Here is a 55322-nt window from a genome sequence, read left to right as displayed (position 1 = left end):
CAGGATCGAGTGCTTGAAGTGGGCGGCGGCGACCGTGGCGACATGGCGGCCGACCTTCTCCGAGCCGGTGAAGGAGATGGTCTTGGGCACCGGGTGGTCGATGAGCGCGTCGCCGATCTCGGCGATGTCGGTGACGACGACGTTGAGCACGCCGGCCGGCAGCCCGGCCTCCTCGAAGAGCTTGGCGACCAGCCCGCCGCCACAGATCGGGGTGTTCTGGTGCGGTTTGAGGACCACCGCATTGCCCAGCGCGATGGCCGGCGCGACGGACTTGATCGAGAGGAGGAAGGGGAAGTTGAAGGGGCTGATCACGCCGACGACGCCGACCGGCAGCCGGTAGAGGCGGTTTTCCTTGCCGTCGATGGGCGACGGCAGGATGCGGCCCTCGGCGCGCAGCGCCAGCTGGATCGCCTCGCGCAGGAATTCCCGAGCCAGGTGCAGCTCGAAGCCCACCTTGGTGCGCGTGCCGCCGACCTCGGCGGCGATCGCCTCGGACAATTCCTCCTCGCGGTCGTCGATGATCCGCAGGGCGCGTTCGAAGACCAGCCGCCGGGTGTACGGGTTGACCGCGCCCCATTCCCGTTGCGCGCGCTCCGCGGCACGGTAGGCCTGGTCGATTTCCTCGACCGTGGCGCAGGGTATGGAGGCCAGCTTCTCGCCGTTGTAGGGATTGAAATCGACGATGTCCCACGAGCCGCTTCCGGAGCGCCACTCACCGTCGATGAACTGATGGGCCAACTCGTCGAAGTAGGACATGCCATCCCGATCTGGAGAACAGGGCGCGTACGACGCCTAGTTGGGGGGTGCTGACTCCTGATGGGGCGCATCCTACCGACGCGTCACATGACTTGGGATAGACGTCACATAAGTTGGAGCAGACCACGCAAAAGGTCTCTGGTCTCAGCCGGACCGGGCCCCTCTTCCTGGAGCCGGTCCATCACCCGTGCGTATTGGGCCACTTCTTCGGGCTTGTCCACATACAGTGCACTGGTGAGCTGTTCCAGGAAGACGACGTCCGGGAGTCCCGATTCCTGGAATCCGAGCATGGTGAAGGCGCCGAATTCGCCCGCGTGCCCGCCCAGGCTGAACGGCATGACCTGGAGGCGCACATTGGGACGCTCGGAAACCTCGATCAGATGCCGCACCTGCTCGCGCATGACCTCGCGTTCGCCGTACGGACGGCGCAGCGCGGCCTCGTCGAGTACGCAGTGGAATTGCGCGGGCCGCTCGGCGACGAGCAGTTTCTGGCGTTCCATGCGCAGCGCGACCCGGCGCTCTATGTCGGCGGGCGAGGCGCCCGGCATACCGCGCCGGATGACGGCCTGGGCGTAGCTCTCGGTCTGCAACAGCCCGTGGACGAACTGGACTTCGTAGACGCGGATGAGCGAAGTGGCTCCTTCCAGGCCGACGTACGTCTGGAACCAGCTGGGTAGCACATCGGTGTAACTGTGCCACCAGCCCGCGACGTTGGCCTCGCGGGCGAGGGAGAGCAGCGCCTCGCGCTCCTGCGGATCGCTGACTCCGTACAGCACGAGCAGGTCCTCGACGTCGCGTGCCTTGAAGCTGACCCGGCCCAACTCCATCCGGCTGATCTTGGATTCGGACGCACGGATCGAGTAGCCGGCTGCCTCGCGGGTTATTCCACGGGATTCACGCAGGCGGCGAAGCTGCGACCCGAGCAGGATCCGCCGCACCACCGACCCGCTCGACTCACTTGCGGACACCTCTCTGACCCTCCTGTGACCCACCCCGTCCAATGGTGGGCCGCAGTCTGCCACGTTCAGGCTTCGTTGAGTGCTCATCCGGTTACTGATATGAGCCGCTTCCGCAACCCCTCCACAAGAACCGGTGGCGATAATTGCCACCAAACCGTGTCGGTCCCGCCCAATCGCGGCACGTGCACGTGCATCTGCCCTTGCATCTGTCTCGCACATTGGGAACGATAGGCGGCGCACGCATGCACGCTCGTGAAAGATCCGCCAGATCCGGCCGAACCGGCCAGGGTCATGACGTCCGCGAACGCCAGGAGTGCCTCGCATGGGGACCAAGGTTTTGACCATGCTCGAGCCGTTATGGCAGGGCTTTCCTCCCGTCGACCCGCTGGCCGTCTCCGGATCCGCGTCGTGCACCCTCCCCCCGCGGTACGAATCGGTGCGCTCCGCACGGAAGTTCACCCGTGACACGCTGCAGGGCTGGGAGCTCGACGAGCTTTTCGACTCGGTCGCGCTGGTGGTGTCCGAACTCGTCACCAACGCCCTGAGGCATGCGATCCTCGCCGCCCCCGAGCACGCCGACGCCACTCCGCCCGCCCGGCTCCATCTGATGCGCTGGTCACAGCGGCTGGTCTGTGCGGTACGGGACCCCAGCGACGACTCACCGGTGGCCGGCGAGGCGGATTCCGCCGCGGACTCGGCGTCCGAATCGGGGCGCGGGCTCTATCTGGTGGACTCGTTCAGCGACAGTTGGGGCTGGCACCCGCTCTCCGGCGTCACCCACGGCAAGATCGTGTGGGCGCTGTTCCGGCTGCCGTAGCCGGCCGTGCCCGCCACCCTTCGTACAACGAGGAGCGCCCGTCCTTCCGGCGGGCGCTCCGTGCACTTCCGACGGGCCCTCTGTGCATATGCAGTTGCCGACCAGGCATATGCACGTGCCGATGCCGCCCAAGCGCCGCCCAGCCCCGCACCCCCTTGGCCCGCAGTCCCTCGGCCCGCGATCCCGCAGCCGCTCGGCCCCCAGTGCGGCGGCCGCTCAGTCCCGGACGAGGTGGTCGAACTCCCCGTCCTTGACGCCGAGCAGCATGGCCCGTACCTCGGCCGGGGTGTAGACGAGCGCCGGGCCGTCCGGGAAGCGGGAGTTACGGACCGCGATCTCACCGCCGGGAAGTTTGGCGAACTCCACGCAGGAGCCCTGGGAGTTGCTGTGCCGGCTCTTCTGCCAGGTCACGCCATGGAGATCCGTTGCGGCCATGCCGTTGTATGCGTGGAGCACAGGGCTCTCCCGGTGAGAAATGGTGTCAACTGCCCGGGATCATAGCTGCGTTCACATGCCGATGCATGCGCAGATGCACGTGCACGACAACGGGTGCCGTTCCCGTCACAGCTTGTCGAGCACCTGTCCCAACCGCTCCCCCACCATCGATCGCCGGCCGCCGCCCGTGATGCGGTGCGCCGGTACCTGGTACGGATCGTCCGGGCCGAAGCCCTCATGGACGAGGAAGAGACGTGCGCCACGCCCTTCGGGTTCCAGGGCCGTCGACCCCGCGGCAGGCTCGTAGCGATGCCTACGGCCGGTAGCCATGCCCTGGTAGCGATGCCCTACGGCCAGCCGAAAATCGCCGGGGCCTCAGCCACTGGACGCTCACCTCGGGTAAGGGAGCGGCGCCAGCCCGGACGGCGTGACGTACAGCGGGCCACCGCTGCGCCCCCACTGGCTACGCATCGGCACCACGTAGCGCTACGACACCGGGTCGAGGAGCTCGTCGAAGGCGGTCGGCAGGCTCTTCCAAGCCGGTGGGCCGCCCGCGTACTCGGCGTCGGTGAGCAGGCAGGAGTCCAGGAGGGACGTGAGCCGCTCGCGGTCGAGTCCCGGGGAGGTGAAGACCAGGTGCTGGGCGCGGTCCCCGTGCTCGGGGTGCCAGTCGAGTGCGGCGGCCGCGCGGCGCATCGGCGGCACCATCTCCCAGGCGGCGTCCGGGAGTGCGGCCAGCCAGGGCCCGGCGTTCTCGACGCAGAGCGCTCCGCCGGCCGCGTCCCAGGAGAGCAGGGTGTCGGGCCGGTCGGCCAACCAGAAGCGGCCCCGGCTGCGCGCGGCCGCACAGGTCAGGTCCTCCAGCGCGGTGTGGAGCCGCTCGGGGTGGAAGGGCCGGGTGTGCCGCCATACGAGGGTGCTGACGCCGTCCGCGTCGGCCTCCTGGGGGAGCAGCGCGCAGGCCGGGTGCTGGCGGGCGGCGGCCGCCTCGATGTCGAAGCCGGCCGTGGCGGCGGCCGCCAACTGGTCGGATGCCACGGGTACTTGGTGGGCGGTGGGGTGCAGTTGGGCGAGGAGTGCCAGGTCGGCGGGCTCGGCGGGCTCGTCGCCGGTGGCGAGTGCCAGCACGGGTGCGTATTCCAGCTGTCGGGCCCAGGTGTCGGCGACCGTGCGCCGGTCGGTCGCCGCGGCGGCGAGTCCGGCCTCGGTGAGGTCGTCGCCGCAGCCGAGGTAGGGCAGCAGCAGTGCGGGGTCGACGGCGGTGATCACCTGCGTCAGCGTGAGGTTCTCGCTGCCGCAGGAGGTGATGACCTCGGCCATCGCCTTGGGTTCGACGGAGTCCCAGAGTTCGACGACCGCCAGCCGGCAGGTGCGGCCGGCGGCCAGTCGTTCCAGTGCGGGCACCAGGTCCTCGCGCAGGGCGCAGCAGGCGCAGTCGTTGACCAGCGGTGCTTCGCCGGTGACGAGGGTGCCGCCGGCGTCGCGGACGGTGCGGCGGACGGTGCCGTCGGTGGCCGACGCGAGGTCGTGGTGGAGGGCGATGCTGCCGGGGACGGAGTGCAACAGCCGCTCGACGGTGGCCCGCCGGGCGTCCGCGTGCAGTCCGCCCACCAGCGCGACGTTCAGCCGGTCCATCAGCGGGCCCGCTTGCCGTAACGCCGCTCGAACCGCTCGACGCGGCCGGCGGTGTCCAGCACCCGGGCGGTGCCCGTGTAGAAGGGGTGGCTCGCCGAGGAGGTCTCGACGTCGATGACGGGGTAGGTGTGGCCGTCCTCCCACTCGATGGTCTTGCCGCTGGTGGCGGTGGACCGGGTGAGGAAGGCGTGGTCGGCGGCCCGGTCGCGGAAGACGACCGGCCCGTAGGCGGGGTGGATTCCGTGCTTCATGGGGCTCAGCGCTCCTCTCGGAAGGTGACGTGCCGGCCGGCCACCGGGTCGTACTTGCGCAGTTCCAGGCGGTCGGGGTCGTTACGGCGGTTCTTGCGGGTCACGTAGGTGTATCCGGTGCCGGCGGTGGACCGGAGCTTGACGACCGGGCGTAGTTCGTTGCGGGCCATGACGGCTAGTATACGGAAATGGTTTCCATTTTCAATAGCCGCTGACCTGGGCCTCTACCGCAAGGAGCACTTCCGATGCCTGCGTTCCATCCGACGCCTTCGACGGCCTCGACGACCTCGACGACTTCGTTCCGTTCGATGCCGCAGCAGGGCATGCCACGGCAGGGCAGGGCCGCGGGGAAGGCACGGCGCCGGGCGGCCGTCGCTTGCTACGCGGTGCGCCGGGCCGTCCTCCAGGCCGTCATCCGTAGTTGCCGCACACCGGCGGAGAGGCGTACCGCCGCCCGGGTCCGTACGGCCCGCCGGTGCCCCGCCCAGCCGTCCGGGACCGGCTGCGCCCCCCGGACCGCCCCGCCCGGCGCGGCCGGGTAATACTGGACAGAACGCCCGCCGCCCCCTGGCGACACCCCGACGGAAGCGAGTGCGCCCATGCTCCGTAACGCCTTCGAACCCTGGCACCTGATCCTGATCATCGCGGTCCTGGTGCTGCTCTTCGGCTCGAAGAAGCTGCCCGACATGGCGCGCGGGCTGGGCCGGTCGATGCGGATCCTGAAGTCCGAGGCCAAGGCCCTCAAGGACGACCGGGCCGCCGAGGCGCCCCGTGCAGAGGCCCGTGCGGAGTCCGCTGCCGGCCGCTGATCCCGGCCGGCCGTCCGGCCGTGGTCAGTGGTCGCCGCCCTCGTCGATCAGCCGCCGCACCTCGCGGTCGATCAGGCCCAGCCTGGCCTCGGCGACCAGTGGCACCGCCCGGCGCTGGCGGCGCGCCTCGGCGAGGTCGATCTCGACGGTGACCAGCGCCGGCTCCCACTTCGGGGCCTGCGCCACCACCATGCCGCGCGGGTCCACCACCCGCGAGCCGCCCCAGAACGTCGCACCGTGCTCGTTCCCGACCCGGTTGACGAAGACCACCCAGCACTGCAGCATCTTCGCCGTATAGGACAGCAGGGTGTCCCAGTACAGGCCGGTGTCCATCGCCTCGGGGTCCAGGGTTGCCGCGCTGTTCGTCGGCACGAACAGCACCTCGGCCCCGTCCTGCACCGCCAGCCACGGCAGCACCGGCTGCCACGCGTCGTTGCACACCAGCGTCGCGCCCCGGCCGCCGCTCCGGGACCGCTTCAGCTCGTAGGCGCGCAGTGACTGCCCGGGGCTGACGTGCTTGCGCTCCTCCCAGGCGAGGTAGTTGGGCAGGTAGAGCTTGCGGTGGGCGTGCAGCAGCGCGCCGGACGCGTAGTGGGCCGCGGTGTTGTACGCGCGCAGGCTGGTGTGCTCGTGGAAGCCGACGAGGACGTCGGGGCCCAGGGTGCTCAGCTCCAGCAGCCGCGGGTCGTTCGCCTCGATGGACTCGTCGCGCTTGAGCGCGCCCAAGTGGTAGCCGTGCAGGCTCAGTTCGGGGAAGACGACGAGATCGGCGCCCTGGGCCGCGGCCTGCTCGATCTGCTCATGGGCGGTCTTCAGGTTGTCCGCCACCTCGCCCAGCACGCAATCGGTCTGCGCCAGCGCAATGAGCATGTCCCCACCTCATCGACTCATCACTTTTGCGGCTTTCTCGTCATTTTGCCAGAGGCCGAACCGGCCGGCACCACCCCGTGGAACTCCCGCTTCCGTGCACTTCAAACGCCCGGCGAGGCAGGTCCCACCAATGAGCGAAAGAACGATCCTTCCCGTGCCGGAGCGGATTCTCACGCGTTGATCCGCACGATCCGTCGTGCCACCGGAAGGGCGGCTTCCAGCCGCAGCCCCGCCCGCCGGGAGCGATACGACGGCCCGCGGTCGAACCGTCCGGTGATGCCGACGGCCGGCTCGACCGGGCGGCCCAGGCCGAGCGGCCCGCCGGACCCGCTCGGCCGGCCGCCTCGCACCCCGACACCCCGGTAGCACCTCGCACCGTCGGCGCGACCCGCCCCCTCCCCCACCCCGCGATCCGCGTCCGCCGCGCCGCTCAACGACGTCGCGTACGGGCCCTGCGCAGCAGCAGCGCCCCGCCCAGCAGCAGTCCCCCGCCCGTACCGGCCGCCGTGCCCAGCTCGCCGGTGCCCGTGGAGGCCAGCAGCGCCGAGCCCGCGGACGCCCCGGCCCGCGCCACCGCGCCCATCCGCTGATCCGGTACGGACCGCGGCGCGGACCGGTGCACGGGCTCATGCGCGGGCCGGTGGCCGGCCGGACGTTCCTTCTCGGGCGTCGGCTGCGCCGGCACCGGGGCCGCGTGCCGCGCCGGCGCCTTCTCCGGGCGCCGCACCGGCTCCGCCGCCTTCTCCGGAGCCCCGGGGCGCTGTGCCACCGGGGGAGGCGGTACGGCCGGTGCGGGCGCGGCACCGTTCCCGCAGGAATTGCCCATGGCGGGGTTGAGCGCCGCCGCCCCGTCGACCGAATTGCCACATGCGTTGACCGGGGTGTCCACGCTCACCTGGACGCTGTTGCCGGACAGCACCCCCGGAGAGTCCGCGGCGCTCCCCCCGGCGCCGGCGTCCGCGTACGCCGTCCCGCCGCTCGCGCCGAGCACGCCCGACGCCGCGGCCATGAGCACGCAGGTCCTCAGGCTCTGTCGCATCTCTCATCCCTCGTCTGTGCAGTCGTTGCGTGACGGGCCCGGGGCCCGCGCCCCCCGTGGTGCGCATACGGCCGGGCGGCCGGCAGCGCATACGCGGCGCCGGCCGCCCGGAGACGTAAGCGGTGCAACGGCCGGAGCCGTCGGCCGTCCTCAGTGGTTGCCGACACCGTTCCCGGACAGGATCGGGATGTCGTCGATGATGTGCGACAGCGGCTCGTCGCCCTTCGCCTGGGTCGAGTTCAGGGTGCACTGCTGGTTCTGCGGGTTGGACAGCACGTTGATGTCCTGCACCGCGATCGGCGCCGCGCCGAGGATGCCTTGGATGTCCAGCTTGCCCAGAGCGAGGCAAGGCTTGTTCAGCGAGCCCTGGACGAGCCCGAGCTGGGTGCTCAGCTTTCCGTGCGTGGCGGAGTTGCCGAACGCGGTCTTGGCTCCGTTGCCGTTGACCGTGCTGGTGCCCTTCTGGTCACCGATCGCCATGGCCTGCGGAGCGGCCGCAGCGGAGATACCGACCAGCGACGCCGCCACGGCCGCGCCCGCAATAATCTTCTTCATTCACGCAAACCCTTCAGGAGACGGAACTCCCGGCTCGGGAGCCCTATTGGAACAACCCGCCACGCGGCCGCGAGTTGCGCAGCGTCACCCGAATAGCTGGCCCGGACCTCCGAAAAAGAGGCCACTCACACATCCCCGAAAAGACGATGCGATAAATTCGCCCGAAATTCCACCGCATCGCTCCCACTTTTCACGGCACAGGGCCCGCACCACCGCCGAACGGCTGCACGGGCCCTGTTCTCGTTTCCAGCCGGCATGCCAATGCCCCGGCAACCCCATCAATTTCGCAGGGGCATTGGCATGCTTCCCTCCACACACTCTTCCTAACGACTAGGTGCACCGGATTTCAGTCACGAGCGAATAACAATTCCCCGGCCCGGGGTGGGCAGCAAAAACCCGGGCCGCCCGGAAGAAGGAGGGCCGGGCGGCCCGGGTGCTACCGAGGCGGTCAGTGGTTGTGCACGCCGTTGCCCGAGAGGATCGGGATGTTGTCCAGGATGTGCGACAGCGCCTCGTCACCCTTGGCCTGGGTGGAGTTCTCGGTGCACTGCTGGTTCTGCGGCGACGACAGGACATTGATGTCCTGCACCGCGATCGGGGCTGCCCCCGCGAGGAGCTGGGCCGGCACCTTACCGACAGCGATGCAGGGCTTGTTCAGCGAGCCCTGGATCAAACCGATCTGCGGACTCATGTAGCCGTACGTGGTCGAATTGCCGTAGTACTGCGCCGCGCCGTTACCGTTGACGCTGGACGTGCCGTGCTGGTTACCGATCGCCATCGCCTCGGGGGCGGCGGCTGCGGCAACGCCGACAATCGACGCGGCCGCGGCTGCGGTCGCCAGAGCCTTCTTGATCATTCTTGATCCTTCGTGTTTCGGGATGCCCTTGGGCCGGGCAGTCTGACCAACTCACAAGGGCGAGGTGGGTTGTGCTCATTCACTCAAATGAGCTGGCGCCCTGATCCGTCTTGCCGATCGGATTCACGGCGGGAAAATATCCCGGGCGATGGCGGCGATTTTTCGCACCTTCTCGTACGCGGCACACAGAGCCGGACAGCGGCTTTCTCCCACTCGCCGATATCCCCTCGATTACGGCTGACCCGCGCCGATTCCCGTCGCGGTCGGCGGCGGTCGACGATCAGCAGTTGGCGGTCGGTGCCGTGCGCTCCGGTTACGACTTGAGCGGCAGACCGCCGAGCATCGGAATGCTCTTGGCCGCCCCGGTGACACCACGGATCAGCTGATTCGCGTTGGCCGCCCTGACCTTTTCCCCTGCGGTCTTGACCTTCTTGATCACCGGCCGGACCTGGTGCCCGTCCAGCTTGTTGTGCAGCGAGTTCACCGCATCCGTCATCCCGCCGTTGAGGCTCATCTTCGGAGCTCCGGGCTGGGCGGCGAAGGCGGGCACGACGGCACCGAGCGCCATGACGGAACCGGCCACGACCGCCGCAGACTTTGCGTACTTCACTTTCAACTGTCCCTTCTCCGGCGGTGCTTGACGGGCCCGCGACGCCGACGTCGCGTGAGCATTCACTTCGCTGCTCCGTTCACCGCTTTCCACTTCACTAACGAGTGCTGCCGCCCGGAGAAACTCTGAATTTTCGGCTTCCCGCCAACTGCCACCCGAAAAGTGCGGCGCGCGCATCCCGCGCGGCTGGGCCGAGTGAATGCCGACCGACCCCGATGCGCCGGAACCGCGCACCGGGGTCGGTTCACATGAACATCGCTCGAATTCCTTCGAGTCAGTGGTTCAGGCAGTTGTTGCCGAACGCCGGGTTCAGCAGTGCGACGATGTTAATGGTGTTGCCACACAGATTGATCGGAATGTGGATCGGAACCTGGATGGCGTTGCCGGAGAGGACACCGGGGGAGTTCTTGGTGCCGCCCGCGGCACCCGCGTCGGCGAACGCCGGCGCAGCCGTGCCCACTGCCATGAGCGTGCCGGCAGTGACTGCTGCGACCTTTGCGTACTTCACTTTCAGCCCTTCCTGCAGCGGGTCCGTAGCGAACACGACCCTCGTGTCGCACGGGCGCTGATCTGCTCGCCCGTAACGCCGCTGTCGATACTGGTAACGATTTCTCCTCGTGCGCGAAACTCTTGCCCGGAGGTTTTCGGAGGAATCGCCCGAAGGTTGCAAGACCGTTTCGGAAGATTGCCACCGCACATACAACGCGGAAAAAACACCGGATTTCGAACGAACGAGGTACCCTCCGCATACGAATTCCTACCGAAAGGGGGATCGAGAATTACTGTCCCTACGGTTCGCAAGGGATGCCACAGGGCCGGACCCCCCTGAAAGGGAGAGCCGGCGGTCCGGACCTGCGGCCGTTGGCCGGCTCAGTGGTTGCCGACGCCGTTCCCGGACAGGATCGGGATGTCGTCGATGATGTGCGACAGCGGCTCGTCGCCCTTGGCCTGCGTCGAGTTCTCAGCGCACTGCTGGTTCTGCGGGTTGGACAGCACGTTGATGTCCTGCGCCGCGATCGGCAGCGTACCGAGGACGCCTTGGATGTCCACCTTGCCCACAGCGAGGCAGATGTCGTTCAGCGAGCCCTGGACGAGCTCCAGCTGCGGGCTCATCTTGCCGTGCGTGACGGAGTTGCCGAACGCGGTCTTGGCTCCGTTGCCATTGACCGTCGACGTGCCGTGGTGATTGCCGATCGCCATCGCCTGGGGTGCGACCGTCGCCGAGATGCCGACGACGGACGCGGCTACAGCCGTCGTGGCCAGGACCTTCTTGATCACGATTTACCCTTCTCGAAGCGGAGTGCCCGTATCCGGAGCGTCCTGGTCAACTCGCTTCGGTGGGTGCGGTTTCGCCGATTCACCCGAATGCCGCGGAACCATAAACACATATCACTGCATCTGGGCGGCCTTTTCGGCCGCGGGTGCGTCGTCGACGGCACAAAGGCCGGTACGGCAATGCGTACCGGCCTTTGTGACGGACCGCCCGCGTCAGCGGCCCAAAACCTCAAACTCCGTACAGCGCTCAGCGGTTGAGACAGACGTTGCCGAACGCCGGGTTCAGGAGTCCGAAGACGTTGATGGTGTTGCCGCACACATTGATCGGAATGGAGATCGGAACCTGCACGACGTTACCGGAGAGGACACCGGGGGAGTTGATTGCGCCACCCGCTGCGGCGGCACCATCGGTGGCACTGGCCATACCGGCCGACCCCAGCACAGCGATGCCCGCGGCAGCGGACAGGACGACGGCCTTCGAGACAGACTTCACGGGGGAACCTCTTCACTGAGCAGCATTCAGATTGGTGCGCGCCGCCTGGAGCGACAAGCAGCTCAACGCATCAACTGGGGCAAAAGTAGCGGCCTGAACGGGTGAAAAGGACGTCTCGTACATTTTGGGCGGGAGTGTCCGAGGGGCTGGCCGCGGTGGGGTTGGCGGCCCGGCCTGCCGGAGGTCTCGTCGTCATCCTGGCACGCGTTGCGGCCGTCGGTGCCGGCAACCGGCCGCTGGTCGAGGCGGGTTGTCAGTGGTGTCGTGTCCAATGGCGGTATGAAGGTGACCTCTGCGCAGGTGTTGGCGTGGCGGCTGCGGCAGCAGAGCCTGGTACCGCGGACGACCGCCTCGGTGGAGCAGCTCGTCGGTCAACTGGCCGGCGTGCAGGCGCAGGTTGCCTCCGCGGCCGAACTCGCCCTGGCCATACGGCAGAAGAGCCCTCGCCGTGGTGCTGTCCAGGAGGCGCTCGCGGCCCGTTCCCTGGTCAGGACCTGGGCGATGCGGGGCACGCTGCATCTGCTGCCGGCCGACGGCATGGCAGCGTATCTCGCACTGCTGGGGGCCGCGCGTACGTGGGAGAAGCCGTCCTGGCAGCGGGCGTTCGGGGTGGGCGCGCAGCAGATGGCGGCGCTGGGCGAGGCCGTCGACGAGATCCTTGACGGGCAGGTACTGACCCGGCAGGAGCTCATCGACGCGGTGCTGGCGCGGCCCGGCCTCGAAGGTCTGGGTGAGCAGCTGGCGTCCGGCTGGGGCACCGTGCTCAAACCGCTGGCCTGGACGGGCCGGTTGTGCCAGGGCCCGCCTAAGGGGCAGAACGTCACCTTCACCTCGCCGCGCTCCTGGGTGCCCGGGTGGCGAGGGGTGCCGGAGCCGGACGAGGCCGCACCGGAGGTGATCTCGGTGTACCTGGCGGCTCATGGTCCGGCCACACCGGCCACGTTCGACGCCTGGTTGCTGCGCGGCGCGACCCGTAAGGCCGTGCTGCGCGGATGGTTCGAGTCGCTCGGCGACCGGCTGACGCGGGTCGAGATCGAGGGCGAGGGCGCCAGCGGGAGCGGCAGGACGGGCAGGGCCGGGGGTGGGGGTGGGGGCGCGGCGTATGTGCGGAGTGCGGACGTGGCGGCGCTGGCCCGCGTCAAACCCTCGCAGGAGGTGCGACTGCTGGCCGGTTTCGACCAGTACGTCCTCGGGCCCGGCACGGCCGACACCCGGCTGATAGCGGCCGCGCGGCGTGCGGCGGTCAGTCGCAGCGGGGGCTGGATCTCGCCCGTGGTGGTGCACCAGGGCCGGGTGGCGGGCGTATGGGAGTTCACCGAGGAGACGGTGGAGGTGACGCTGTTCGCGGAGCACGGGGCGGTACCGGTCGCGGGCCTGGAGGCGGAGGCCGCCCACCTCGCCCGCTGCACGGGCCGGGACCGGCGGCTCGTGGTGCGGGTGGGGTAGGCCGGGGTCGGGGGCGTGGGCGTGGGCGTGGCTGTGGTCGTGAGCGGGTCGTGGGCGGGGTCGTGGGCGTGAGCAGGATCGTGGCCGTGGCCGTGAGCATGGGCGGGGGCATGGTCGTGAGCGTGGGCGTGGACGCCGTGGGGCATTGGGTTGCTGTCGGCGGCGAAGGTGCAGGTCAGGGCGATTGTCAGACCCTGGTGCAAGACTCGGGTCATGAGATGGGCGGTGGTGGAGACGGGCGACGGGGGTGCTCGTCTCTGCCCGCTCACTCCGGACGGCCGGGCGGCGGGACCGGTGGTGAGCGAGCCGTCGCTCGCCGAGGCCGTGCGGTCTCGGCCCGAGGTCGAGCGGTGGGTGTGGCGGTCCACCGCCGAGATCTACCGGCGGCTGCTGGCCGCCGGGGTGCGCGTCGAGCGGTGCTACGACGTGGAGGCCGCGGAGGCGCTGCTGATCGGCCACGAGGAGGGCCAGTCGGGGCAGCCGCGTTCGCTGGCCGCGGCATGGGCGCGGCTGCGTTCCCTGCCCGTACCGCCGGACGCTCCCCCGCGTACGGCGGAGACCCAGCCGTCGCTCTTCGACCCGGGCCCGGTGCCGTTGCCGCCCGGTACGGACGAGTTGACGGCGCTGACGGAGGTCTATGCCGCGCAGGTGGCGCGTACGGCGCGGGCCGAGCATCCGGAGCGGATGCGGCTGCTGGTCGCCGCCGAGTCCGCGGGCATGCTGGTCGCCGCGGAGATGGGGCGTACGGGCGTGCCGTGGCGTGCGGACGTGCATCGTGCGCTGCTCGACGCACTGCTGGGCGAGCGATTTCCGGGCGGGCTGGAGCCCCGGCGGATGGCGGAGCTCGCGGACGAGGTCTCCCGGGCGTTCGGGCCCGGCGCGCGGGTGCGTCCCGATCTGCCGAACGACATCATCAAGGCGTTCGGTCGGGCCGGGATCTCCTTGACCTCGACCCGTAAGTGGGAGCTGCAGCAGGTCGATCATCCCGCGGTGCCGCCGCTGCTGGAGTACAAGAAGCTCTACCGTCTGCACACCGCCCATGGGTGGTCGTGGCTGCAGCAGTGGGTGCACGACGGACGGTTCCGTCCCGAGTATCTGCCCGGTGGCACGGTCTCCGGCCGCTGGACGACCAACGGCGGGGGCGCGCTGCAGATCCCGAAAGTGATCCGTCGGGCGGTGCTCGCCGATCCGGGGTGGTGTTTGGTGGTCGCCGACGCGGACCAGATGGAGCCGCGGGTGCTGGCCGCCGTCTCCCGCGACCGGGGCCTGATGGAGGTGGCCGGCAGCGGCGAGGACCTCTATGCGGACCTGGCCGCCCGGGCGTTCGGCGGCGACCGGGACCGGGCCAAGCTCGGGCTCCTGGGGGCGATTTACGGCCAGACGTCGGGCGACGCCCTCAAGCACATGGCCGATCTGCGCCGCCGTTATCCGGCGGCGGTGGCGTACGTGGACGAGGCGGCCCGCGCGGGCGAGGAGGGGCGCCTGGTGCGCACATGGCTGGGCCGCACCTGCCCGCCCGCCTCCATGGCGCCGCCCGACGAGGCGGGTCTGCCCCAGGAGGAGGAGCCGTCCACCGGGTACGGCGGCAGTTCGGCGGCCGCCCGCGCCCGCGGCCGGTTCACCCGTAACTTCGTCGTGCAGGGCAGCGCCGCCGACTGGGCGTTGCTGCTGCTGGCCGCGTTGCGCCGGGCGCTGTGGGCGGGCGGTTTCCGCGCCGAGCTGGTGTTCTTCCAGCACGACGAGGTGATCGTGCACTGCCCGGCACAGGAGGCGGCCGCAGTGTCCGAGGCCATCACGGCGGCGGCCACGACGGCGGGCCGGACGGCGTTCGGCGAGACCCCCGTCCGTTTTCCCTTCACGACGGCGGTGGTGGAGTGTTACGCGGACGCGAAGTGAGGTGCGGTGAGGGCGTGGTTCCTCTTCTCTGAGGTGAGGGCGTGGTTCCTCTTCTCTGTTCTCGTTGTCGGCTCTCGTTTCCTGCTCTCGTTTCCTGCTCTCGCTCTCTGTTCTCGTTCTCTGTTCTCGCCTCTTCGGCTTCGTCATGTCGCCGCATCCGCATATCGCCGCATCCGCACACCGAGGCTGATAGGAGAACGCATATGACTGAGAAGAAGCTGCATTTGACTGTCCTGCCGGGGTTGGCCGTCCACCCCGAACTGGTCCCGTATCTGGGGATGTTGCGACCGTTCTCCGATCCGTACGAGGACATCGAGGCCACCCGGGAGAGCTTCCGCGAGCTGCTGGCGCTGCGTCCGGCCGATCGGACCGGGGTGAGCAGCAAGCGGTACGGCCTCACGCGGCCGGACGGCAGCACCCTCACGGTCGAGGTCTATCGGCCGGAGCGTGCGGAGGCCGGGGCGGGCAGGGAGACCGGGGCGGGCCGAGAGGCTGGGGCGGGCCGGGAGCCTGAGGAGGGGCTGGAGCCTGGGGAGGGGCTCCTGCCTGCCGTTATGCATTTCCATGGTGGTGGGTACGCCATCGGCCGCTCATTGCCCGGTCAGGACCGGTCGGCGATCGCGCTCTGCCGTGAACTGCCCGCCGTTGTCGTCACCGTTGAATACCGCCTCGCTCCGGAACACCGCTACCCCGCCGGCGTGGAGGACTGCTATCTCGCCCTGGAGTGGACGGCCAAGCAGGCGAGCGATCTGGGGGTCGACCCGGCCCGGATCGCCGTCACCGGGAATTCGGCGGGTGGTGGGCTGAGCGCGGCCGTTGCCCTGATGGCCCGCGACCGCGGCGGCCCGCCACTGGTCTATCAGTCGCTGTGCGTACCGGACGTGGACGACCGCGTCGCCGAGCAGCCCATTCCGGCCCTCCCGGAGGAGGCGGGTGTCCCCGCCGGAGCCGGGGCCGCTGCCCCGCCGAATCCCTGGGTGAACAGCCTTCGGACGGTGCGCCTGGCCTGGCAGCACTACCTCCCCGAGGGAACGACGGTGCCGGATGCCTACGCCTCGCCGGCCCGCGCCACCGATCTCTCCGGCCTGCCGCCCGCGTACGTCCTGGTCTGCGATCTCGATCCGCTGCGGGACACCGGCCTGGCGTACGCCCGGCGCCTGATGGACGCGGGCGTGCCGGTGACGGTTCACAACGTCCCCGGCGCATGGCACGGCTTCGAGCTGCACGCCCCGGACACCCGCCTCGCGAGGGAGATGAAGGCGCACTGGAAGGGCCAGTTGCGGTCGGCGCTGTATCCGGAGCTGGCGGAAGGGACGGAGGTGGCCTGAGCGGGGTGCGGGGCGCCGGTCGCGGGGTGGGGGCTGGGGGGCGCGGGCTGCGGGGTGGGGGTTGGCGGTCGTGGGCTGGGGGCTGCGGGCTGTGGAGAGCGGCCCGCTTCCTGCTCGCCTGCCCGGGGCTGAGCCGCCTCCCCTGCCCCGTCCCCGCCCCGCGACTACCCCACGGTGGAAATCAGGCCACGGGTGATCCGGGTCATCGCCGAAACCAGTAGTTCACGGGGCTGGTCGGGCCGGTCCAGCCACCACAGGGCGAGTCCGTAGAGCGAACTGCGGATCGCCTCGGCCAGCGGCTCAAGTTCGCCCTCGGGCAGACCGGGGGCGAACTCCCGGAGCAGCGCCATGTCCGTCTCCCGCTGTCTGCGCTGCACTTCACGGTGGAAGTCCTGCACCTCCGCGTCCCCGGTGGTGTCACGGAACATCATCCGCCAGATGTACGGATGGCTCTGCACATATCCGAACCAGGCGTCGTACATCGCCCTCATACGACTGTCCAGGTCCCCCTCCCCGTGCAGGAGTTGGTGGATCGGGGCGGCCGCCAGCTCATCGCGGTGCCGCTCCAGAAGGGCCAGGTGCAGCTCCTGCTTCGAGTCGAAGTGGCGATAGAGCATCGGTTTGCTCAGGCCGGCCTCGGCGGCGATCTCCCCGATGGTCGTGCCCGCGTAGCCCCGCTCGGCGAACAGCCGGGCGGCGGTTTCCTCGATGCGCGTCCTGGCCTCGGCACGCGCCGCGCGCCCCCGATCGATCTCCCTCATACGGTTCCCCGCCACCCCTCCGGTTGGCTGATTTCGACTGCTCGATTCCTCTCGCAATCTTCGCTGTGATGAAGGATACTAGATCGTGTACCACTCAGTACACGCATCAGTAACTTACGGGCCGGCTCACCGTGAGACGCCCGGATACGGGGTTCGCTGTGATCATTTCCTTGCATGTCGCCGACGTCGGGGCGCGCGCCGTAGCCACCCTCCTCCGCGAGCGTCTGCATCCGCGCGACGTTCCGGGGCTGCGCTCCGCCCAGACGACTCTCACAGGGGCCATCGCGGCCGGCCCACCCAGACTGCACCCCGGCCGGGTCGCACTGCTCGCTTCCTGGGAGGACGACGCCGCGCTCGACGGCTTCCTGGAGAGGAACGCGCTGGCGGAACGGCTGGCAGGCGGCTGGCACGTACGACTACGCCCGATCCGCATGTCCGGCTCGTGGAGCGCCATGCCGGTGGAGATCGATGCCGACACAGCGGCGACTGACGACGACGCCTTGGAGCACAGCGACCAGGAATGCGGCGAGCGGGAAGGCGGTAAGGGGGACGGCGGCAAGCGGGAAGGCGGCAAGCGGGCATACGACGATCAGGTACATCGCGAGCAGGGAGCGGCGTCCGGGCCGAGCCGCGGGCAGGAGCGCGGCGAGCGGCAGATCGGCATGGCGGCCAACCCGGCCGCCAGCGCGGCCACCACGCCAGTCACCCTTCCACTCGCCCCTCCAGACGCCACTCCAGTTGCCGTTCTCACGCTCGGGCAACTCCGCCTGCGTCGCGCCCTGCCCTTCCTCCGCGCCAACTCCCGGGCCGCGGGGCGAGCGGCAGCCGATCCCGCACTGCTCGCGTCCCTCGCCCTGGCCAGACCGCCCCGCTTCGTCAGCACGTTCTCCATATGGCAGAGCGTGGACGCCATGCGCCGTTACGCATACGGCTCCGCCCAGCCCGATCACAAGGCCGCGATCCAGGCACACCAGACAGCACCGTTCCACCACGAGGCCGGATTCATACGCTGCCTCCCCTATGCCGCCCAAGGCACTTTGGACGGCCGGGACCCACTGGCGACAACTGGTACGCCGACGGCTGGTACCGCAACGGCTGGTACTGCAACTGCCGCTGCTGCCAACACCAGACATAGATAGACGCGCTGGCCAAGCGTGCTCTGAGGGCCGCGGCGGAGGAGGGCAGCGGGCTGGTTGGTGATCCACTGCACGTTCGGACGTCGGGCGCGCTATGAAGCCACCTCGCTGGCCGACACCGATCTGCCCGCCCCCGTGGGCAGCTTCCCGTGAGGGTCAGGACGGGCTTCAATCCCTGGAGCGCGAGTGCGAGTACGACCGCAACTGCGAGTGCGACGGCAACTGCGACCGCAACTGCCAGTGCGAGTGCGAGCGCGACTGCGAGTGCAGACTGCGGTACGAGTTGGCGGCGGAAGGGAGCTGGCGAGGATGAGTGCGGAGACTGAGATGAGCGGTGATCCCGAGCAGGGAACGAACGGCGCTGGTGATGCCCCTGGCTCGCCCGTTGCACGTAACTCGGCGGCCGATGCTTCAGGTTTGGCGGCCGGGGGTCCACGTAATGCGGCGGCCGGGGATGCATGGGTGGCGGCGGCAGATGCAGGTAGTTCAGAGGGTGAGCGGGGGGACCTGGGCGGCGGGGAGATGGAGCGGATCAATCCGCCGCACCTTGCCCCGCCCACCGGGTTCAGCCACGCCGTCCGGGCCGCGCCGGGAACGCTGGTCTTTCTCGCCGGTCAGACCGCACTGGACCGTACGGGCCGGATCGTGGGGAACGGCATCGTCGAGCAGTTCGAGCGTGCGCTGACGAACCTCCTGGACGTCGCAACCGCTTCCGGGGCCGCCCCGTCGGACCTCGCCAAGCTCACCGTCTTCGCCGTCGATGTCGCGGACTACCGCCGGCACGCTCGGGAGATCGGCCGGGTGTGGAAGCGTCTGGTCGGCAGCGATTACCCGGCGATGGCCGTGATCGGCGCGACCCGTCTCTGGGACGAGGAGGCGCTGGTGGAGATCGAAGGGATCGCCGTGGTGCGGTAGCTGACGGCCGACGGGGGGAGGTGGGGGTCGCTGGTAGCTGGTAGGCGGTGGCTCGTAGCCGGTGGAGGTCGCCCCGTGGCCGGTGAGGGGCCTCTAGCTAATACGTGGCGGCTCGTAGCCGGTTGGGGGTGCCTCGTAGCTGGTGCGTGGGGGCTCGTAGCTGGTGGGGGCGGGCTGTGGGTGGTACGGCGGCTCGTAGCTGGTGCGGGCCTCGTAGCTGGTGCTTGGTGGCTCTAGCTGGCCTCCGGTAGTCGGTGGCTTGCGGCTGATAGGTGGTGGCTTGTTGTTGGTGGGGGCGGTGCGGGGGGGGGGAGGGGCGGGGAGGGAAGGAGCGGTCGACCGGGGCTGCCCGCCTACCCGTCTGCCCGCCGCGCCTGGACAACGCCCCGTACAACGCCCGGCCCCCTACGCGCCCGGCAGCCATACGCGCCAGGGGCGCCCGCTCGCCGGTTTCCCGGCGGCGCAGGCGCCCCTGGTGCTGATGTTGTCCTCGCCGCTGATCGCCGCTGATCGCCTCTGCTTGGCGCCAATTGCCGCTGACTGCGGCCGATTGCTGGCGCTTGTCGCTGATTTTCCCTTCGGCGGGCGTCAGGTGCGTCCGCGGGCCATGTCCACCGGGTCCTTCTTGAAGGCCCAGGTCATCTTGGGCTCCATGGCCCAGCGGAACATGCGCTGGACCGGTGGGGTGCAGAGCAGCGTGACGACGGTGCCGGCGGCGAGGGTGAGCAGCACCGCGCCCCACGGGGTGTGGACCCAGTGCACGTCGTACCAGTTCCAGAAGCGCGATCCCTTGGCCAGGAAACCGTGGAGCAGATAGCCGTACAGGGTGCCCGCGCCCAGCACCGTGCACCACATCGTGCGGCCCGGTACCCAGGCGAAGAAGCACGCCACCAGTACCAGCGAGCAGCCGAACATCGCCAGCGTCATCACCGCACCGCTCCACCACGGTGCGGCCAGTTCCTGCGCCGCGTCCCGGTGGTAGAACCAGGCGGCGTTCATGCGCGGCGCCGCCCAGTACGCGAAGACCAGCGCGCCCGCAAAGACGGGGACGGCCGCGATGCGGGCCTTCTTGCGGCGGACCAGTTTGAAGTGTTCGGGCCGCAGCGACAGTCCGATCACGAAGAACGGAAGGAACTGCAGCACCCGCTGGAGGTCCAGATCATCGCCGATGTCCGGGGAGATGGACGCGAGGACGGCGATGGTGAGCGCCAGCGGTACGGGCCAGCGCACGATCTTCCACAGCGGGGTGGTCAGCCGCCAGATGAACAGGGCCAGCAGGAACCAGGTCAGATACCACGGGTCCGTAAGGCTTATCGGGTAATGCGGGTCGTCATCCGCCCACCTCTTGAAGAAGGTATAGGCGACTTCGAAGAGGATGTACGGCACCGCGACGCCGGTAATCAGCCGCTGCAAACGGTCCTTGCGCATATCGAAACTGCGCGAGAAATAGCCGGAGATGATGATGAAGGCCGGCATATGGAACGCGTAGACGGTGATATACAGCGCCGCCGCGGACCGGCTGCCGTCGCGGAGCGGCTCCCATGAGTGCCCCATCGCGACGAGCACGATGGCCAGGTACTTGGCGTTGTCGAAGAACGCATCGCGTGGCTTCGCCTTGGCGCCGCCGGCAGCATCGGCCCCGGCACCGGCCTTGGTGTCGACGGTGCCGTCGTTCGTGGCGCGGCCCCGTCCTCGTCCCCTGGTACGGCCGCGGGCGTGGCCCCGGGGCTTGGTGTGCGAGGCCGCGCCGGGGGCCCGGCCGCCGGCCGGAGCTGCTGCCGCGACACGTTCCCCCTGTTCCGCCACGGACCGGTCGCTCAGGGCCCGTTCGGCCACAGAGCGCTCGGCCGTGGCCCGTTCGCCCATGGAGCGTTCGGACACGGACGAGTCCGTGGCGGCCGGCGCCATCGTCGTCGCGGCCGTCGCCGTAGTTGCCGTCGCGGCCGTGGCTGCTGCCGGGGTCGCGTAGGAGGGCGCATACGAGGACGCGGACGAGGACGAGGAGTACGACGGGGAATACGAGGAGGAGCGCGAAGCGGAGTACGAGGCACCGGAACCGGGACCGGAACCAGTACTGGAACCGTCGTGGGTGCCGTTCGGTGTCTGCCGCGGCGGGGGGAGCGGAACCCGCCGTTGGTCGTAAACCGGAAAATCGTTGTTCAAGAAGCCTCCCGGAAGGAGCCCACGGGAGGAGCCGGACGCTGGCCCGCACCGGGCCGCAAATCGGAACCCAAAAGCCAAATCCTGCGTCTTAGTTCTTTTACGGGAAGGGTGGCGGCGTCGAACATCTCAGGCACCTTAGCCCTGCCGCGGGAATCACGTAAATCCCCGCCTGCCGCGGCCACCCGGCAACCATCCGCCCTCCACAGCGCCTTCACGCACCGTCAGGTGTCGGGGACCCTGGAGTCCGAGACCGTGGAGTCGGAGACCCTGGAGTCCGAGACCGTGGGGTCGGAGACCATGGGGTCGGAGATCGTCAGTGGCACGAGACCGTCAGGGGTAGGAGCCGGCCGGCGCCATCGCTGACGCTACCGCTATTCAATAACACCTTCGATTCCCCGGGCACGTACCGACCGCGCGTTCGTGTTCTTCGCCACGTCCCAGGCGTACACCTGCAAGGGGCGCCCGTGCGGGCCGCGCAGCCGGTGGACCGCCGCCAGCCATCGCGAACTCAGCGCGGACATACGGGGGTTGATCTGATCGGCGAAGCGGGCGTAGGCCGCCAGTTTGCGCATATCGGGCGCCCCCAGGATGCCCGTACGCACCTGTGGCACCAGTTGGTGCACGGTCTTCACAGTGGCCACGTTGAAGCTCTGCACCACGAGTCGGCTCCGTACATGGTCGCGATCCAGCCACCCGTGGGACCGCAGTTCCCGGACGACCTGGGCCTCGATTCCGGGATAGTCCCTAGGGGACTTGATCTCCAGCAAAAGGCGCTGCCCATTACGGTCAAGACGCCGCAGATAGCTGGCGAGCGTCGGCACCCGCTCCCCCGCGAACCGCTTGCCGAACCAGCTCCCGGCGTCCAGCCGCGCGATCTCGGCGGCCGTGAAGTCCCCCACCCGCCAGGGCGCCCGTCCGGGAAACACCTTCGCGGCGTCGGTGGTCCGCTTGAGCGTGGTGTCGTGTATCACCACCAGCCGGCCGTCCTTGGTGCGCTGCACATCGTTCTCCACCCATATGAGGCCGCGACGATGGGCCGCGTCCACGGCGGCCAGCGTGTTCTCCGGCGCGTAACGGGAGGCGCCGCGGTGGGCGATGACCATGGCGGCGGGAGTGCCGGGCCCGGCCCGCGCCCCACTGCTCACGGCGACGTCCGCGTACTCCTCCGGCCCGGACGCCATGGCCGACGACGACATCGCCGCCGTCAGCAGGTACGCGACTCCGGCGGCCGGGATCCGCAACGATCTCCGAAGCATGCGGCAGCCTCCAGGTCGGTCGGCTCAGGCCGGCGGCGGCCCGCGCAGACCGGCATCGGCCCGCGCAGACCGGCATCGGCCCGCGCAGACCGGCATCGTTCCGCGCAGGCCGGCGTCGGCCCGATTACGTGGCGGCGTCGGCCCGCATCACGTGGGCGGCGTCGGCCGGCGTCACGTGGGTCGCGTCCGCTCATGTCGGCGGGGCCGTTCATGCTGGCGGGGCCGTTCACGCCGGGTGGGTGGGTCTTTCTTTTCAACGTGCCTGCGGTCCGGCGGGCCGGCCACACGAACGGCCCGGCGACGGCCGTGTGCGGCCGGTCGCGCCGCAGCCCCGCCTCGGGGACTTTCCGCAGGTCAGCGCAGCGCGGGGAGGCGTGAATGAGGTGAGCGGTGAGGCCATGGAACGGCCTGCGGGCTCACGTCCATTGCGGTGACGGCAGCCGTATCCGTGTGGCCGCGCCCGGTCACCTCGCTGAGTGCCGGGTCCTGCGGCGTGCCGAGGGTGCGGGCGGTACGGCGCTGAATTTCGACCCCGAGGGACTACGGGTGGCCGATCTCGGCGGTCAGGTTGTCGGCGCCGCCTTCCGGGGCGTGATGCACAGCGGCCTCAAGAACGCGTCACACAACTGACGCCCCAGGGGCCACCCCGTCGTGGTCGCCACGGCCATAGCGGCCGCCGTAGGGCTGCCCGCCGCAGCCACCAAGCCCACCTCAGGGCCAAGGCGCCCAGCGGACCACCCAGGAACCTCCGCACCGGGAACCCTCCGTACCCCGGAAGCCTCCGTACCCCGGAACACTCCGCACCCCGGAACCCTCCTCAGCACCCCAGCCCGCCGATTCAGCCCCGTCCGCTCTCCCCAACGGGCAGAATTCCTGCCCGTGACCATTCGTTTGCTGATCGCCGACGACCAGGAGATGGTCCGCCGGGGAATACGCCGCATCGTGGAGAGCCAGCCCGACATGGAAGTGGTCGGGGAAGCGGCTCACGGAGTAGCCGCCGTCGAGTTGGGCCGAAGCCTCACGCCGGATGTGGCGTTGGTGGATATCCGTATGCCACGCCTCGACGGCCTGGAAGTGACCCGCCGGCTGGCCGATCCCTCCTCGGCGCACCCGGTACGCGTCGTGGTCGTCACCACCTTCGATCTCGACGAATATGTCTATCCCGCGCTGCGTTTCGGCGCCTCGGGCTTTCTGCTCAAACGGTCCGGGCCGGCCATGCTGATCGAGGCGGTGCGGGCGGCGATGGCCGGAGACAGCCTGATCAGCCCGTCGATCACCGTACGGCTGTTGCAGCACGTCACGGGAAACGCGTCGGGCCGTCGCACCCGGCACCGGGATTCCGTGCTGACCGAGCGGGAGCGGGAAATCGCCGGGAAGGTCGCCGAGGGAAAGACCAATGCCGATATCGCCGGCGAGTTGTTCATCTCCGCCGGCACGGTCAAGACCCATATCGCCAGCATTCAGCGGAAGTTGCAGGTTCGCAATCGGGTGGGAATCGCCGTACGGGCCTGGGAACTGGGTTACGCCACCGGCCGCACTCCAGGCCCGTCGCAATGACCCCGTCCATGGACCCGCCCATGCCCCCGTCCATGCCCCCGCCCATGCCCCCGTCCACGACTCCGCCGACGACTCCGCCCCGGCACCCCCGGGACGCAGCGGGAGGTCCACAGAGAGCACCCCATCAAGGGCGGCCCCAGCCAGACCGACGGAATGGCCGCTTCCGCCGAGCATGGGCGACCACCGCCGCGGCACTGCTGCTCGCCCCGGCCCTCCTCTGCCCACCCAGCGCCGCCCCGCTCGCCCTCCTGGCCGCACTGACCACCGTCGTCTCGCTGCTCTCCTGGCCGCTGCTTTCCCGGCCGCTGTGCTCCCGGCCGCAGCCGCCCCGGTCGCTGTTGTCTCGGCCGATGCTGTCCTGGTCGCTGCTCTCCCGGCCGATACGCCGGCTCGGCCTCGCCCATGTGGCGGCCGGCGCCGCACTGCTCTCCCTCGCCACCGACGTCGCGTACTTCGGGCCGCCCGGTCTCGTCGTCCTCTGGCTCCCCTTCGAGACGGTGGCGCTGCTCGTCCTCCTGGCGCGGGCGGTACGCCAGGTGCCCGGCTCCCGCGTGGGCCTGGTCGGCACCCTGACCGGCGCGGCGGCGGTGCTGCTGCCCCTGCGCTTCACCTTGCACGCGCCGCACACCGGGCTCAAGGAATCGATCTTCGTCGCCGCCCTGGCCTTCTTCCCGGCAGCCTGCGCGACCGGCGTCGGCCTCTACCTGCGGTCGCTGGACACCCGCCGGGCGCACGCGGTGGCGCTGGCCCGCCGCGAACAACGCCTCCAAGTCGCCCGCGACCTCCATGATTTCGTCGCCCACGAGGTGACCGGCATCGTCCTGGAAGTACAGGCGGCCCAATTCACCGCCGAGCCCCCGACATCGGCCCCCACCGACGAGCCCAACCAGACCAACGCACCACAACAGCAGCAGGAACAACACCGCGCACTGCTCGAACGCATCGAGCAGGCCGGGCTGCGGGCCCTGGAATCCATGGACCGTACGGTGGCGGCGCTACGCACCACGGAAGACCGCGAGGGGAACAAGGGGCGCGAGGGGAACAAGGGGAACAAGGGCAACGGCGATAACTACGACAACGACAGCAACGGCAGTAACGACGGCATCCACCACAGCGAACCTCCCCCCACCCGCCTCCACGGCCTGGCCGACCTGCCGGAACTCGTCGCCCGCTTCTCGTCCATGACACCCGCCGAGGTCACCCTCGACCTCACCAACACCAACACCAACGCCCACACCGACACCGCCACCGGCACCGACACCCACACCGACACCGGCACCCACACCGCCACCGGCACCGGCACCGGCACCGGCACCGGCACCGACAGCCTCACCCAAGAGGCCGAAGACACCGCGTACCGAGTGGTGCTGGAGGCGCTGACCAACGTACGACGCCATGCGCCGCGGGCCGACCGGGTCGAGGTGTCCATCAGCCGGACGGCCGACCGCTCCCTGGAGATCTCGGTCACCAACACCGCAGGTCGGACCACGTCCCTAGGTCGGGCCACATCCCTCCCCGGCACCCGCCAGGGCGGCGGCACCGGCCTCGCCGGCCTCGCCGAACGCGTCAGCGCCCTCGGCGGCACGCTCGAAGCCGGCCCGTACGGAAACGGAAAGGACGCGAAGGGCTGGCACGTGCGCTGCCTCATGCCGACGGCATCGCCCTCCCACTGAGGAGTTCGCCCTCCCCCGCCGCCCCCATATCTCCCAGTCCCTCCCTCATATCTCCCTCCGCGATATCTGCCGATCGGCAGATGTGCCTGCCGCCGCCCCCCGGGATCCTCTCCTCGGAGCTACCGCTCCCGCCCCCGCTCCCCTGCCGAACGAGCACCCACCCCGGAGGTCCCGATGCCCTCAGACACACCCCTCACAGCCGTCACAACCCGTGCCCGTGCCCGTGGCCGTGCCCTCACCGCCCCCCTCACCGCCATCCTCACCACCACCCTCGCCGCCGCCCTCGGCCTCACCGGCTGTTCCCTGGACGCCAAGACCGCGAAACCCGAATCGAAGCGCTTCGCGTACGCCGGCAGGTCCCTGAAGCTGCTGACCCACGAGGTCGCGACCAAACTGGTGGCGACGGACCGCAAGGACATCAAGGTCACCCGCTGGTTCGACACCGCCGCGGGCACCGTGCACCTGAAGTGGACGCTCAAGGGCGACACCCTCGACATCGAGGCCGGTTGCAGCGGACTCGCCCTCTGCGACGCCAGGTTCATGGTCGAGGTCCCCAAGGGCATCTCGGTCACCAAGAACGGCCACCGCGTCCTCCGGGCCCACCCGGCCGCCAGCCCGAGCAGCACCGCCCCGGCCGCCCACAAGAAGCGCTGACCGCCCCCATGCTCGACCTCCTCCACCTCACCAAGCACTACCGTCGCGGCGGCAAGCCGGTCCTGGACGACCTGACGTTGCGTCTGCGCCCCGGCCTGCTCGGCCTCCTGGGCCCCAACGGTGCCGGCAAATCGTCCCTGATGCGGATCGCCGCCACGGTCACCCGGCCCACCAGCGGGAAAGTCCTCTTCCACGGCGCCGACGCGGTGGCCGCGCCCGACGCCCTGCGCCGCGCGCTCGGTTACCTCCCGCAGGACTTCGGCGTCTACCCGAACCTCACGTCCCGGGAGTTCCTCCGCTATCTCGCCGCCGCCAAAGGCATTTCCGCCAGGGCCGCCAAGCCCCGGATCGAGGAACTCCTGGAACTCGTCAACCTCACCGAGGCGGTCCGGCGCCCGCTGGGCGCGTACTCCGGCGGCATGCTGCGCCGGATCGGCATCGCGCAGGTGCTGCTCGCCGACCCCCAAGTGATCATCGTGGACGAACCGACCGCGGGGCTCGACCCCGAGGAGCGGGTCCGGTTCCGCAATCTGCTGAGCGATCTGGCCGTGGACCGGGCGGTGCTGCTCTCCACCCACATCGTCTCCGACGTCGAATCGGTCGCCTCCGACATCGCGGTCCTCGCCGGTGGCCGGCTCCAATGCCGCGCCACGCCCGAGGAGTTGCTGCGTTCGGTCGCCGGCCAGGTATGGGAGGTCCTGGTCGACCCCGCCACCGTGCCCGCGGTACGCGAGCGCTACACCGTCAGCCGGATGGTCCGCACGACCGAGGGCGTCCGGATCCGTCTGCTGTCGCCCGAGCTGCCGTACGAGGGCGCCGTACCGCTGGCGCCCGAACTGGAGGACGCCTACCTGTCCCTGCTCGGCCGCCCCGCACTCCGGCCCCGGCCGCCCCAGAGTCCGGCCCCCACCCACCGAGGCTGACCCATGCCCACCCCGACCCGCCCCTCCCCTGTCCGCCCTTCCCTTCTCCGCACAGCCCCCGGCCGCCTCCCCCTCCCACTCCCCACCCTCCTCTCCCTCTCCGCCGCCGACTTCCGCGACCGGGTCCGCCGGCCCGCGTACGCCGTCGTCCTGGCCGCGGCCGTGGCCCTGGGCTACCTGGCCGTACCGGGCCCGGACGCCCGCTGGGTGATCATGCAGATCGGTGACCACCGCGGCCTCTACAACAGCGCCTACGTCGGCATGGCGACGGCTCTGGCCGCCGGCCTCTGGCTGAGCCTCGGCGGCTTCTTCCTCGTGCGCAACGCCCTCGACCGCGACCGCACCACCCGCGTCGGCCAGTTGCTCGCCGCCACCCCGCTGCGTACGTCCAGGTACCTGGCCGGCAAGTTCCTCAGCAACCTCATGGTGCTGTCCTCCCTGCTCGCCATGCTCGCCCCCACGGCACTGATCATGCAGCTGACCCGCGGTGAGTCCGGCACCCTCGATCTCCTCGCGCTCTGGCAGCCCTTCGTCCTCATCGCCCTTCCCCTGCTGGCCCTGACCGCCGCCCTCGCCCTGCTCTTCGAAACGCTGCCGCTGCTGCGCACCGGACTGGGCAATGTGGTGTGGTTCTGCGTCTGGCTGGTCCTCGCGACGGCCGGCCAGGGGCCCGGACTGCCTTTCGACGGCATCGGCGTGCACCGCGTCGCCCGCTCGATGCACGCGGAGATGGTCGCCCAACGCCTGCCGGTCAACGGCGAGTTCAGCCTCGGTCTGACCTACCTCGACCAGCCGCTCCGCCTCTTCACCTGGCACGGCTTCACCCCGACCGCCGGCTACCTCCTCGGGCGCGCGCTCCTGCTCCTCCTCGCCTGCGCCCTCGCCGTCCTCCCGGCCCTCTGGCTCCCCCGCCACAGCCCCGCCCGGCCCCCCGCCCCCAAGCCCACCCAAGAACCCACCGGCCTCCGCCCGGAGACCCTCCGCCGAACCCGCGCCACACCCTCCCTGCCCTTCCCCCTCTGGTCCGGAGAGCTCCGCATCCTCCTTCAGGGCGTGCGCTGGTGGTGGTGGCTGGGCGCCGCACTCCTCCTGGCCGGCGCGCTCTGCTCCTCGACGGTCCACGGCGCCACCCGCGTCATGCTGCCGCTCGCCTGGATCTGGCCGGTCCTGATCTGGTCCCGGCTGGGCACCCAGCAGCACGAAAGCGGCGTCCACGGCATGCTCGGCGCCTACCCGGCCGCACGCCGCCGGCTCCTCGCCGAATGGGCCGCCGGCCTGACCCTCACCACGGCCACCGGCCTCGGCCCGCTCATCCGGCTCCTCGCCGCGGCCGACCGGTCCGGCATCATCGCCTGGCTCGCCGGCGCCCTCTTCATCCCGTCCCTGGCCCTCGCCCTGGGCACCCTCAGCCGCACCCACCGCCTCTTCCAGGCGGTCTACCTGCCCCTCTGGTACACCGTCGCCAACGGGCTCCCCGTCTTCGACTACATGGGCGCGCTCCACGCCCCCCACACCGAACCGCCCCCCACCCAGCCCCTGCTGACCCTCACAGCCACCGCCGCACTACTGGCCACCGCCTTCACCACCACCACCCTCCGTCGCACACCTCGCGACTGAGCCCACAGCCGGCCCCACCCGCACAGCAAAAAGCCCAGGTCACATGTCGTGACCTGGGCTTTTCCACGGAGCCGCCTTCGGGATTCGAACCCGAGACCTACGCATTACGAGGCCACCAGGGATCAGGGTGAGCTGTGCTGCGACGTGATGGCAGATCCTGTTTTCCCAGATCAGAGCACACGCCACGGACCCGCCGTTCATGTCCGGTGTTGCACCGTCCAAAGGCGTCCGCGCTCCCCTTGCGCTCCCCCTAGTCGTCTCCAGTGACACTCCAGGCTTGCCCTGCGAACCCACCAACTACTCGGAGCCGCCTTGTTGATATCCGACAGCAGGAGCATGGCGCCCTCCCATCGCGCCTTCACCGTACCCACGGTCTGCACGCCATGCTCAGACCTTGGTGACCACGACAGCAGGCCCGCACAGCAAGGTGATGTCGTCAGGATCGGAAGTGAGGACGGTGACGGGGGCCGGCGCCGCCCGTGCGATGGCGGCGAAGACGGCGTCGATCGCGTACTTGTGGCCGTGGAGGTGGTGGCTGCGCAGCAGCGCAGCGGCCTGGTCCGCCACGCTCTTCGTGACGTCATGGACGTCAATACGGGACAGCACCCACCGGATGCGGGCCGGATGCACGCGCTCGTAATCAGCCTCCAGGGTGGTCATCGCGGTCGTGGCCACCCGTATGCCCTCCTCCAGGGCCGCCTGTACGAGGGTCACGACGACGCGGTCTTTGAGGTAGAGCTTCGACAGGCCCTCGCTGTCCAGAAGCAGTGTGCCAGGCATCAGGCCGCGGCTCCGCCCACGCCGCGGTGGTCATGCCGCAGCAGGGCGCGGGCCGCTTCGACCTCGTCCCGGGAGAGCGGGTCATTGTCGGTCTCGAAGTCGGCGACGATCTCGCGGAGCTTGTCCATGGCCACCCTGTGCTCCAGGGCTTCGGCCACATAAGCGGAGAAGCCGCCCGGGCCGACATGAGCACGTACGGTCTCCGCGAGGTCTTCGGGGAGACTGATCGAGTACTTCTTACTACCAGCCATGAACCCTATCCTACCAGCGGTAGGAACTTCACGGGAGGGGGTCGCCCACCGTTCCCAGCGGCCGGTTTCCGGTTCGCCCCCGCATTGTCAGACCGGTCTGAGAGCCTGGGACGCGTGTCTGTGAAGTCCAGTCCGAAATTCGGCGGGAAGTCCAGCGCTTCCCCGCCTCAGCCTTTCGCCTACCTGCAAGCGCCGAACGCAGCCCTGTACGGACGAATCCTGAACGTGTTCGCAGAAGCCAGGGAGCGGTTCATCGTTCACCTGCGGCCCGAGGACGTCGCCGCGGAGCTGCGGTCCGAGGTGGAGGGGACGCCGGTGCCGGTCGAGGCAGTCGGCGGCGCGCTGGACCAGCTGGTCGACTGGGGCAATCTCCGTACGGACCCCGACACCGGCCGGGTGACCTCGGTCGAGGACTTTCACCGGGCACGCTTCCTGTACCAGCTCACCCGTCACGGCCAGGCCGCGCTGCAAGCGGTCGCGGTCTACGACGAGGCGCTGGGCCAGCGCGGCCAGCTGCAGTCGGTGGCCCTGGCGGACATCGCCGAGCAGTTGGCCGCGCTGCTCGTACTGGCCCAGGAAAAGGACCCTGACCCGGCCAAGGCACATCTCACGCTGCTGGCCCTCGCCGACCGGTTCGGGAGTCTCGCCGACAACGCCCAGGCGTTCATGGCCTCACTGCGCCGCACCATCGACTTCCAGGACGGTGACGAGGGGGCGTTCATCGCGTACAAGGACCGGCTGGTGGAGTACATCGAGCGCTTCATCGCCGACCTGGCCAACCGCGGTGCACAGATCGCCGACTTGCTCACCCAGCTGAACGCGGCAGGGGTGGACCGCTTGCTGCTGGCCGCCGCGCAGCGGGAGGCCGGCGACGCCGTGCCGGACGCGGGAGCGGACGGGCAGGAAGCGGAACGAGCCCGGCTGGCTGCGTCACAGGCCGCGCTAGCTGCGTGGGAGAACCGCTGGCGCGGCCTGACCGACTGGTTCCTCAGCCGGTCCAGCCGGCAACCGTCGCAGGCGAAGCTGCTGCGCGGTGCGGCGGTCAGCGCGATCACCAGCCTGGTCAACACGGTGACCACACTCAACGAACGGCGCGGCGGCCGCTCCGATCGATCGGCCGACTTCCGGGCGCTTGCCCGATTCTTCGCGCAAGCCCCGGATGACGACGCAGCGCACCGGTTGTGGCGGGCGGCCTTCGCCCTCACGCCGGCCCGCCATCTGACGGTGGACGCCGAAACCGAGGCCGCATGGCACGACGCGGAGCTGCCGGGCACCACGCCATGGGCACAGGCTCCGTCCCTGGAGATCAGCCCCAGACTGCGCGAGACGGGTTCGTACGAGCGGCGCGGGCGCCCCACCCGGATTGCCGACCGGTCCGCGGCGCGGCAGGTGCTGGCCGAGCAGGTCGAGCGCGAGGCCGCCCAGACCGCCGCGGCCCGTGCCCGACTCGCTACGGGCGGCCCTGTCCTGCTGTCCGAGCTGGCCAGCCGCGACGGGCTCGACCCGGATGCGTTCCGGCTGTTCCTCGCGGTGCTCGGAGACGCACTGTCCGCAGGGGTGCCGGGTGAGCATGAGTCCTCGGCCATCACTGGCGACGGCACCATGGAGGTTCGCCTGAAGCTGGTGGACCCCGACACGGTGGTCCGGATCCCGACGGCGGACGGTGTGCTCTCCGGCCCTGAGCATGTCATCGAGATCATCGACCTCCTGCCCGAGAGCAGCGCCGGCGGGAGCCAGCCGTCCTCAGTACGTGCGATGACGCCTCCGATCACGGCTGACACCGCGGAAGGGACGAGCCGATGAGCACTGCTCCCGTCGCCGACGCGCAGGAGGAGCGCCGTCGGGCGGCCCGCGCGCTGTTGGACTCACCGCTGCTGACCAGCGGCAGCGAGGAGTTCCGGCTGGTCCGTAAGCACGGGGGCGAGCTGGCGTCCTGGTTCACCCACGAGACCGGCTGGCGGCTGGTGGTCGATGCCGAGACCGCCCGGCTGTACAAGACCCCTGCCCGGTTGGACGACGCGACCAGACCGGCCCGCGCGCCGCGCACCAAGGTGCCGTTCACCCGGCGCCGCTACATTCTGCTGTGCCTGGCGCTGGCGACGCTGGAGCGGGCCGATGGACAGACCACTCTGGGCCGGCTCGCCGAGGGGGTGCTGACCGGGACCGCCGACCCTGTGGTCGCGGAGGCGGGGATTGTTTTCCGCATGGAGCGCCGGGAAGAGCGCTCCGACCTGGTGGCCGTCGTCCGGCTGCTGCTGGAGTGGGGAGTGCTGCACCGGGTCTCCGGCGATGAGGAGGCGTATCTGTCAGAGGCGTCCAACGATGTGCTCTACGACGTGCGCCGGCGTGTCCTGGCTGCGCTGCCGGCTGCCACCCGCGGCCCGTCCACCGTCGAAGCAACGGATCTGGATCCGGACCAGCGGCTCAGCGCACTCACCTCGGAAGTCGCCCCCGACACGGAGGAGTTGCGGCTGCGAGCGCTGCGCCACCGGCTCACTCGCAGACTGTTGGACGACCCTGTCGTGTACTACGCCGAGCTGCCCGAGGACGAGCGGGCCTATCTGGTTTCCCAGCGCTACGCGATCACGCGCAGGATCACCGAACTCACGGGTCTAGTGCCGGAGGCGCGGGCGGAGGGCGTCGCAATGGTGGACCCGGACGACGAGCTCACCGACCTCCGCATGCCCGAACAGGGCACCGACGGGCATGTCACGCTGCTGATCGCCACCCACCTGGCCGAGTCCGAGGGCCCGAGTGACGAAGCGCAACTCGCTGCGCTCATAAAAGAGTTGGCCATACAGCACCGTTCCTACTGGCGTAAGTCCGCCGCCGATCCCGCGGCCGCCGCCGAGCTGGCGGCCCAGGCCCTGGACCGGCTCGCCGCTCTCGGCCTCGTCAGCCGGAACGGCGAGACCGTAACAGCCAAGCCCGCCCTGGTCCGCTACGCCCTGGCCGCACCGACCATCCGAAAGGCCCGCTCCCGCGCATGACCACCGCGCCGCCGACTGCTTCCGCCCCCCTGCCCGAGCCCGCCCGTGGTCGCTGGCAGCCGCTGCGCGCGGGGCTGACCGACATCTTCTACTACGACGCCGAGGAGTTCCGGTTCCACGACGGGCGGCTGCTGTTGCGCGGCAACAACGGCACGGGCAAGTCCAAGGTCCTCGCGCTCACGCTGCCGTTCCTCCTCGACGGCGAACTCGCCGCCCACCGCGTCGAGCCGGACGGCGACCGCGCCAAGCGGATGGAGTGGAACCTGCTGCTGGGCGGCAAACACCCACACGACGAACGCACCGGTTACACCTGGCTGGAATTCGGGCGGATCGGCGAGGACGGCCGGGCTCAGTACCGAACCATCGGCTGCGGGCTGAAGGCGGTCAAGGGGCGAGGCATCGCCAAGCACTGGTTCTTCACCACCACCCTGCGGATGGGTCCCGACCTACCGTTGATGTCCGCCTCCCGGGTCCCCTTCACCCGGGAACGGCTGCTTGAGGCACTCCAGGGCCAGGGACTCGTCCACGACACCGCCGCCGAGTACCGCAGGGCCGTGGACGAACAGCTCTTCGGACTCGGCCAGGAGCGCTACGAGGCTCTGGTCAGTCTGCTCATCCAGCTCCGTCAGCCGCAACTGTCGAAGCGGCCCGACGAGAAGCTGCTGTCCAAGGCGCTCACCGAGTCACTGCCACCGCTTGATCCGGCGTTGATCGGGGAGGTCGCCGAGGCGTTCCGCGGTCTGGACGACGAGCGACACGCGCTGACCGCGCTCACCGAGGCATCCACGGCCGCCGCCGCCTTCCTCACCCACTACCGCCGTTACGCCCAGGTCGCCGCCAAGCGGCAGGCCGCCGTCCTGCGCGTCGCCCACAGCCGGTACGAACACCTTGGCCGCGATCTCGCCGAGGCCGAGACCGAACACGCGGGGGCGGAAGAGCGGTTGGTGACGGCGGAAGCCCGGCTGGAAGAGCTGGAGGACGCCCGAGCGGCGCTGACCGCCACCCGGGACGCGCTGAACCGCAGCCCCGAGATGGACGCCGCCCGCGAGCTGGAACAAGCCGGCAAGACAGCCGAGGCGCTGCGCGCGGTCGCCGATGACCGCGCCTCTGCCGCCCGGACCGCCCAGCGGCTCGCCGACAACTGGCGGCGCCGGGCTGCCGACGCGCAGGCTCGCCGGGATGCCGACCGGTCGACGTTCGCCGAAGCCGACGAAGCGGCCCGACAAGCCGCCGAGGCCGCCGGAATCGATCACCTCCCGGTGGCCACGTCGTTGGACGGCGAGGACGCCCCGTTTCCTGAGTCCCGGAGGACAGGTGAGCGCGCCCTTGAGCGGCGCCGTCAGGCCGTAACCGGTCTGACCCGGCTGCTCACCGAAGCCGAACGAGCCGACGAGCGGGCTCGTACGGCGCAGACGGAAGCCGCCCGCGCGGCCGCGGATGCGGAAGCCGCGCAGGAGCGTGTTGCCGAAGCCGGGCAGACGGTCAGCGAAGAGGCAGCCTGCCTCTTCGCAGCGTGGCGCGCATGGGCCGCGGCAGCGGTCGAACTGCGCCTGACCGACCCCGACCGAGCCACCGCCGCCCTGGAGGCGTGGACGGACACCCTGGACGGCCCCAACCCGGCCGCCGAGGCCGCCGCCGAGTCATACCGCGCGGCGGTCAGCACACTCACCCGGCAGGAAACGGAGCTCGACACCGAGCTCGACGCCGCACGGCATGAACTCGCCGAGGTTGCCGAGGAGGTCACCCGCCTGGAGTCTGGCGGCCATGACACCCCGCCCCTGCCCTACACCCGCGATCCGAGTGCCCGCATCGATCGTCCCGGCGCGCCGCTGTGGAGGGCCGTCGACTTCCACGATGCCGTACCGGAGGCCGATCGGGCCGGGATCGAGGCGGCATTGGAGGCCGCCGGACTGCTCGATGCCTGGATCGCACCTGACGGCACGCTGCTCGACGCCCGCACCCATGACGCACTGCTGCTGCCGGGCTCCGTTGCCGCCCCCGGCCCCGCCTTGGCTGCCGTACTGCGCCCAGCCGTGGACCGGGCAGACCCGCAGGCCGGCGCCCTGAACGACGCCGCCGTGCTTGCCCTCCTGGCCGGAATCGGCCTCGGCGAAAACCCGGAGCACCACACCTGGGTCGCTGCTGACGGGAGCTATCGGATCGGCACCCTCACCGGCCGCTGGGCCAAGTCGGCCGCCCGCTTCATCGGTGAGGGCGCCCGGGAAGCGGCCCGGCGCGCCCGCCTCGCCGAACTGGCCGCCAGGTGCACTTTGCTCGGCGCACTGATCGACCAGTTGGACCAGCGGCGCCGCGCCCTGCGGGAACGGGCCACCACCCTCACCGCAGAACACCGCGCCCAGCCGTCCGACCAGGCGCTGCGCGAGGCGCATGCCCGCGTCGGCCATGAGGCCGAGTCCGCCCGCCGCCTGGCGGAGCGACGGGCGGCGGCTGAGCAGGACGCGGCCACGCGCCGGGAAGAAGCCGAGAAGGCACGCCAGGAGGCCGAGGAGTACGCCTCGGACACCGGGCTGACCGCCACCCGCGAGGCACTGGACCAGATCCGCGACGCGATCTCCGGCTACGCAGCCGCCCTTGCCGCGCTCTTTCCGTCCGCGGCCGCCCGGGCGCGTTCCGCCGCTTTCGCTGCCGAAGCTGCCGCGGAGGCGGAGACGGCAGCAGGTGCACAGGCCGAGGCCGACGAGGCCGCCACCGTCGCCCGCCGAAGTGCCGAAGCCGCCGCCGAGCGCCACCGAGTGCTGGGCGACACTGTCGGGGCGAGCGTGGCGGAGCTCCACCGCCGGCTGGCCGAGACCGACACTGCGATCGCCGCACGGGACGCCGAGGAGAAGGCGACCCAGCGTGCTCGCGATGCCGCCTTGACCGACCGGGCCCGGGCCGAGGGCCGCCGCAGCGAGATCCGTGCCCGGATCGAGGAAGCGACCGGCGAACGCGACCGCACGGTGGCCGCCCTGCGCTCCTTCGCGGCCACCGGCCTGCTCGCCGCCGCGGTGCCCACCATCGCCGTCCCACCGCTGGATGAACCATGGGCCCCGACACCCACCGTCGCGCTGGCCCGCACCATCAACACCGAACTCGCCGAAACGGACGACTCCGACCGCCGCTGGGAGCTGATCCAGCAACGGATCTCCACCGAACACAAGGTGCTCACCGATGCCCTCGGCCGCCACGGCCACTCCGTGGGCATGACCCTGCACGACGGCATCATGATCGTCGACGTGGTATTCCAGGGGCGCACCCACGACGTTCCCGCCCTCGCCGACTCCCTGCGCGAGGAGGTCGACCAGCGCGACCGGCTGCTGTCCGCCAAAGAGCGCGAGCTGCTGGAGAACCACCTGGTCGGCGAGGTCGCCGGAGCCTTGCAGGAACTGATCGCCGCAGCCGAGGAGCAGGTGGCTGCGATGAACCAGGACCTGGCCGCCCGTCCCACGTCGACCGGTATGACCTTGCGTCTGCAGTGGCAACCCGCCAAGGAAGCCCCCGAGGGTCTGGAGGCCGTACGGGCCAGGCTGCTGCGGCAGTCTTCCGACGCCTGGTCGCCGGCCGACCGTGCCCAGGTGGGAGAGTTCCTGCAGGCCAGAATCGCCCAGGACCGCGATGACCACCCCGGGGACTCCTGGGTCGACCAGCTCACCCGCGCTCTGGACTACCGCACCTGGCACGCTTTCACCATTCAGCGGCGGCAGGACGGCCAGTGGAAGCCGGCCACCGGCCCCGCTTCCGGCGGCGAGCGAGTGCTCGCCGCCTCGATCCCGCTGTTCGCCGCGGCCTCCTCGCACTACTCCTCCGGCAGCCCGCACGCCCCACGGCTGATCGCACTGGACGAGGCGTTCGCCGGTGTGGACGACGACTCCCGCGCCAAGTGCCTGGGGCTGCTCGCCTCGTTCGACCTCGACGTGGTGATGACCAGCGAACGCGAGTGGGCCTGCTACCCGACCGTACCCGGCATCGGCATCGCCCAGCTGAGCCGGCGCGAGGGGATCGACGCCGTCCTGGTCACCCCCTGGCGCTGGGACGGCAGCTCCCGCACCCGCCACCAGCGCCCCGCCCCCTACATCCCCATCCCCGCCCAGACGGCCACGGCCGCCGACGAACCCGCGCAGCCGTCTCTCCTGGAGGGCGAGTAACCCGTGCCGGAGACCGACCTGCCACGGCTGCGCCGCCTGCTCGGCACACCCGCAACCGCCTGGCTCCTGGAACGCGTCCGGGACCGGATGGCCACCGGACGCGCACTGGACACCGCCGTCACACTGAAGGCCGCCACAGCCGAACAGCGCCGCGCGCTCGAGCTGCTGCTCGGCCGCCGTCTGCGCTCGGGCGCTTCGCTCACGGTGCCGCTCGCCGAGGTCGACCGCACGCTGCGCACATCGCTGACCTGCCCGGACGGCCTCGCGGCAGCGGTGGTGACGCTGACCGGCCCCGTGACCGACCGACGCGCTCAACACGCCGCCGAGGCCGCCGCCTGGCAGCAGGCACTGGCCGAGTTCGACGTACCGGCGATCACCAGGCAAGCCGACCTGGCCTCCTGGCGAACCGAGCTGGAGACGACCGGTCTCCTCAAACGCCTCTCCGGGAGCGATCCTTCGGCAGCCCGCACACTGGCCGCCGAGGCGGTACGCGTACTCTCCCAGCTCCCGGCAAGCAACAGCATCAGCCTCCCCGTCCTCGCCGCCCGCGCCCTTGGCGACGCTCACGCACTGGACGAGGGCCGCCCGCTGGCCGCGCTCGTCTTCTCCGCTGTCCGTGCGCTTGCCGCTCTGCCCGCGGGGGCGGCGTCCGATGCCGAAGGCCGCCGGGCAGCCTGGGCAGCCGTAGGGGTGGCCTTGGACGAACTCTCCTCGCGCGTACTCGTCCTCGGCCTGCCCGGCTCTCCCCGCAGTATCACCGGCCGCATGCTCGCCGCCGCGCACGAAGGCGGCGAACCCTGCCTGCTGACACTACGTCAGCTCACTAGGGAATCATCCGACCTCGGAGCGGCGGGACGCACCATCCGGGTCTGCGAGAACCCCGCCGTACTCGCCGCCGCCGCTGACGAGCTGGGCCCCGGCTGCTGCCCACCGCTCGTCTGCGTCGAGGGCAACCTGTCCCTCGCCGCACGTGCCCTGCTCACCCAACTCGCCCACTCCGGCGCCCCTATCGCCTACCACGGCGACTTCGACTGGGGCGGCGTCCGCATCGCCGCAGGCGTCCTGCGCCTACCCGGCGCCACACCCTGGCGCTACAACGCCCCCGCCTACCTGACCGCCGTCGGACGCGGCCTCGGCACACCCCTTACCTCCGGCGTCCCGGCCCCCACCCCCTGGGACCCGGCACTCGGCGAGGCCATCGCCGAGCAGGGCATACGAGTCGAGGAGGAGCATCTGCTGGACCAATTGCTCGGGGACCTCAGCTCGGGGTGAAGGTGAGGTTCGGGGAGAACGTGGCTCAGCCGGGCAGCAGTCGAGACCGCAAGGAGCGCCATCGCCCTACAACTGTCCACGCTCCTTCAAGACAGTCAGCCAAATGGTCATGGAGGCGACGAACGCCCCGCCTCCTACCTTGGCAGCGTCGACGGGCCTGTCTCCTCCCCAACTCATCACGATGCCCGTTGCCAGGGCGATGGTGAGGGAACAGAACAGAGCCACCAACAGCCAAGGGGACTGGGCTTTGGAGGGATCCGGTGTGGGTTCCGTACTCAACTTCCCTGTCCCTTCCTCGTTGTCTTGGGCCGCACCACAGACGCCGCCTGCCGCATGACGCACTCAGCGAGTGCCGTCCGCGAACGCTCGACAGCTTGGGCAAAGTCGCGGTGCGCGACGATCTGCTGGTCGTAGGACCTGAGCTGATCTCCGATGCGGCGCTGCTCGTCCCACGTCGGAAGAGGTACCGGGAGCTGGCGAAGCGACGCGACACTGATGGACCCGATTGCCGTGGTGGCCGTTGAGCGGGTCCGGATCCATTCCTCGATGGCCGGCAGGGAAAGAAAAGCCAGCAGGTAGTCCGGCAAGACCTCCCTCGCCGGATCGTCCAACGGACGAATACGGAGCAGATTGCTGCCGAGGATCCAGCCCTCTTGTGGGGCTTCCACCAGCGCTGAAGGGCCGGTTGTTCCCGTCCGCACACACAGGATGTCGCCCGCCGTCACGCGGTACTTTCTCAGCGTCCCCTCGGCGTGCTCGTGCCGCACCATCACCTGGTCCGGCACCACGATTCGGCGGTCCCGCAGATGAGTCGGCTGCACCACAGGCACATTGCCGTCGGTCGAACGGGTGCGCTTGATGAGGGAGGGGGAGGGGCCTGCCTGCACCTCGCAGAGTGCGCCCAGCGGCCGCTCCTCCCAGTGGGTGAGTTCGCGGACACCGGTCAGACCGTGCACAAAGTCCAGCTCGCGCTGCACCTTCGTCATCTGCCGGTCTGCCACGAGCATGACCTGCCGTGCGCTGCGGAGCTTATCCGCGCTGTCCTCAAGCTCCGTTTGCAATTCGTCGGCATCGCGCCCCGCAGACACTGTTTGCGCCACGTAATCGGCCGGGTTGAGTGAATAGTCCCGGTCGCGGACGTCGTCCAACTCGGCCGTCGCGCTAAGGCCAGTGGTTCCAGCATGCGCAACCGAGCGTTCCCGATCGAGCTGCCATGACTCGACGGCCCGCACGACTGCCGATGTGTCGTCCTCGGTGAGCAGCCGTCGGGTGCGCGACTCCATCACCCCCATCTGCCGAGCGTCGACGAACAAGATCTGCCGGCTCCGGCCCGGTGCATGCCTGAGGAGCCACACGGATACGGGGATGGCCGTATCGCGGAACAGCTTCGCGGGCAGCGTGATGATGCACTCCAGTGCTCCGCGCTCCACCAGGTTCCGGCGGATGCCACGCTCCTGCCGGCTGTCCGACGAGAGAGCGTTGTTGGGCATGAGCACGGCCGCGCGGCCACCGGGGTTGAGCTTGCCGAGGACGTCTTGAAGCCAAGCGAAGTGGTCGCTCCCAGGAGGTGGCGGACCGTAGGGCCACTGCTCCGACGCCTTGGTGTGCGGAGCGGATCCGCGCGCGTTGAATGGAGGATTGAGAAGGATCCGGTCTGCGGTCACTGACGGCCGGCCCGGCTCGTTCCACGGCGCCCCGCTGCCGATGTGGAGCCGTGCCCGTACACCGTGCAACATAAGATGCATACCGGCGAGTCGAAGCGTGTCCTCATGCGACCCAGTGCCGCACACGGTCAGTGGAGCAGCAGGACGCCCGGCATCGCGCACCGCCTCGACGGCTGATGTGAGCAACTCGCCGCCGCGCAGATACGGGTCACAAATGGTGAGCTGCTCGTCCTCTTCACGTACCAGCAGCTCTGCCATCATCCGCGTCACAGCACGGGGAGTGAAGAACTCACTGCTCGTCAGACCAGCGTGCTCCTCGTACTGCTCGAGCAGGAGCCGGAAGGCCTCGGGCCCCAGGTCATTGGAGAGGCGGATGACGTGCTGGAGGTCCGCATACGAGCCGGGCCTGAGGCGATCAAGGGAGCGCCCGAGGCCCGGCAGGATTCCCAGGCTGCGCAGAGCGTCATCAGCAGCGTCACCGACGCGCCGGAGAAGCCGTCGGGCCTCCTCCGGGCTTTGACGGGGCGGTGCGGCGCGCAGCAGGCCCGCCCATGCGGCCGGTGCGCATGCCCGCAGGAAAGCAAGGGAGGCAAGAAGGTTTACGTAGTCGGTCTTGACGCCGGCACCCCGGACCCTTTCCGCCAGAGGCCCCATCAGTTCAGCGACGAGCCGCTCGGATTCCTGGGCATTCCGGCTGTGGACGGCAGGCGCGGCGTCTTGGTGTCGCCGTAAACCGGTGGCGTCCAGACGACGACGCGCCCTGTCCCCGTAGCTAGTGCCCCGTGGCTCACGCTCGGCCAGGAACCTGGGCGGGATCACCCGGCGGTCGAGAAACGCGATGACCTGGCTGAGTGGGAAGCATTCCATGCCGCCCGAGTGGATGGCCGGAGGGAAGTCCGGATGGCGCCTCTGCCAGTTGTTAATGGCCGGTCTTTTCACTCCTGCCAGCCGCGCGACGTCAGCACCGGTAAGTAGTGGATCAGTGGTGTTCATGGCCGTCACGGTAGGCGCAGGGCGGATGGTGAAACAAATGCGCAGTGCTCTGCGCGTCGACCCGATGGAGGCAACGTAGACAGCCAGCCGTAACGAGAGCCCGCTGCAAAACTGGCTTTGACCTGCTATTTAGTTGATAGACGGGCCTAAGGTATCGGCAGCACACTGCCGTTTTCTGTTAAGGCATGTTCTTCTGCGTGCGGAGTCAGTGCCTCCGCGCATGGCGCTGCAAGTTGGGCCGGTTCGGCGGTCGACGTGACCGTCCTGGACGTGCAGACGGCGAGTTACCCATCCGGCGCACGCCACACGAGGTGAACTCCACCCGAGGTCGGCTGCGAAGCTCGAAGGCCCGGCTGACAACCGGTCGGGCATCCTGCCCGACGCCCGCCCAGCCCGCACTACCCGGCGCGCTGCCCTAGTAGTGCTTGACCAGGTTGATAGGAGGTCTGGTGTGGTGCGGTGACAGGTGAGGCAGGCGCCGGTCCAGACCGCGAGGAGTAACTCCAGTTAGCCGGCGACTTGGTAGGGGCTCAGGCTGGCGCCGTCTCTTTGGGAAACCGGGTGATGCGCTGGAGGGTGCAGGAGGCGTGCGCGACAGCACTTCTGACCACGCCTTCTGCACCATCGCTGCACCGATGCGCTCCCCTCGCGCTCCCCTGACCTGAGCGGCGCCTGATGCGTCACCTTGAAGCGTTCGTAGAAACCGCAGCTCAGAGCTTGTTTCCTCACCCATGGAGGAGGATCCACCTCGCAGCGTGAAACTCCCGACGTACGTATTCGAGTACGTAGGTCATCAGGAGTACTAGGCCCCGCTTTCCATGGTCCATGGAACGACAAAACCCCAGGTCAGATACCTGACCTGGGGTTTCACCTGGGAGCCGCCTTCGGGATTCGAACCCGAGACCTACGCATTACGAGCAATAGATCGTCCCTGACAACGGGTTCTAATCCGTGCCGCCCGGACGCTGTTTATGCAGGTCAGCGCCGGGCGGCATCACGTCGGCGGTCAGCTCATGATGACCCATCCGGAGGCGTCCGCGCCCGCACCGCGCTCGCTGCGGGCGCCCCTTAACGATGCCTCTGCGCGACCCCCGCGGCGGCGCACAGGCGAAGATGATGACTTGGACACAGTGGCGGGCATCGCTAGATCAACCCTTCCCGGGCGTGATCGCACGCGAGTTGGTACCCATTGACAGTGGCCCGTTGGGCTCGCCGCCGCCGGTCCCTGTAGGACACCACTGGCGGCAGAACGATGCTCACCACGAGCCCCACCCTGGCGAGGTGCCGCGCCCGGCCATTGCCCATAGCCGCCGCGCCCATGACCGCTGCCAAGGCACAGCTTGCTGTGACCGCCGCTGCTACTACTCCAGTGCCGTTACGCACTGCTCCCCCTTGCGCTGTGTTCCTGCCCTCATCTTTATGGGGCGCTGCCGATAGCGACACAGGGCACTGCACCTGGGGGTGCGCAGTAGCCGCGGAGCGGAACGGCAGTGCGAGAGAGTACCAATCCCCCACCCCGCCAGAGCCGACACACTGTTGGGTGTGTCGTCCACACTCGTCACGACCTATGCGTAGTGCCCTGTTCGAGTTCCTTCTGTGCCTGCTGCGCTCGTAGCCCGGCGACGAATGTTACGAACTGCTGGACGAGGCCGGCGTCGTAAATTCCCGCCATGGCTGCCAGTTGCTCCGGTGTGGGTCGCTCTCCATTGGAGGCCCACGAGCCGTTGGGCAGTTCATCCTCGGCGAGGATGCCAGCCTGCACGAGCAACTCACGCAACGGCACCTTAAGTACGGGCGCCATGGCTTCGAGCACGTCGGGGGTAGGGCTGTTCGTCCCGCGCAGCGTCCGTGAGACGACAGGGTGAGAGATGCCCGCATGGCGAGCGAATTCCGCTTGCCCGCCGGCGCGGGGCGTAGAGAGGTCATAGCCCAGTTCGACGAGGCGCGTGCGGAGCCAGGCCGCGAACCTTTGTCGATTCTCGGGGCTTTTCGTTCGTGCTCGTTCGATCCTTCGCATGCACGCAAGATACCCCCGCACCCGTCGATGTAGGCGCAAGGGGCCGCAGCATACGCGCCGCACAGCACTCCGACCACCTCTTTTTCACCGTAAGTGACCTGCACCTTACACCCCGCCTCGAACGTTTACTCGGAACGCGCGGCGGCGCGTTGGCATATGTCATTAACGTACTTGCTCGCACGACCGAACGGGCTTACGTTCTTGCTCGTACGTACGAGCAAGAACGAAAGGAGTGAAGCCATGGACTACGCGCACGCTCGTCTACTTGCAGCCTGGACCGCGGCGGGCGACACCACCGACGCAGCAGTCGCTCGCCGCCTCGGCATCAACCCGGCGACCGCATGGCGCCTGCGCAAGGGCGTGTCTCGCCCCAGTTCGGCGACCCTTGCCCGCATCGAGCGCGCATACGGGATCACCGCAGCTGAGCTGCTGCCCACTGCGGAGACCGGCTGATGAACCAAGGCGCCTATGGCGAGGGCGAATTGCTCGATGTCGTCGCCATCGCCTACGCAGACGACCCGGCAACGGTCGAGCCCTTGCTGATCGACCTTGCCGACGCTGCCGGCCGCGCCGCCTACATGAGCGTCAACCCCCTCGCCACGGACTACGGCCGCCAATGCGCCGCCGCCGCGGCGGACGCAGCCCGCGACGAACTGCTCGCCATTCTCGACCCCCCGCAGAAGGGAGCCACCTGTGCCCGTCGCACCTGAGCGACTTGCCACCCCTACCGGCGTGGTGATCGCCCCGGCGGCACTTGAGCGCGAACAGTGGCTCGACGTGCGCCGCATGGGCGTAGGTGGCTCGGACGTCGCCGCGGTGCTCGGCATGGACCGCCACCGCGGACCGCTTGAGGTCTACCTCGACAAGGTCGGCGAGCTGCCCGACCTGCCGCGCTCGCCCGAACTCGACGAGGCCGCGTTCTGGGGCAACGTCCTCGAACCCGTTGTCGCCGACATCTTCGCGCAGCGCACCGGCATGCGCGTCACCGACGGGCCCGGCACGCTCGCGCACGTCGACCGTCCATGGATGCTGGCCAATCTCGACCGCGTCGTGATCGAGGCCGGCGAGCGGGCGCCGTCCAGCCTGTTGGAGATCAAGACCCGCAGCGCGTTTCAGCTCGACGACTGGCGCGAGGGGGTGCCGGACGGGCCGGCACTCCAGGTGCATTGGTACCTCGCGGTCACCGGATATTCGCACGCGCACGTCGCCGCGCTGCTCGGAGGTAACCGCCTCATCGTGCACCGCGTCGAGCGCGACGAGCAGCTCGTCGAGCACCTCGTCGCCCTGGTCGCCGACTTCTGGCAACACGTACAGGACCGCACACCGCCGGCGGTCGACGGTTCCGCAGCCACTGCCGAGCTGCTCGCCCACCTCTACGAGGTCAAACCGGACGCCGTCACCCTCGCGGACCCCGACGAGGTGCTGCCGCTGCTCGACCAGCTCGCCGAGGTAAAGCAGCGTCAGCAGCAGCTCGCCGACGAGCGCCGCACCATCGAGAACCAGCTCAAGGCCATTGCTGGCACCGCCGAAGTCGTCCGGTGCCGCGACGAGGTCGCGTTCACGTGGAAGCAAAACGGCCCCTTGTCCGTGAAGCGGTTCGCCGCGGCGCACCCCGAGCTCGCAGAAACGTATGTGCACCACGTGCCCACGCTCGATACCGGTCGCCTCGCCGCCGACCACCCCGCTACCTACCGCGCGCATCGTGCGCGCCGCCTCGTCGTGCCCGCCCGGAAGGGGAACCAGTGACCACGGACCTTACGCAGCGCATCGCAAAGAAGGCAGCCGCCGGCAAGCAGGTCGCCAAGCAGCTGGCCGCCGCACAGCAGCCGCTCGCGCAGTTCATAGAAGACATGCGCGGCGAGCTCGCCCGCGCGCTGCCCGAGCACATCAGCCCCGAGCGCGTCGCACGCATCGCGCTTACCGAGCTGCGGCGCGTGCGGCACCTGTCGGAGTGCACCCAAGCCTCTTTCGGCGGTGCGCTGATGACGTGCGCGCAGCTCGGCCTCGAACCCGGCGGCGCCATCGGCGAGGCGTACCTGATCCCCTTCTACAACAAGGAAGCTCGCGCCTACGAGGTGCAGCTGATCATCGGGTATCAGGGCATGATCAAGCTGTTTTGGCAGCACCCGCTCGCCGCTGGCCTTGACGCCCAAGTCGTTTACGAGGGCGACGAGTTCGATTACGCCTACGGGCTCGACCCGGTACTGCGGCACGTCCCCTCCATGACCGCAGACCGCGGAAAGCCAGTTGCGTACTACGCCGTCGCGCGGCTCAAGAACGGTGGCTCGGCGTTCGTCGTGCTCTCCCCCGGAGATGTCGAACGTATCCGGCAGCGTTCCAAGGCGAAGAGCTCGGGTCCGTGGCGCACCGATTACGACGCCATGGCATGCAAGACCACCATTCGGCAGCTGTTCAAGCTGCTGCCGAAGAGCCCCGAGCTTGCGCACGCCGTCGCGCACGACGGAACCGTGCGACGCGATGTGTCCGAGGCCGGCCTCGACGTCGTACCCGACTACGTCGAGGGCGAGCTCGTCGACCAGGACGACGAAGCCACAGAAGCCGAGGGGAGCACCGGGGAGCCCGAACGCGACCAGATGGCCGCCGCAGCGTAGTTGCCTGGCTCGCTCTTTACCTCGCTGTCCGACAGCCCCAGGAGAGTTGATCACGTACCGCTGAGCCGGCCGCGAGTCTCTCTCTTTGCGTTCCAGCTCTTCCGTATCAAGTCGATAGGACAACGCCCGTGAGCTTGGATGCTTCGGATTGGGTGTGGACCCGCTCCGAGTCGTGCGGACTGGCCCGCACGATCCTGCTCGCCATCGCCGACAAGTGCCCCGATGCGAGCTGCACCGCGTACGCCGGTACCGCGATGCTCATGCAGCGCACCCGTGCCGCCCGCTCGTCGGTACGGGCCGCGGTCGACAAGCTGCTCGCCTCGGGTGAGCTGGAAGAGGTCGCCGGCGCCCTGGGGCCGAACCGCGAGACCGTCTATTGCCTGCCGCATGCCGTCGGCCACGTGCGCGAGCAGCCCGACATGCCCGCCTTTGACAGTGCCGGTAACCGGCCCGGTCCGGATTCCGACCCGGGCCGGTATCCGGCCCCCGGGGGACCGGTATCCGGCCCTGGCGGGACCGGTAACCGGCCCGGTGGGGGGCCGGTGACCGGCCCGGGGGAGGGCCGGTATCCGGCCCCGGGGGGAGCGGTAAACGGCCCCCATAACAACAGCAGCTCTCTACTACTAGAAGAGCAGCAGCCGCACGCGCCCGCGCGCACGAGCCGCTCGGCGGTCGTCGACCAGCTGCGCCCCCTCGCCGACGCGCTCGACGCCGCCAGCGTCCCGGTTCGCTGGTCGCTCGGCCTCGGCGAGCAGCGCGACGTCTGGCAGCTCGTCGAACGACACGGCGTCGAGCGCCTCGTCGAGCTCGCCGCACATCGCACCACCCCTGGCGACGCACCCAAGAGCGCCCGCTACTGGCTCAAGGTCTGGCAGGACCTCGACTGCTCCCCTGCCGGCCCGTCAGCCCCCACCGCAACGGGCGGGAACGTCGTTCCGCTCCGCCGCGGAACCCCGCCCAGTCACACCGACAACCTGCTCGCCGGCCTAGCCCTTCTCGAAGGAAAGGAAAACGCCTAATGGACCGCCGCCAAGCTGCCGCGCTGCTGAACTACGCCGCTGCCCTCGACGGGCGCCTCGGCCGCGTGGTCGCCGACCAGCAGCGCGCCGCATACGCCATCGACCGATGGGCCAACGCGCTACCCGACGTGCCCGCCACCACCGCGGACGGCACGTGGGATGCAACGCGCGTCGTCCGCGCGTTTTACGAACAGCGTGGCGGGGACCGGTCCGCGCAGTTCTACGCGATCGAGCCGCACAATCTGCTCGCCGCCTGGGCTACGCACCGCGCCGAACTCATGCACCGCCACACCGACCCCACACCCGACGCGGACCCCGACAACCCCGCCGCGTGGCGAGCCGAGCTGCTCGCCACGCGCACCGCGGTCGCCACGGGACAGACCACACCGAGCACACACCGAGAACTGACCGCCGGCGATCCGCACCCCGACGTCGCCGCGCGTCTGGCCGCGCTCGGCTCGCCGATACCGCCGGCCGTACGGCAGCAGCTCGCCGCCCACCGACCCACACGGGCGCAGCGCGAGGCGACCGTCGCCGCCGGCCGCCCGGATCCGCTCAGCGTGCCGTGCGAATGGTGCGGTGCACAGCCCGAGCAGCCGTGCCGCTCGCGCCGCATCTCACCGAACGGCGCTGCTACGTCCAACAGCCACCGTTCCCCCCATCCCTCGCGCCAAGAGGCCGCAGCGCGAAGGGTCGCCGCATGAGCGCCGCGGAAGCGCCAGCCCCCGCATTGGTGGCCATGCTCGCTGGCCTACTGCATGAGCTGCGCCCGTACGCGTACGACGGCCTGCAACACCCCTTCGCCCCCGCCGCCGCCCGCGATGCCGAACTGCTGCTCGCCGCCCTCGCCGACCAGGGCATGAGCATCACGGTGGACCCCACAACCCACACGCCAGCACACACCCATACCCGCTAACGTTCTTGCTAGAACGAATTTCGTACCCATGAGCACGAAAGGACGTCCCATGGCCGGAGAGACCGTCATCACCGTCACTGGAAATCTCACCGACGACCCCGAGCTGAAATTCACCACCGCCGGCGCTGCCCTCGCCCGCTTCCGGCTCGCCTCAACCCCGCGCACCTTCGACAAGCAGACGAACGAATGGCGCGACGGCGAATCCCTGTTTCTGACCTGCTCCGCATGGCGCGCTCAGGCCGAGAACGTCGCCGAATCCCTCACCCGCGGCACCCGCGTAGTCGTCACCGGACGACTTAGGCAGCGCAGTTACGAGGACCGCGAGGGCATCAAGCGCACCGCCTACGAACTCGACGTCGACGAGGTCGGCCCGAGCCTCAAGAACGCGAGCGCCACCGTCACCAAGAACGGCACCGCACAACAGCCGGCCGCCAACACATGGCAGAGCACCCCACAGCAGCCCCAGCGCACCGACGAGCCGCCGTTCTGATCAGCACCGAGCGACCGGTCGATGCGGCCCCCATGCGCGCGCGAGGCGCGTCCGTCTTCCCTTCGGAGTGATGCCATGACTGCCCCCCGTTTCCGCCACGTCCACGAGACCCGAGCCGAGCACTTCCTGCCTCTGCCCGCATCCCTGCTCGACGTCGCCGAGCTGCTCGCCGCCGCGCGGTCGAAGCTGCACGACACCGGCCGGCAGCTGACCGACGCGACCGTGCGCCAAGACGAGGGCGAGCTCGTCATCTCCTACCCGGTCGACCCCGAGCTCGCCGAGCTCGCCAAGGTGGTGACCCTGCGATGACCCGCACCCGCAACAGCCGGAATGGCCGCGCCGCCGAGCGCGAGCGGGCCCGCACCACCCGCCGCGACACCCTGCTCGTGCTGCTCTCCCGTGCCGAGCGTGGCGTGCTCTCACGCCCCGAGGCCGCACTGCTGCGCACCGCCGTCGAGGCCGAGCTTGCCGCGGGCGACCAGGCCCGGCGCGCCGCCGGCGGGCAGCAGGCCGCGGTGTGCCGAGCGCAGCAGCGCCTCGTCGCCGCCGAGCAGGCGATACGAGAGATCGAGGCCGAGCGCGACGAGCACACCGAGAGGCTCAAGACCGCGGCCGGTCTCGCCGCCGTTCTGTGCGCGGACTTCCCCGGGGAGGCATGGAGCCTCGCTAAGGCACTGCGCGCCCTGTGCGTCGGCGAACTGACGCCGCAGCAGACCCTCGACAGCCTCGCCCACTGACGGGAGCCACACCATGACCAGCCCGCAGACCGCCCGCCATGAGGGCGCCGCCGCGCTGCGCACCGTACGGGCGCAGTGGGGCGAGTTGCTGCTCGCCATCGAGACCCCGCCGGCCGAGCCATGGCCACCGCGGCAGCTCTCACACCTGCTGCGCCCCGCGGCCGGCGACGAGCCGCTCGTCGAGCGCGCCCCGCTGGTGTTGCGCGAACACCCCGCGCCGGCGAACCTCGACGCCCTCGACGCCGGTCTGCATGCCGAACGGGCCCTGTTCGACCTCGCCGACACCCTCGCCGCCGCCGTACAGCGCGCACCGCTCGACGACCCGCGACGGTGGACGTTTCGTAGCCTGAGCGACCCCGGTAGCCGCGCCCACGGGCTGCATTGGGCTGCCGTGTGGGTCGAGGGCCGGCTGCTCGACGAGGACACCGAGCCCGAGCAGCAGCTCGACGGCACGCTCACCGCGGCTCCCTTCCTGCCACTCCCCGAGCACCTGCTGCATGAGGCGCACCGCGTCGCCCGCGCCGTCGAGGGCCGGGTGCTGCGCGCCCTCGGCCTCGACGCCCGCACAGTGCCCGTACCCGAGCGTCCGTGCCCCTGGTGCAAAGGCGAGCTCACGCTGCACACCGACCCCGACGAAGCGCCTCGGGTCACCTGCTCGACCGGACCGAGTTGCACGGCCCCCGTGCCCTATGACGAGCTCGGCCGGCGCGTGTGGGAGTGGCACGCCTTGCCGGCCCTGGTGATTGCGCTCGACGCGGCGCAGCAGCCGACCGAGCGCGCTCGGGCTGCATGACCCCGCCCTCAACTTCCTTGCAAATAGCCTGAGTTATTCAAGATCCAGCTTGTGTTGTGACAACAGTTCTCGCTACAGTGGAGGTGTTCAGCCGGTCCTCACCCGGCAGCAATCAAGCAAGGGAGCAACCCCCATGCATGACGTGTCCTTTTTCCCGGTGCTCGTCACCGGCCACCCGGCCGGAGTCACCCCGCCCCTCTTCGACCCCGCAGCCGTGCGTATCGCACGAGCCGCTGACGTCCGTAAGGGCGACTTGGTGCTCGGCCAGTGCGCCGCACTCGGCACCACCGTCGAGCTCGAACAGGCCGAGTACTTCGACACCCCGTACTACGCGGACCCGTCGATGTACGACCCGACGTGCGGGTGCGGTGTCTGCCGCTGGTCCGGCTACGCACCCGGTCGAGTCGTCCTTACCGACGGCTACCCGTTCGACGTCTGCGACGTCTGGCCGGCCAAGGGGCACGCGGTGATCGTCCCCGCCGCCCGCCTGCACTGAGAGCACTACCGGGGCCCGCACCACGCGGGCCCCGGCCCTACCCCGCCGGTCCTCACCCGGCACCCATCACACAAGGGAGCAACCCCCATGGAAGACAAGAGCCTCGCCGAGCGCGCCAACGTCCGATACGCCACCGCCGGCCGCCGCGGTAGGCGCATCCACTACTCGCCCAGCAACGACGAGACGCTGTGCGGCAAGTTCATCGCCGAGTACCTCAACGTCGAGCACGTCGTCGAGCTGCTCGACAAGAAGGGTTACGACTGGTGCACCACCTGCGGTACTGCCGCCGAGAAGCGCGCCGAGGCTCGCCTCGCCGCTGAAGCCGAGCGCGACGAGCGCCTCGACGCTCTCGCTGCCAGCGTTGCGCAGCAGCACGCCGAGGTCGACGCCCACCTCGCCGAGATTCGCCAGCTTGCTGCCGAGGTCGACGAGGTCGCCGCCGATGTCACCGCATGGGGTGCCGAGGTCGACGCCGTGTGCACGCCCGCCGAGGATGCCACGGACGCCGAGCAGATCGAGGCCGAGCAGCGCCTCGTCGAGGGTGTCGTCGTCGAGCACGCCGGAACCGCCGAGGGCAGCACCCCGAGCAACGCCACACACCCCAACGTCGTTGCCGCCCGCGAGGCCCTCGCCGGTCTGGTCGCCGCCCCCCTGACCGATCACCACGACGTGACCGAGCCGACCGAGGCAGAGCGCGACGTACGCGGGTACATGATCGACCCCCGCGAGGGCCGCCGCGTCGCCCTGTACTGGCTTGAGGGAGGCCGCATCATCCGGCGTGATGACTCGTGGAACGGCCCGTCGCTCGACTGCCTCGCCGACCGAATGACGCGCCGGGGGTGGGCCGTCGAGAAGATGCTGCGTAGCTCGCAATGCGTGTTCGCGCACCGCCCGGTCGAGGACGCCCCGCCGGCCGAGGCGCAGCCGGCCGTGCCCGCCGAGCTGCCCGCCGCCACCAACGTCGACGATACGTGCCTGCACGGGAAGCGCTCGCGGCCGGACGTGAGTGGCGACCCGATTACCTGGTGCGCCCGCAAGCAGTCCACCCAGAGCGCCGGGGTATGGAGCGACGAGGGGTGCGTGCTCGCCGTTGATTGCTGCGTCGAGGCTGCGAACGACTGCGCGCAGTACAACATCGAGGCGGAAGCGTCGGCCGGCGACCCCGAGTTCGAGTGGGCGCTGATGTGCACCGAGCACGAAGAGCAGATGCTCGACACCTGCGAGGAGTGCAACGCCGTGCCGGCCGAGGATCGGTGCAAGGAGTGCGCGGGCAGGGGCTGCCACTGGTGCCACTGGACAGGTGAGCAGCAGCCCGAGCAGGCCGTCGACGAGGCCGAGGCCGTCGAGCAGCCCACGGCCGGGGGGACGTGGCGCGGCGGCTGGATCGCTTCCACTCCCCCGCCGGTCGGCGACGAGCTGTTCGGCCTTGACCAGGGCGAGGGAGAGCAGGGCGCGCTCTTCGAGTGAGATCACGCTGCGCTGCGGCAGTGAGGTGCGCCTCGCTGCCGCGGCGCAGCAACTTGCCTTTCTGAGATGCGAGTTGAGGCCGAGAAGAACCTCTAAACCCTTGTTGTGTTGTCGCAACAGTTCTCGCTACAGTGGAGGTGTTCGGCCGGTCCTCACCCGGCACCACACCCCAAGGGAGCAACCCCCATGGAGATCACCGCCCGCGTGCGCCAGTCCTACCACCCGCACCAGAGCACCGAGCAGGCCGAGCTCGCCCGGCACATCGTGCTCGACGTCCCCCTCGATGGCCGTCTGCGTCGCGAGGCCGGCGACGCGCTGTGCCGCCCCGCCATCGACTTCTACGAGCTGGAGCGCGGCGAGGTCGAGGGCGAGGCGACGTGCACGAAGTGCGTTGAGCGCGCCGCCCGTTACGGCGTCCGCGTCATCACGGCCGCGCCCGCTCAATCCGCCGAGGACGTCGAGCAGGGCGGTGCGGAGCGCACTGAGCAGGCGCCGGCCGTGCACCACTTCGGCAGCACCGGAGAGGCGTACAACGTGACGCAGTGCCGAGACGACATCCTCGACGGCGATGTGCTCGTGATCGAGCGCGAGCAGGTCGTCGGGTTCCTGCGTAGCGCATGGCCGGGCGCCATCACCGCGGCGCACGGCGAGCTGCACACCTTCACCGCCGGCCCCCGCACCATCGACGACGGTCGGTATGCCGCATCGGTCGACCTCGCCGAGCAGATCGCACGGGACCTCGGCGCCCCGTTGGCCATCGAGCAGCAGGGCGTCGAGGCCGAGCTCGACGAGTCGACCGAGACGACGTGGCACGAGGCATGGCTCGCCGACGAGGACGGGCAGCAGCTCACGCTCGACGGCACACGCCCCAACGGACAACAGGGCAACCTGTTCTCCTGACCCATCGCCCGCCCCGCACCGCGGGGCGGGCCCAACCCGTTAGGACCCTCACCAGATGACCAGCAGGGACCAGTCGCAGTACGACGCCGCAGTGCGGCTGCTCGCCGAGCGGCCCTACCTCGCCGACCTCGTCACGCACCTCGACCGCGCGGTGCGGGAGTACGAGAGCAACAGGCCCGAGGCCCGCCCCGTGGCTGTGTCCGCTGGAGACGAGGAAGGCGCGCCCGCGCTATTCGCGCTTGCGCGTGCGCACGCGGACGCAGCGAACCGGGAAGAGCGCGCCGAGGTCGTCGAGGTGCTAGGTGCGAAAATGCCCCTGTCCGAGGCCGGCACGGTGCGGCGCGCGGCAAAGGCAATCGAGGGCGCGTTGCCTGAGATCATCCTCGACGCCAGGATCAACGGACAGAGCGCCTCGGAGATCTCTCGCGAGCTCGGGTTCGCGAACGACTCGCGTGTCTACTCCTACCTACGCAAGCACCCTTGGGAAGCGTCCTACCGCCTCGACCAGTTCCAAGATGGCTCGTGGGTCACCGTCGATTCCGGCACGCGCGAGGTGCTCAAGGACTCCGCCGAGCAGGTTGCCGTCGACGTCGCGCGCGAGCTCGCAGCGGGCGACGCCCGGGTGCGCGTGAGCGTGTGGCGCCTCGGCGACCCTGGCGACTCGGTCGACGTCGACACGGCCCGCTACGTCTTCGAGCGCGACCCGGCCGCATAGCCGCCCACATAAGAGCAGGCCCGTCTCGCTCCTCACAAGCTCGACGGGCCCTAACCACCGCGGGAGCAACCCCCGCAATGGCTGTTCATCACCCTATCGCCTCATGTCCGACCGTCTGGGCGCCCGTGCGTTGAGGGCTGGCGGTCGCCTCGGTCGCCGTGATGACCGATTTCGGGGCTGCGCCTTCGGCCCTCGGGTCGTCGCTCTGTCGTCACAGGGTGAGTCGGCCCGTCGTCCTCCTCGTTCGTCGATTGGCTGCGGCGACGCAGACGATCACGGATTCGCTGAAGAACGCTGATCCACGCCGTACAGAACTGCTCGACATCGTTAGCCAGCTTCGTTCCCATGACCAGTACCAAGCTGATGAGCCCGAACAGGGCCAGTACCCACAGGGTGGGGCCGTCCACTTATGCACCTCTCGAAATGCGGGCGGCAGCCGCCCGCCTCGGCAGGCGTCAGGCGGCAAGCGCGCAAGAATTTGAAGGGACCGGCAAGCACGCCGGCCCTCCAGGCGCACGCGGAACAAGAGGTGACGCGAGTCTGAGCACCCCGCAGGGGGACGACTCATGAGGCACCGCGTGAGAATCGTGGCCGTGGGTTCGAACGCCGAGAAGTTCAGCGAGAAGGGCCACCGCGACATGCCAGAGCCGCTCAACTTCGCCAGAGGCCCGTGTCAGCTGCTCCAGCGACGGAAGGAGACGGTTGCCCCAGACTGCGGCCAGGTTGGGAGAGGTCGCCACGGCCGTGATCGACGGAATGCCTGTGGCCTCTTCGGAGGTCGCCAGGAGACGCAGCCCGAGCTCAACGGCGGACCGGTGGGCTAGGACTTCATCCAGAGCGCTCTTGGTGCGCTTTGCCCACAGCGCTGCTTCCAACCAGAAGCTCACCACCGAGGCTGTCTTGCCGGCCCCGGCGTGGCCCGACCATTTAAGTTCGATCGCCAAGTGCCTGTCGCCATCGACGATGACGTAATCGGGGCCATCGAAGCGATCGTTGCGCGGGGCCATCAGCGCCAACTCCGCGCACGCAACGTCCATCCAGGACGGGGCGGCTGCGTGATTGGGCATGCGGATCAGTTTAGTAACTAGGCGCCTGGCTGAGTTTCATCCGACCGGGTAGCTGGACCCCCACGCCCCGGGTAGCAGCCCCAGCACCACGCCACGAGGGTCTACGACCTCGGCAAACTCCCCAGCGAACAACCTTGCATCGTTACCGTTCCGTGACCTAGAGTTGGAGCCGCTTCCGGCGTGCCCGGAAACACCCCGACAACTCCACATGCCCGAGCGCCCCGCCACGCCCCCCGACGTGGCGGGGCGCTCGTCTCTGCCCGCCGGGAGGTGACCGCCCATGCAGCGCCGCCCGGTCACCGAGGCCGAGCGCGACGAGGTGTGCCGCCGCCACGCCGCCGGCGAGACCCGCAACGAGATCGCCCGTGCTCTGCGCCGTTCCGCCTCGACCGTCTCGCGTATCGCGAGCGACGAGGGGCTGCGGTTCGAGGGCGGCGCCCGGGTAGCTCCGGCCACCGCCGCGCGGCAGCTCGACCTCGCCGAGCAGCGCCGGCAGCTCGTCGCCCGCCTGTACGCGCGCGCTGCCGCGAACCTCGACCGCGTCGAGGCCCCCGAGGGGTACGTGCGCGTTGAGCTGCTGCCCGACGGCCGTACCCGTCGGATCACGACTGACGACCCGCCGGCCCAGGACGAGCGCCACCACTCCCAAGCGATCGGCTCGTACCTCACTTCCGCGGCGCGGCTGGCAGAGATCGACGCCGGCAACTCCGCCGGCGAGGTGCGTTCCATGCTCGGCGACCTGGCCCGCGGACTGCGCGAAGCGTTCGGCGACGACGAGGCCGAGGAGGACACCGGCAGGGGGTGAGCGCGTGCTCGACACCCTTCCCCTGTCCCGCAAGCAGTTGCGCAGCGTCGTGCAAGCAACCGCCCGCATCAACATCTGGCATGGCGCCGTGCGGTCCGGCAAGACGATCGCGAGCCTGCTCGCGTGGCTGCTCGCAGTCGCCGAGGCCCCGCCGTCCGGTCTCATCATCGTTGTGGGCCGATCGCTCCAGACGATCGAGCGCAACGTGTTCGAGCCGCTGCAAGACCCCTCGCTCTTCGGGCCCGTCGCCAAGCAGGTACGCCACACCCGCGGCGCGACGACCGCGACCGTGCTCGGCCGTACGGTCCACCTGATCGGCGCGGCCGACGCGCGCGCCGAGGGCCGGCTGCGCGGCTTGACGGCCTCGCTCGCCTACGTCGACGAGCTGACCTTGCTGCCGGAAGCGTTCTTCGTGCAGCTACTCGCGCGGCTGAGCGTCCCCGGGGCCCGGGTGCTGGCGACCACGAACCCCGACAGTCCCCGGCACTGGGCGAAGGTCGGCTACCTC

The 55322-nt window shown here is 69.8% G+C and carries 57 protein-coding genes and 1 pseudogene (2 of these 58 cut by a window edge); 35 read left to right on the top strand and 23 right to left on the bottom strand.

The window, feature by feature from the left end:
• Positions 1-756, bottom strand: the 5' portion of a protein-coding gene (locus ACFV1J_RS14975; protein ID WP_385857908.1) for an aldehyde dehydrogenase family protein. It extends 702 nt beyond the left edge of the window; the window shows 756 of its 1458 coding nt (coding positions 1-756); it begins with the start codon at positions 754-756; its stop codon lies off the left edge, out of view.
• Between the two features lie 104 nt (positions 757-860).
• Positions 861-1724, bottom strand: coding sequence for a helix-turn-helix domain-containing protein (locus ACFV1J_RS14970; protein ID WP_385857906.1), 864 nt, complete (start codon positions 1722-1724; stop codon positions 861-863).
• A gap of 313 nt (positions 1725-2037) precedes the next feature.
• Between ACFV1J_RS14970 and ACFV1J_RS14965 the strand changes: the two genes are divergently transcribed.
• Positions 2038-2532, top strand: coding sequence for an ATP-binding protein (locus ACFV1J_RS14965; RefSeq protein WP_385857904.1), 495 nt, complete (start codon positions 2038-2040; stop codon positions 2530-2532).
• 216 nt (positions 2533-2748) lie between these two features.
• Here the strand turns inward: ACFV1J_RS14965 and ACFV1J_RS14960 are convergent, their stop codons facing one another.
• The 5 genes from ACFV1J_RS14960 to rpmG all read right to left on the bottom strand — a co-directional run bounded on the left by ACFV1J_RS14960 (position 2749) and on the right by rpmG (position 5023).
• Positions 2749-2988, bottom strand: coding sequence for a DUF397 domain-containing protein (locus tag ACFV1J_RS14960; RefSeq protein WP_385857902.1), 240 nt, complete (start codon positions 2986-2988; stop codon positions 2749-2751).
• A gap of 105 nt (positions 2989-3093) precedes the next feature.
• Positions 3094-3297 (bottom strand): hypothetical protein, encoded by a 204-nt coding sequence (locus ACFV1J_RS14955; protein ID WP_385857900.1) that lies wholly within the window; start codon positions 3295-3297, stop codon positions 3094-3096.
• Between the two features lie 156 nt (positions 3298-3453).
• Positions 3454-4602: a CobW family GTP-binding protein gene (locus tag ACFV1J_RS14950; protein WP_385857899.1), complete on the bottom strand. Its 1149-nt coding sequence runs from the start codon at positions 4600-4602 to the stop codon at positions 3454-3456.
• Positions 4602-4853, bottom strand: a complete 252-nt coding sequence (locus ACFV1J_RS14945; protein ID WP_385857896.1) for a type B 50S ribosomal protein L31 — start codon at positions 4851-4853, stop codon at positions 4602-4604. The genes ACFV1J_RS14950 and ACFV1J_RS14945 overlap by 1 nt, the downstream gene beginning before the upstream one ends.
• A 5-nt stretch (positions 4854-4858) precedes the next feature.
• Positions 4859-5023 (bottom strand): 50S ribosomal protein L33, encoded by a 165-nt coding sequence (rpmG, locus tag ACFV1J_RS14940; RefSeq protein WP_052861459.1) that lies wholly within the window; start codon positions 5021-5023, stop codon positions 4859-4861.
• 75 nt (positions 5024-5098) lie between these two features.
• On the opposite strand from rpmG, the gene ACFV1J_RS14935 reads away from it, so the two are divergent.
• Both ACFV1J_RS14935 and tatA read left to right on the top strand, forming a co-directional pair.
• On the top strand, positions 5099-5395 hold the full coding sequence (locus tag ACFV1J_RS14935) for a hypothetical protein (protein WP_385857893.1): 297 nt from the start codon (positions 5099-5101) through the stop codon (positions 5393-5395).
• A gap of 57 nt (positions 5396-5452) precedes the next feature.
• Positions 5453-5662 (top strand): Sec-independent protein translocase subunit TatA, encoded by a 210-nt coding sequence (tatA, locus tag ACFV1J_RS14930; RefSeq protein ID WP_385857891.1) that lies wholly within the window; start codon positions 5453-5455, stop codon positions 5660-5662.
• A gap of 24 nt (positions 5663-5686) precedes the next feature.
• On the opposite strand, the gene ACFV1J_RS14925 is transcribed toward tatA, so the two are convergent.
• The 8 genes from ACFV1J_RS14925 to ACFV1J_RS14890 all read right to left on the bottom strand — a co-directional run bounded on the left by ACFV1J_RS14925 (position 5687) and on the right by ACFV1J_RS14890 (position 11360).
• The gene (locus ACFV1J_RS14925) at positions 5687-6532 is read right to left on the bottom strand and encodes a nitrilase-related carbon-nitrogen hydrolase (RefSeq protein WP_385857889.1); all 846 of its coding nucleotides are present in this window, start codon (positions 6530-6532) and stop codon (positions 5687-5689) included.
• Between the two features lie 430 nt (positions 6533-6962).
• Entirely contained in the window at positions 6963-7571 is a 609-nt protein-coding gene (locus tag ACFV1J_RS14920; RefSeq protein ID WP_385857887.1) for a chaplin, read from the bottom strand.
• A 150-nt stretch (positions 7572-7721) separates the two neighbouring features.
• Positions 7722-8126: a rodlin gene (locus tag ACFV1J_RS14915; RefSeq protein WP_385857885.1), complete on the bottom strand. Its 405-nt coding sequence runs from the start codon at positions 8124-8126 to the stop codon at positions 7722-7724.
• Positions 8127-8574: 448 nt separating this feature from the next.
• Positions 8575-8982, bottom strand: a complete 408-nt coding sequence (locus ACFV1J_RS14910; protein ID WP_385857883.1) for a rodlin — start codon at positions 8980-8982, stop codon at positions 8575-8577.
• Between the two features lie 313 nt (positions 8983-9295).
• Complete coding sequence (locus ACFV1J_RS14905; RefSeq protein WP_385857881.1) at positions 9296-9769, bottom strand: hypothetical protein; 474 nt, start codon at positions 9767-9769, stop codon at positions 9296-9298.
• Positions 9770-9866: 97 nt separating this feature from the next.
• On the bottom strand, positions 9867-10100 hold the full coding sequence (locus ACFV1J_RS14900) for a chaplin (RefSeq protein ID WP_385857933.1): 234 nt from the start codon (positions 10098-10100) through the stop codon (positions 9867-9869).
• Between the two features lie 362 nt (positions 10101-10462).
• Entirely contained in the window at positions 10463-10870 is a 408-nt protein-coding gene (locus ACFV1J_RS14895) for a rodlin (RefSeq protein WP_385857879.1), read from the bottom strand.
• A 244-nt stretch (positions 10871-11114) separates the two neighbouring features.
• Positions 11115-11360: a chaplin gene (locus ACFV1J_RS14890; RefSeq protein ID WP_385857877.1), complete on the bottom strand. Its 246-nt coding sequence runs from the start codon at positions 11358-11360 to the stop codon at positions 11115-11117.
• A gap of 279 nt (positions 11361-11639) precedes the next feature.
• On the opposite strand from ACFV1J_RS14890, the gene ACFV1J_RS14885 reads away from it, so the two are divergent.
• The 3 genes from ACFV1J_RS14885 (at position 11640) to ACFV1J_RS14875 (ending at position 16030) form a co-directional block, all read left to right on the top strand.
• The gene (locus tag ACFV1J_RS14885) at positions 11640-12806 is read left to right on the top strand and encodes a winged helix DNA-binding domain-containing protein (RefSeq protein WP_385857875.1); all 1167 of its coding nucleotides are present in this window, start codon (positions 11640-11642) and stop codon (positions 12804-12806) included.
• 213 nt (positions 12807-13019) lie between these two features.
• Positions 13020-14702 (top strand): bifunctional 3'-5' exonuclease/DNA polymerase, encoded by a 1683-nt coding sequence (locus ACFV1J_RS14880; RefSeq protein WP_385857873.1) that lies wholly within the window; start codon positions 13020-13022, stop codon positions 14700-14702.
• 203 nt (positions 14703-14905) lie between these two features.
• On the top strand, positions 14906-16030 hold the full coding sequence (locus ACFV1J_RS14875) for an alpha/beta hydrolase (RefSeq protein WP_385857871.1): 1125 nt from the start codon (positions 14906-14908) through the stop codon (positions 16028-16030).
• 164 nt (positions 16031-16194) lie between these two features.
• Here the strand turns inward: ACFV1J_RS14875 and ACFV1J_RS14870 are convergent, their stop codons facing one another.
• The gene (locus ACFV1J_RS14870; protein WP_385857868.1) at positions 16195-16791 is read right to left on the bottom strand and encodes a TetR/AcrR family transcriptional regulator; all 597 of its coding nucleotides are present in this window, start codon (positions 16789-16791) and stop codon (positions 16195-16197) included.
• A 158-nt stretch (positions 16792-16949) separates the two neighbouring features.
• On the opposite strand from ACFV1J_RS14870, the gene ACFV1J_RS14865 reads away from it, so the two are divergent.
• Entirely contained in the window at positions 16950-17930 is a 981-nt protein-coding gene (locus ACFV1J_RS14865; RefSeq protein WP_385857866.1) for a spheroidene monooxygenase, read from the top strand.
• A gap of 519 nt (positions 17931-18449) precedes the next feature.
• Complete coding sequence (locus ACFV1J_RS14860) at positions 18450-18842, top strand: RidA family protein (RefSeq protein WP_385857864.1); 393 nt, start codon at positions 18450-18452, stop codon at positions 18840-18842.
• Positions 18843-19430: 588 nt separating this feature from the next.
• Here ACFV1J_RS14860 and ACFV1J_RS14855 read toward each other — a convergent pair.
• Both ACFV1J_RS14855 and ACFV1J_RS14850 read right to left on the bottom strand, forming a co-directional pair.
• On the bottom strand, positions 19431-20723 hold the full coding sequence (locus tag ACFV1J_RS14855; RefSeq protein ID WP_385857862.1) for an acyltransferase family protein: 1293 nt from the start codon (positions 20721-20723) through the stop codon (positions 19431-19433).
• Positions 20724-21376: 653 nt separating this feature from the next.
• Positions 21377-22261 carry a glycerophosphodiester phosphodiesterase gene (locus tag ACFV1J_RS14850; protein ID WP_385857860.1) on the bottom strand — a complete coding sequence of 295 codons (885 nt, stop codon included), beginning with the start codon at positions 22259-22261 and terminating at the stop codon, positions 21377-21379.
• 390 nt (positions 22262-22651) lie between these two features.
• Between ACFV1J_RS14850 and ACFV1J_RS14845 the strand changes: the two genes are divergently transcribed.
• The 6 genes from ACFV1J_RS14845 to ACFV1J_RS14820 all read left to right on the top strand — a co-directional run bounded on the left by ACFV1J_RS14845 (position 22652) and on the right by ACFV1J_RS14820 (position 28685).
• Complete coding sequence (locus ACFV1J_RS14845) at positions 22652-22891, top strand: hypothetical protein (protein ID WP_385857858.1); 240 nt, start codon at positions 22652-22654, stop codon at positions 22889-22891.
• A 249-nt stretch (positions 22892-23140) separates the two neighbouring features.
• Complete coding sequence (locus ACFV1J_RS14840; protein ID WP_385857856.1) at positions 23141-23818, top strand: response regulator; 678 nt, start codon at positions 23141-23143, stop codon at positions 23816-23818.
• 350 nt (positions 23819-24168) lie between these two features.
• Positions 24169-25491 (top strand): sensor histidine kinase, encoded by a 1323-nt coding sequence (locus ACFV1J_RS14835; RefSeq protein WP_385857854.1) that lies wholly within the window; start codon positions 24169-24171, stop codon positions 25489-25491.
• A 174-nt stretch (positions 25492-25665) separates the two neighbouring features.
• Positions 25666-26145 (top strand): hypothetical protein, encoded by a 480-nt coding sequence (locus ACFV1J_RS14830; RefSeq protein WP_385857852.1) that lies wholly within the window; start codon positions 25666-25668, stop codon positions 26143-26145.
• An 8-nt stretch (positions 26146-26153) separates the two neighbouring features.
• Positions 26154-27068 (top strand): ATP-binding cassette domain-containing protein, encoded by a 915-nt coding sequence (locus ACFV1J_RS14825; RefSeq protein ID WP_385857850.1) that lies wholly within the window; start codon positions 26154-26156, stop codon positions 27066-27068.
• A gap of 3 nt (positions 27069-27071) precedes the next feature.
• Positions 27072-28685: a hypothetical protein gene (locus tag ACFV1J_RS14820; protein ID WP_385857848.1), complete on the top strand. Its 1614-nt coding sequence runs from the start codon at positions 27072-27074 to the stop codon at positions 28683-28685.
• A 387-nt stretch (positions 28686-29072) separates the two neighbouring features.
• Here the strand turns inward: ACFV1J_RS14820 and ACFV1J_RS14815 are convergent, their stop codons facing one another.
• Complete coding sequence (locus ACFV1J_RS14815) at positions 29073-29465, bottom strand: DNA-binding protein (RefSeq protein WP_385857845.1); 393 nt, start codon at positions 29463-29465, stop codon at positions 29073-29075.
• Entirely contained in the window at positions 29465-29716 is a 252-nt protein-coding gene (locus tag ACFV1J_RS14810) for a hypothetical protein (protein ID WP_385857842.1), read from the bottom strand. The genes ACFV1J_RS14815 and ACFV1J_RS14810 overlap by 1 nt, the downstream gene beginning before the upstream one ends.
• Before the next feature lie 225 nt (positions 29717-29941).
• On the opposite strand from ACFV1J_RS14810, the gene ACFV1J_RS14805 reads away from it, so the two are divergent.
• From ACFV1J_RS14805 to ACFV1J_RS14790, 4 genes are read left to right on the top strand one after another with little or no spacing between them, the layout of a single operon-like run.
• Entirely contained in the window at positions 29942-31519 is a 1578-nt protein-coding gene (locus ACFV1J_RS14805; protein WP_385857840.1) for a TIGR02677 family protein, read from the top strand.
• Positions 31516-32706: a TIGR02678 family protein gene (locus ACFV1J_RS14800; protein WP_385857837.1), complete on the top strand. Its 1191-nt coding sequence runs from the start codon at positions 31516-31518 to the stop codon at positions 32704-32706. Before ACFV1J_RS14805 ends, ACFV1J_RS14800 begins: the two co-directional genes overlap by 4 nt.
• Positions 32703-36851 (top strand): TIGR02680 family protein, encoded by a 4149-nt coding sequence (locus tag ACFV1J_RS14795; protein ID WP_385857835.1) that lies wholly within the window; start codon positions 32703-32705, stop codon positions 36849-36851. Before ACFV1J_RS14800 ends, ACFV1J_RS14795 begins: the two co-directional genes overlap by 4 nt.
• Before the next feature lie 3 nt (positions 36852-36854).
• Positions 36855-38123, top strand: a complete 1269-nt coding sequence (locus ACFV1J_RS14790; RefSeq protein WP_385857833.1) for a TIGR02679 family protein — start codon at positions 36855-36857, stop codon at positions 38121-38123.
• Between the two features lie 275 nt (positions 38124-38398).
• On the opposite strand, the gene ACFV1J_RS14785 is transcribed toward ACFV1J_RS14790, so the two are convergent.
• Together ACFV1J_RS14785 and ACFV1J_RS14780 are read right to left on the bottom strand one after the other, a co-directional pair.
• Positions 38399-40780, bottom strand: coding sequence for an N-6 DNA methylase (locus ACFV1J_RS14785; protein ID WP_385857831.1), 2382 nt, complete (start codon positions 40778-40780; stop codon positions 38399-38401).
• Positions 40781-42338: 1558 nt separating this feature from the next.
• Entirely contained in the window at positions 42339-42797 is a 459-nt protein-coding gene (locus ACFV1J_RS14780) for a helix-turn-helix domain-containing protein (RefSeq protein WP_385857829.1), read from the bottom strand.
• Between the two features lie 240 nt (positions 42798-43037).
• On the opposite strand from ACFV1J_RS14780, the gene ACFV1J_RS14775 reads away from it, so the two are divergent.
• The 15 genes and pseudogenes from ACFV1J_RS14775 to ACFV1J_RS14705 all read left to right on the top strand — a co-directional run bounded on the left by ACFV1J_RS14775 (position 43038) and on the right by ACFV1J_RS14705 (position 52942).
• Positions 43038-43250 carry a helix-turn-helix domain-containing protein gene (locus ACFV1J_RS14775; RefSeq protein WP_385857827.1) on the top strand — a complete coding sequence of 71 codons (213 nt, stop codon included), beginning with the start codon at positions 43038-43040 and terminating at the stop codon, positions 43248-43250.
• Positions 43250-43507, top strand: coding sequence for a hypothetical protein (locus tag ACFV1J_RS14770; protein WP_385857825.1), 258 nt, complete (start codon positions 43250-43252; stop codon positions 43505-43507). The genes ACFV1J_RS14775 and ACFV1J_RS14770 overlap by 1 nt, the downstream gene beginning before the upstream one ends.
• Entirely contained in the window at positions 43491-44543 is a 1053-nt protein-coding gene (locus tag ACFV1J_RS14765) for a YqaJ viral recombinase family protein (RefSeq protein ID WP_385857823.1), read from the top strand. Before ACFV1J_RS14770 ends, ACFV1J_RS14765 begins: the two co-directional genes overlap by 17 nt.
• The gene (recT, locus tag ACFV1J_RS14760; protein WP_385857821.1) at positions 44540-45409 is read left to right on the top strand and encodes a recombination protein RecT; all 870 of its coding nucleotides are present in this window, start codon (positions 44540-44542) and stop codon (positions 45407-45409) included. Before ACFV1J_RS14765 ends, recT begins: the two co-directional genes overlap by 4 nt.
• A gap of 128 nt (positions 45410-45537) precedes the next feature.
• Positions 45538-46428: a hypothetical protein gene (locus ACFV1J_RS14755; RefSeq protein WP_385857819.1), complete on the top strand. Its 891-nt coding sequence runs from the start codon at positions 45538-45540 to the stop codon at positions 46426-46428.
• The gene (locus ACFV1J_RS14750; RefSeq protein ID WP_385857817.1) at positions 46428-47132 is read left to right on the top strand and encodes a hypothetical protein; all 705 of its coding nucleotides are present in this window, start codon (positions 46428-46430) and stop codon (positions 47130-47132) included. The genes ACFV1J_RS14755 and ACFV1J_RS14750 overlap by 1 nt, the downstream gene beginning before the upstream one ends.
• 35 nt (positions 47133-47167) lie before the next feature.
• Positions 47168-47344, top strand: a complete 177-nt coding sequence (locus ACFV1J_RS14745) for a hypothetical protein (protein WP_385857815.1) — start codon at positions 47168-47170, stop codon at positions 47342-47344.
• Positions 47345-47393: 49 nt separating this feature from the next.
• Positions 47394-47825: pseudogene (locus ACFV1J_RS14740) on the top strand (single-stranded DNA-binding protein); the annotation flags it as partial.
• A gap of 84 nt (positions 47826-47909) precedes the next feature.
• On the top strand, positions 47910-48143 hold the full coding sequence (locus tag ACFV1J_RS14735; RefSeq protein WP_385857813.1) for a hypothetical protein: 234 nt from the start codon (positions 47910-47912) through the stop codon (positions 48141-48143).
• Entirely contained in the window at positions 48140-48571 is a 432-nt protein-coding gene (locus ACFV1J_RS14730; protein WP_385857811.1) for a hypothetical protein, read from the top strand. The genes ACFV1J_RS14735 and ACFV1J_RS14730 overlap by 4 nt, the downstream gene beginning before the upstream one ends.
• Before the next feature lie 13 nt (positions 48572-48584).
• Positions 48585-49364, top strand: coding sequence for a hypothetical protein (locus ACFV1J_RS14725; RefSeq protein ID WP_385857809.1), 780 nt, complete (start codon positions 48585-48587; stop codon positions 49362-49364).
• 133 nt (positions 49365-49497) lie between these two features.
• Entirely contained in the window at positions 49498-49860 is a 363-nt protein-coding gene (locus ACFV1J_RS14720) for a hypothetical protein (RefSeq protein ID WP_385857807.1), read from the top strand.
• An 87-nt stretch (positions 49861-49947) separates the two neighbouring features.
• Positions 49948-51327, top strand: coding sequence for a hypothetical protein (locus ACFV1J_RS14715; protein ID WP_385857804.1), 1380 nt, complete (start codon positions 49948-49950; stop codon positions 51325-51327).
• Between the two features lie 186 nt (positions 51328-51513).
• Positions 51514-52227, top strand: coding sequence for a hypothetical protein (locus ACFV1J_RS14710; RefSeq protein WP_385857802.1), 714 nt, complete (start codon positions 51514-51516; stop codon positions 52225-52227).
• Between the two features lie 55 nt (positions 52228-52282).
• The gene (locus ACFV1J_RS14705; RefSeq protein WP_385857800.1) at positions 52283-52942 is read left to right on the top strand and encodes a hypothetical protein; all 660 of its coding nucleotides are present in this window, start codon (positions 52283-52285) and stop codon (positions 52940-52942) included.
• 455 nt (positions 52943-53397) lie between these two features.
• Here the strand turns inward: ACFV1J_RS14705 and ACFV1J_RS14700 are convergent, their stop codons facing one another.
• A complete protein-coding gene (locus ACFV1J_RS14700) occupies positions 53398-54009 on the bottom strand; it encodes a hypothetical protein (RefSeq protein ID WP_385857798.1) in 612 nt (203 codons plus the stop codon).
• A gap of 280 nt (positions 54010-54289) precedes the next feature.
• Here ACFV1J_RS14700 and ACFV1J_RS14695 point away from each other — a divergent pair, with 280 nt between their 5' ends.
• Positions 54290-54814: a helix-turn-helix domain-containing protein gene (locus tag ACFV1J_RS14695; protein ID WP_385857796.1), complete on the top strand. Its 525-nt coding sequence runs from the start codon at positions 54290-54292 to the stop codon at positions 54812-54814.
• 4 nt (positions 54815-54818) lie between these two features.
• On the top strand, positions 54819-55322 hold the 5' end (the start) of the coding sequence (locus ACFV1J_RS14690) for a PBSX family phage terminase large subunit (RefSeq protein ID WP_385857794.1). 744 nt of this gene lie beyond the right edge of the window; the window shows 504 of its 1248 coding nt (coding positions 1-504); its start codon is at positions 54819-54821; its stop codon lies off the right edge, out of view.

Origin of the sequence: Streptomyces sp. NPDC059649, assembly GCF_042734445.1 — a bacterium.
Lineage (GTDB): Bacteria > Actinomycetota > Actinomycetes > Streptomycetales > Streptomycetaceae > Streptomyces.
The sequence above is the reverse complement of the archived record's forward strand: the minus strand, read 5'-3'. Positions and strand labels throughout refer to the sequence as shown.

Bases quoted from the DNA above. Each gene is read 5' to 3' on its own strand.
- ACFV1J_RS14965 (WP_385857904.1), top strand. From the start codon at position 2,038: ATGGGGACCAAGGTTTTGACCATGCTCGAGCCGTTATGGCAGGGCTTT.
- ACFV1J_RS14955 (WP_385857900.1), bottom strand. From the start codon at position 3,297: ATGGCTACCGGCCGTAGGCATCGCTACGAGCCTGCCGCGGGGTCGACG.
- ACFV1J_RS14950 (WP_385857899.1), bottom strand. From the start codon at position 4,602: ATGGACCGGCTGAACGTCGCGCTGGTGGGCGGACTGCACGCGGACGCC.
- ACFV1J_RS14945 (WP_385857896.1), bottom strand. From the start codon at position 4,853: ATGAAGCACGGAATCCACCCCGCCTACGGGCCGGTCGTCTTCCGCGAC.
- rpmG (WP_052861459.1), bottom strand. From the start codon at position 5,023: ATGGCCCGCAACGAACTACGCCCGGTCGTCAAGCTCCGGTCCACCGCC.
- ACFV1J_RS14935 (WP_385857893.1), top strand. From the start codon at position 5,099: ATGCCTGCGTTCCATCCGACGCCTTCGACGGCCTCGACGACCTCGACG.
- tatA (WP_385857891.1), top strand. From the start codon at position 5,453: ATGCTCCGTAACGCCTTCGAACCCTGGCACCTGATCCTGATCATCGCG.
- ACFV1J_RS14925 (WP_385857889.1), bottom strand. From the start codon at position 6,532: ATGCTCATTGCGCTGGCGCAGACCGATTGCGTGCTGGGCGAGGTGGCG.
- ACFV1J_RS14920 (WP_385857887.1), bottom strand. From the start codon at position 7,571: ATGCGACAGAGCCTGAGGACCTGCGTGCTCATGGCCGCGGCGTCGGGC.
- ACFV1J_RS14915 (WP_385857885.1), bottom strand. From the start codon at position 8,126: ATGAAGAAGATTATTGCGGGCGCGGCCGTGGCGGCGTCGCTGGTCGGT.
- ACFV1J_RS14910 (WP_385857883.1), bottom strand. From the start codon at position 8,982: ATGATCAAGAAGGCTCTGGCGACCGCAGCCGCGGCCGCGTCGATTGTC.
- ACFV1J_RS14905 (WP_385857881.1), bottom strand. From the start codon at position 9,769: ATGCGCGCGCCGCACTTTTCGGGTGGCAGTTGGCGGGAAGCCGAAAAT.
- ACFV1J_RS14885 (WP_385857875.1), top strand. From the start codon at position 11,640: ATGAAGGTGACCTCTGCGCAGGTGTTGGCGTGGCGGCTGCGGCAGCAG.
- ACFV1J_RS14880 (WP_385857873.1), top strand. From the start codon at position 13,020: ATGAGATGGGCGGTGGTGGAGACGGGCGACGGGGGTGCTCGTCTCTGC.
- ACFV1J_RS14875 (WP_385857871.1), top strand. From the start codon at position 14,906: ATGACTGAGAAGAAGCTGCATTTGACTGTCCTGCCGGGGTTGGCCGTC.
- ACFV1J_RS14870 (WP_385857868.1), bottom strand. From the start codon at position 16,791: ATGAGGGAGATCGATCGGGGGCGCGCGGCGCGTGCCGAGGCCAGGACG.
- ACFV1J_RS14860 (WP_385857864.1), top strand. From the start codon at position 18,450: ATGGAGCGGATCAATCCGCCGCACCTTGCCCCGCCCACCGGGTTCAGC.
- ACFV1J_RS14850 (WP_385857860.1), bottom strand. From the start codon at position 22,261: ATGCTTCGGAGATCGTTGCGGATCCCGGCCGCCGGAGTCGCGTACCTG.
- ACFV1J_RS14835 (WP_385857854.1), top strand. From the start codon at position 24,169: ATGCTGTCCTGGTCGCTGCTCTCCCGGCCGATACGCCGGCTCGGCCTC.
- ACFV1J_RS14830 (WP_385857852.1), top strand. From the start codon at position 25,666: ATGCCCTCAGACACACCCCTCACAGCCGTCACAACCCGTGCCCGTGCC.
- ACFV1J_RS14825 (WP_385857850.1), top strand. From the start codon at position 26,154: ATGCTCGACCTCCTCCACCTCACCAAGCACTACCGTCGCGGCGGCAAG.
- ACFV1J_RS14820 (WP_385857848.1), top strand. From the start codon at position 27,072: ATGCCCACCCCGACCCGCCCCTCCCCTGTCCGCCCTTCCCTTCTCCGC.
- ACFV1J_RS14815 (WP_385857845.1), bottom strand. From the start codon at position 29,465: ATGCCTGGCACACTGCTTCTGGACAGCGAGGGCCTGTCGAAGCTCTAC.
- ACFV1J_RS14810 (WP_385857842.1), bottom strand. From the start codon at position 29,716: ATGGCTGGTAGTAAGAAGTACTCGATCAGTCTCCCCGAAGACCTCGCG.
- ACFV1J_RS14800 (WP_385857837.1), top strand. From the start codon at position 31,516: ATGAGCACTGCTCCCGTCGCCGACGCGCAGGAGGAGCGCCGTCGGGCG.
- ACFV1J_RS14795 (WP_385857835.1), top strand. From the start codon at position 32,703: ATGACCACCGCGCCGCCGACTGCTTCCGCCCCCCTGCCCGAGCCCGCC.
- ACFV1J_RS14785 (WP_385857831.1), bottom strand. From the start codon at position 40,780: ATGAACACCACTGATCCACTACTTACCGGTGCTGACGTCGCGCGGCTG.
- ACFV1J_RS14780 (WP_385857829.1), bottom strand. From the start codon at position 42,797: ATGCGAAGGATCGAACGAGCACGAACGAAAAGCCCCGAGAATCGACAA.
- ACFV1J_RS14775 (WP_385857827.1), top strand. From the start codon at position 43,038: ATGGACTACGCGCACGCTCGTCTACTTGCAGCCTGGACCGCGGCGGGC.
- ACFV1J_RS14770 (WP_385857825.1), top strand. From the start codon at position 43,250: ATGAACCAAGGCGCCTATGGCGAGGGCGAATTGCTCGATGTCGTCGCC.
- ACFV1J_RS14750 (WP_385857817.1), top strand. From the start codon at position 46,428: ATGGACCGCCGCCAAGCTGCCGCGCTGCTGAACTACGCCGCTGCCCTC.
- ACFV1J_RS14745 (WP_385857815.1), top strand. From the start codon at position 47,168: ATGCTCGCTGGCCTACTGCATGAGCTGCGCCCGTACGCGTACGACGGC.
- ACFV1J_RS14735 (WP_385857813.1), top strand. From the start codon at position 47,910: ATGACTGCCCCCCGTTTCCGCCACGTCCACGAGACCCGAGCCGAGCAC.
- ACFV1J_RS14730 (WP_385857811.1), top strand. From the start codon at position 48,140: ATGACCCGCACCCGCAACAGCCGGAATGGCCGCGCCGCCGAGCGCGAG.
- ACFV1J_RS14725 (WP_385857809.1), top strand. From the start codon at position 48,585: ATGACCAGCCCGCAGACCGCCCGCCATGAGGGCGCCGCCGCGCTGCGC.
- ACFV1J_RS14720 (WP_385857807.1), top strand. From the start codon at position 49,498: ATGCATGACGTGTCCTTTTTCCCGGTGCTCGTCACCGGCCACCCGGCC.
- ACFV1J_RS14715 (WP_385857804.1), top strand. From the start codon at position 49,948: ATGGAAGACAAGAGCCTCGCCGAGCGCGCCAACGTCCGATACGCCACC.
- ACFV1J_RS14710 (WP_385857802.1), top strand. From the start codon at position 51,514: ATGGAGATCACCGCCCGCGTGCGCCAGTCCTACCACCCGCACCAGAGC.
- ACFV1J_RS14705 (WP_385857800.1), top strand. From the start codon at position 52,283: ATGACCAGCAGGGACCAGTCGCAGTACGACGCCGCAGTGCGGCTGCTC.
- ACFV1J_RS14700 (WP_385857798.1), bottom strand. From the start codon at position 54,009: ATGCCCAATCACGCAGCCGCCCCGTCCTGGATGGACGTTGCGTGCGCG.
- ACFV1J_RS14695 (WP_385857796.1), top strand. From the start codon at position 54,290: ATGCAGCGCCGCCCGGTCACCGAGGCCGAGCGCGACGAGGTGTGCCGC.